The sequence below is a fragment of the Plantibacter sp. LMC-P-059a genome (genome assembly GCF_030209505.1).
GTDB lineage: Bacteria > Actinomycetota > Actinomycetes > Actinomycetales > Microbacteriaceae > Plantibacter.
The window spans coordinates 400230-456559 of sequence record NZ_JARVRZ010000003.1 but is presented as its reverse complement, the minus strand read 5'-3'; the positions used below and the strand labels follow the sequence as shown (position 1 = coordinate 456559).

The 56330-nt window shown below is 69.8% G+C and carries 55 protein-coding genes and 1 pseudogene (2 of these 56 cut by a window edge); 13 read left to right on the top strand and 43 right to left on the bottom strand.

Translation table 11 applies throughout. The annotated features are described in order from the left end of the window. Positions 1-14: the beginning of an imidazole glycerol phosphate synthase subunit HisH gene (gene hisH, locus QRN27_RS09395; RefSeq protein WP_194670436.1), read on the bottom strand. It extends 622 nt beyond the left edge of the window; the window shows 14 of its 636 coding nt (coding positions 1-14); its start codon is at positions 12-14; its stop codon lies off the left edge, out of view. Then, positions 11-619 carry an imidazoleglycerol-phosphate dehydratase HisB gene (gene hisB / locus QRN27_RS09390; RefSeq protein WP_285042010.1) on the bottom strand — a complete coding sequence of 203 codons (609 nt, stop codon included), beginning with the start codon at positions 617-619 and terminating at the stop codon, positions 11-13. The genes hisH and hisB overlap by 4 nt, the downstream gene beginning before the upstream one ends. A gap of 110 nt (positions 620-729) precedes the next feature. Between hisB and QRN27_RS09385 the strand changes: the two genes are divergently transcribed. Together QRN27_RS09385 and sufU are read left to right on the top strand one after the other, a co-directional pair. Then, on the top strand, positions 730-2037 hold the full coding sequence (locus QRN27_RS09385) for a SufS family cysteine desulfurase (protein ID WP_285042009.1): 1308 nt from the start codon (positions 730-732) through the stop codon (positions 2035-2037). Beyond that, positions 2034-2471 (top strand): Fe-S cluster assembly sulfur transfer protein SufU, encoded by a 438-nt coding sequence (gene sufU, locus QRN27_RS09380; RefSeq protein ID WP_056012088.1) that lies wholly within the window; start codon positions 2034-2036, stop codon positions 2469-2471. The genes QRN27_RS09385 and sufU overlap by 4 nt, the downstream gene beginning before the upstream one ends. 42 nt (positions 2472-2513) lie before the next feature. Here sufU and QRN27_RS09375 read toward each other — a convergent pair whose 3' ends face one another. Next, positions 2514-3593, bottom strand: coding sequence for a histidinol-phosphate transaminase (locus QRN27_RS09375; RefSeq protein ID WP_285042008.1), 1080 nt, complete (start codon positions 3591-3593; stop codon positions 2514-2516). Positions 3594-3664: 71 nt separating this feature from the next. Next, entirely contained in the window at positions 3665-4057 is a 393-nt protein-coding gene (locus QRN27_RS09370) for a LysM peptidoglycan-binding domain-containing protein (RefSeq protein WP_285042007.1), read from the bottom strand. A gap of 271 nt (positions 4058-4328) precedes the next feature. Here QRN27_RS09370 and lexA point away from each other — a divergent pair, with 271 nt between their 5' ends. Continuing rightward, positions 4329-5027 carry a transcriptional repressor LexA gene (gene lexA / locus QRN27_RS09365; RefSeq protein ID WP_056012094.1) on the top strand — a complete coding sequence of 233 codons (699 nt, stop codon included), beginning with the start codon at positions 4329-4331 and terminating at the stop codon, positions 5025-5027. Positions 5028-5187: 160 nt separating this feature from the next. Beyond that, the gene (locus QRN27_RS09360; protein WP_285042006.1) at positions 5188-6096 is read left to right on the top strand and encodes a hypothetical protein; all 909 of its coding nucleotides are present in this window, start codon (positions 5188-5190) and stop codon (positions 6094-6096) included. 31 nt (positions 6097-6127) lie between these two features. On the opposite strand, the gene hflX is transcribed toward QRN27_RS09360, so the two are convergent. Continuing rightward, on the bottom strand, positions 6128-7732 hold the full coding sequence (gene hflX / locus QRN27_RS09355; RefSeq protein ID WP_285042005.1) for a GTPase HflX: 1605 nt from the start codon (positions 7730-7732) through the stop codon (positions 6128-6130). A gap of 41 nt (positions 7733-7773) precedes the next feature. Between hflX and QRN27_RS09350 the strand changes: the two genes are divergently transcribed. After that, a complete protein-coding gene (locus QRN27_RS09350) occupies positions 7774-8391 on the top strand; it encodes a class I SAM-dependent methyltransferase (protein ID WP_285042004.1) in 618 nt (205 codons plus the stop codon). A 9-nt stretch (positions 8392-8400) separates the two neighbouring features. Here the strand turns inward: QRN27_RS09350 and dapF are convergent, their stop codons facing one another. From dapF to dapA, 16 genes are all read right to left on the bottom strand, one after another. Further along, the gene (gene dapF, locus QRN27_RS09345; protein WP_285042003.1) at positions 8401-9282 is read right to left on the bottom strand and encodes a diaminopimelate epimerase; all 882 of its coding nucleotides are present in this window, start codon (positions 9280-9282) and stop codon (positions 8401-8403) included. A 9-nt stretch (positions 9283-9291) separates the two neighbouring features. Continuing rightward, positions 9292-10206 (bottom strand): tRNA (adenosine(37)-N6)-dimethylallyltransferase MiaA, encoded by a 915-nt coding sequence (miaA, locus tag QRN27_RS09340; protein ID WP_285042002.1) that lies wholly within the window; start codon positions 10204-10206, stop codon positions 9292-9294. Further along, complete coding sequence (gene miaB / locus QRN27_RS09335; protein ID WP_285042001.1) at positions 10203-11804, bottom strand: tRNA (N6-isopentenyl adenosine(37)-C2)-methylthiotransferase MiaB; 1602 nt, start codon at positions 11802-11804, stop codon at positions 10203-10205. The genes miaA and miaB overlap by 4 nt, the downstream gene beginning before the upstream one ends. A 35-nt stretch (positions 11805-11839) precedes the next feature. After that, complete coding sequence (locus QRN27_RS09330; protein ID WP_285042000.1) at positions 11840-12709, bottom strand: RecX family transcriptional regulator; 870 nt, start codon at positions 12707-12709, stop codon at positions 11840-11842. 23 nt (positions 12710-12732) lie between these two features. Next, positions 12733-13875 (bottom strand): recombinase RecA, encoded by a 1143-nt coding sequence (gene recA / locus QRN27_RS09325; protein WP_082456166.1) that lies wholly within the window; start codon positions 13873-13875, stop codon positions 12733-12735. 298 nt (positions 13876-14173) lie between these two features. Continuing rightward, entirely contained in the window at positions 14174-14398 is a 225-nt protein-coding gene (locus QRN27_RS09320; protein WP_056781914.1) for a DUF3046 domain-containing protein, read from the bottom strand. An 85-nt stretch (positions 14399-14483) separates the two neighbouring features. Continuing rightward, entirely contained in the window at positions 14484-14792 is a 309-nt protein-coding gene (locus tag QRN27_RS09315) for a helix-turn-helix domain-containing protein (protein WP_056012120.1), read from the bottom strand. Positions 14793-15011: 219 nt separating this feature from the next. Next, positions 15012-15527 (bottom strand): CinA family protein, encoded by a 516-nt coding sequence (locus QRN27_RS09310; protein WP_285041999.1) that lies wholly within the window; start codon positions 15525-15527, stop codon positions 15012-15014. Further along, entirely contained in the window at positions 15524-16132 is a 609-nt protein-coding gene (gene pgsA / locus QRN27_RS09305) for a CDP-diacylglycerol--glycerol-3-phosphate 3-phosphatidyltransferase (protein ID WP_285041998.1), read from the bottom strand. Before pgsA ends, QRN27_RS09310 begins: the two co-directional genes overlap by 4 nt. 2 nt (positions 16133-16134) lie before the next feature. Next, the gene (locus tag QRN27_RS09300) at positions 16135-19026 is read right to left on the bottom strand and encodes an FtsK/SpoIIIE family DNA translocase (protein ID WP_285041997.1); all 2892 of its coding nucleotides are present in this window, start codon (positions 19024-19026) and stop codon (positions 16135-16137) included. Between the two features lie 77 nt (positions 19027-19103). After that, entirely contained in the window at positions 19104-19595 is a 492-nt protein-coding gene (locus QRN27_RS09295; protein WP_285041996.1) for a GNAT family N-acetyltransferase, read from the bottom strand. A gap of 61 nt (positions 19596-19656) precedes the next feature. After that, positions 19657-20895, bottom strand: coding sequence for an ABC transporter permease (locus QRN27_RS09290; protein ID WP_285041995.1), 1239 nt, complete (start codon positions 20893-20895; stop codon positions 19657-19659). Then, positions 20888-21592, bottom strand: a complete 705-nt coding sequence (locus tag QRN27_RS09285; RefSeq protein WP_056012139.1) for an ABC transporter ATP-binding protein — start codon at positions 21590-21592, stop codon at positions 20888-20890. Before QRN27_RS09285 ends, QRN27_RS09290 begins: the two co-directional genes overlap by 8 nt. Then, a complete protein-coding gene (locus QRN27_RS09280) occupies positions 21589-22584 on the bottom strand; it encodes a permuted SH3 domain-containing protein (RefSeq protein ID WP_285041994.1) in 996 nt (331 codons plus the stop codon). The genes QRN27_RS09285 and QRN27_RS09280 overlap by 4 nt, the downstream gene beginning before the upstream one ends. A 147-nt stretch (positions 22585-22731) precedes the next feature. Further along, positions 22732-24408, bottom strand: a complete 1677-nt coding sequence (locus QRN27_RS09275; protein ID WP_056012144.1) for a ribonuclease J — start codon at positions 24406-24408, stop codon at positions 22732-22734. 20 nt (positions 24409-24428) lie between these two features. Then, entirely contained in the window at positions 24429-25406 is a 978-nt protein-coding gene (gene dapA, locus QRN27_RS09270; protein WP_285041992.1) for a 4-hydroxy-tetrahydrodipicolinate synthase, read from the bottom strand. A gap of 184 nt (positions 25407-25590) precedes the next feature. Here dapA and QRN27_RS09265 point away from each other — a divergent pair, with 184 nt between their 5' ends. Both QRN27_RS09265 and QRN27_RS09260 read left to right on the top strand, forming a co-directional pair. Next, a complete protein-coding gene (locus QRN27_RS09265; protein WP_056781902.1) occupies positions 25591-26016 on the top strand; it encodes an OsmC family peroxiredoxin in 426 nt (141 codons plus the stop codon). Positions 26017-26055: 39 nt separating this feature from the next. Next, positions 26056-26946 carry a TIGR01777 family oxidoreductase gene (locus QRN27_RS09260; RefSeq protein WP_285041990.1) on the top strand — a complete coding sequence of 297 codons (891 nt, stop codon included), beginning with the start codon at positions 26056-26058 and terminating at the stop codon, positions 26944-26946. 6 nt (positions 26947-26952) lie between these two features. Here QRN27_RS09260 and QRN27_RS09255 read toward each other — a convergent pair whose 3' ends face one another. Then, entirely contained in the window at positions 26953-27375 is a 423-nt protein-coding gene (locus QRN27_RS09255) for a hypothetical protein (protein ID WP_502929509.1), read from the bottom strand. An 11-nt stretch (positions 27376-27386) separates the two neighbouring features. After that, positions 27387-28205 carry a 4-hydroxy-tetrahydrodipicolinate reductase gene (gene dapB / locus QRN27_RS09250; RefSeq protein WP_285041986.1) on the bottom strand — a complete coding sequence of 273 codons (819 nt, stop codon included), beginning with the start codon at positions 28203-28205 and terminating at the stop codon, positions 27387-27389. A 47-nt stretch (positions 28206-28252) separates the two neighbouring features. On the opposite strand from dapB, the gene QRN27_RS09245 reads away from it, so the two are divergent. Next, the gene (locus tag QRN27_RS09245) at positions 28253-28720 is read left to right on the top strand and encodes a GNAT family N-acetyltransferase (protein WP_285041984.1); all 468 of its coding nucleotides are present in this window, start codon (positions 28253-28255) and stop codon (positions 28718-28720) included. Between the two features lie 47 nt (positions 28721-28767). Here the strand turns inward: QRN27_RS09245 and QRN27_RS09240 are convergent, their stop codons facing one another. From QRN27_RS09240 to QRN27_RS09205, 8 genes are all read right to left on the bottom strand, one after another. Beyond that, the gene (locus QRN27_RS09240) at positions 28768-29370 is read right to left on the bottom strand and encodes a histidine phosphatase family protein (protein ID WP_285041982.1); all 603 of its coding nucleotides are present in this window, start codon (positions 29368-29370) and stop codon (positions 28768-28770) included. Next, a complete protein-coding gene (locus QRN27_RS09235) occupies positions 29371-30738 on the bottom strand; it encodes a M16 family metallopeptidase (protein ID WP_285041980.1) in 1368 nt (455 codons plus the stop codon). 70 nt (positions 30739-30808) lie between these two features. Beyond that, the gene (locus tag QRN27_RS09230; protein ID WP_082456165.1) at positions 30809-31882 is read right to left on the bottom strand and encodes an aldo/keto reductase; all 1074 of its coding nucleotides are present in this window, start codon (positions 31880-31882) and stop codon (positions 30809-30811) included. A 170-nt stretch (positions 31883-32052) separates the two neighbouring features. Further along, a complete protein-coding gene (locus tag QRN27_RS09225) occupies positions 32053-32895 on the bottom strand; it encodes an HpcH/HpaI aldolase/citrate lyase family protein (RefSeq protein WP_285041977.1) in 843 nt (280 codons plus the stop codon). Continuing rightward, a complete protein-coding gene (locus QRN27_RS09220) occupies positions 32892-33407 on the bottom strand; it encodes a MaoC family dehydratase (RefSeq protein ID WP_285041975.1) in 516 nt (171 codons plus the stop codon). Before QRN27_RS09220 ends, QRN27_RS09225 begins: the two co-directional genes overlap by 4 nt. Before the next feature lie 7 nt (positions 33408-33414). Continuing rightward, the gene (locus tag QRN27_RS09215; RefSeq protein WP_285041973.1) at positions 33415-34581 is read right to left on the bottom strand and encodes an acyl-CoA dehydrogenase family protein; all 1167 of its coding nucleotides are present in this window, start codon (positions 34579-34581) and stop codon (positions 33415-33417) included. Further along, a complete protein-coding gene (locus QRN27_RS09210) occupies positions 34578-36656 on the bottom strand; it encodes an ATP-binding protein (protein ID WP_285041971.1) in 2079 nt (692 codons plus the stop codon). The genes QRN27_RS09215 and QRN27_RS09210 overlap by 4 nt, the downstream gene beginning before the upstream one ends. Positions 36657-36663: 7 nt before the next feature. Continuing rightward, complete coding sequence (locus tag QRN27_RS09205) at positions 36664-38271, bottom strand: carboxyl transferase domain-containing protein (protein WP_285041970.1); 1608 nt, start codon at positions 38269-38271, stop codon at positions 36664-36666. A gap of 105 nt (positions 38272-38376) precedes the next feature. Here QRN27_RS09205 and QRN27_RS09200 point away from each other — a divergent pair, with 105 nt between their 5' ends. Beyond that, complete coding sequence (locus QRN27_RS09200) at positions 38377-39009, top strand: TetR/AcrR family transcriptional regulator (RefSeq protein WP_285041968.1); 633 nt, start codon at positions 38377-38379, stop codon at positions 39007-39009. 15 nt (positions 39010-39024) lie between these two features. Here QRN27_RS09200 and QRN27_RS09195 read toward each other — a convergent pair whose 3' ends face one another. Then, complete coding sequence (locus QRN27_RS09195) at positions 39025-39402, bottom strand: VOC family protein (RefSeq protein ID WP_285041966.1); 378 nt, start codon at positions 39400-39402, stop codon at positions 39025-39027. An 87-nt stretch (positions 39403-39489) separates the two neighbouring features. On the opposite strand from QRN27_RS09195, the gene QRN27_RS09190 reads away from it, so the two are divergent. Beyond that, a complete protein-coding gene (locus QRN27_RS09190) occupies positions 39490-40125 on the top strand; it encodes a TetR/AcrR family transcriptional regulator (protein ID WP_228507236.1) in 636 nt (211 codons plus the stop codon). A gap of 14 nt (positions 40126-40139) precedes the next feature. Here QRN27_RS09190 and QRN27_RS09185 read toward each other — a convergent pair whose 3' ends face one another. The 5 genes from QRN27_RS09185 to QRN27_RS09165 form a co-directional block, all read right to left on the bottom strand. Continuing rightward, a complete protein-coding gene (locus tag QRN27_RS09185; protein ID WP_285041964.1) occupies positions 40140-41435 on the bottom strand; it encodes a dihydrolipoamide acetyltransferase family protein in 1296 nt (431 codons plus the stop codon). After that, complete coding sequence (locus QRN27_RS09180; protein WP_285041962.1) at positions 41432-42487, bottom strand: alpha-ketoacid dehydrogenase subunit beta; 1056 nt, start codon at positions 42485-42487, stop codon at positions 41432-41434. Before QRN27_RS09180 ends, QRN27_RS09185 begins: the two co-directional genes overlap by 4 nt. Beyond that, positions 42484-43671: a pyruvate dehydrogenase (acetyl-transferring) E1 component subunit alpha gene (gene pdhA / locus QRN27_RS09175; RefSeq protein WP_285041960.1), complete on the bottom strand. Its 1188-nt coding sequence runs from the start codon at positions 43669-43671 to the stop codon at positions 42484-42486. Before pdhA ends, QRN27_RS09180 begins: the two co-directional genes overlap by 4 nt. A 194-nt stretch (positions 43672-43865) precedes the next feature. Further along, the gene (locus QRN27_RS09170; RefSeq protein WP_056012195.1) at positions 43866-46157 is read right to left on the bottom strand and encodes a polyribonucleotide nucleotidyltransferase; all 2292 of its coding nucleotides are present in this window, start codon (positions 46155-46157) and stop codon (positions 43866-43868) included. 302 nt (positions 46158-46459) lie between these two features. Then, positions 46460-47542 carry an FUSC family protein gene (locus QRN27_RS09165; RefSeq protein ID WP_285041957.1) on the bottom strand — a complete coding sequence of 361 codons (1083 nt, stop codon included), beginning with the start codon at positions 47540-47542 and terminating at the stop codon, positions 46460-46462. A gap of 111 nt (positions 47543-47653) precedes the next feature. Between QRN27_RS09165 and QRN27_RS09160 the strand changes: the two genes are divergently transcribed. After that, positions 47654-48772 (top strand): acyltransferase family protein, encoded by a 1119-nt coding sequence (locus tag QRN27_RS09160; RefSeq protein ID WP_502929503.1) that lies wholly within the window; start codon positions 47654-47656, stop codon positions 48770-48772. Here the strand turns inward: QRN27_RS09160 and QRN27_RS09155 are convergent. Then, complete coding sequence (locus QRN27_RS09155; RefSeq protein WP_285041953.1) at positions 48762-49682, bottom strand: NADP-dependent oxidoreductase; 921 nt, start codon at positions 49680-49682, stop codon at positions 48762-48764. The genes QRN27_RS09160 and QRN27_RS09155 overlap by 11 nt on opposite strands. 117 nt (positions 49683-49799) lie before the next feature. Between QRN27_RS09155 and QRN27_RS09150 the strand changes: the two are divergent. Continuing rightward, positions 49800-50285, top strand: a pseudogene (locus QRN27_RS09150) (DedA family protein); the annotation flags it as partial. A gap of 144 nt (positions 50286-50429) precedes the next feature. Here the strand turns inward: QRN27_RS09150 and QRN27_RS09145 are convergent. The 5 genes from QRN27_RS09145 to QRN27_RS09125 all read right to left on the bottom strand — a co-directional run bounded on the left by QRN27_RS09145 (position 50430) and on the right by QRN27_RS09125 (position 55269). Next, positions 50430-51917, bottom strand: coding sequence for an amino acid permease (locus QRN27_RS09145; protein WP_285041951.1), 1488 nt, complete (start codon positions 51915-51917; stop codon positions 50430-50432). A gap of 264 nt (positions 51918-52181) precedes the next feature. Beyond that, complete coding sequence (gene rpsO / locus QRN27_RS09140; protein WP_056012204.1) at positions 52182-52451, bottom strand: 30S ribosomal protein S15; 270 nt, start codon at positions 52449-52451, stop codon at positions 52182-52184. A 102-nt stretch (positions 52452-52553) separates the two neighbouring features. Continuing rightward, entirely contained in the window at positions 52554-53339 is a 786-nt protein-coding gene (locus QRN27_RS09135; protein ID WP_285041949.1) for a hypothetical protein, read from the bottom strand. Between the two features lie 140 nt (positions 53340-53479). After that, positions 53480-54109 (bottom strand): FMN reductase, encoded by a 630-nt coding sequence (locus tag QRN27_RS09130; protein WP_056781879.1) that lies wholly within the window; start codon positions 54107-54109, stop codon positions 53480-53482. Beyond that, positions 54106-55269 (bottom strand): LLM class flavin-dependent oxidoreductase, encoded by a 1164-nt coding sequence (locus QRN27_RS09125; protein WP_285041947.1) that lies wholly within the window; start codon positions 55267-55269, stop codon positions 54106-54108. The genes QRN27_RS09130 and QRN27_RS09125 overlap by 4 nt, the downstream gene beginning before the upstream one ends. Before the next feature lie 151 nt (positions 55270-55420). Between QRN27_RS09125 and QRN27_RS09120 the strand changes: the two genes are divergently transcribed. Continuing rightward, positions 55421-56330, top strand: partial view of a M4 family metallopeptidase gene (locus QRN27_RS09120; protein WP_285041945.1) — the 5' portion only. Its footprint extends 206 nt past the window's final position; 910 of the gene's 1116 nt are visible here — the first part of the coding sequence; it begins with the start codon at positions 55421-55423; its stop codon lies off the right edge, out of view.

Sequence of the window (56330 nt, the reverse complement as noted above, 5' to 3'; positions counted from 1 at the left end):
GGGCGCGCCGTCACAGCGAACCCTTCGTCGACGGGATGCCCTGGACCAGCGGATCCAGCGCCTTCGCCTGACGGAAGGCACGCGCGAACGCCTTGAACTCCGCCTCGGCGATGTGGTGCGGGTCGCGGCCGGCGAGCACGTTGACGTGCACCGTGAGACCGGCGTTGAAGGTGATCGCCTCGAAGACGTGACGCACCATCGACCCGGTGAAGTGTCCGCCGATCAAGTGGAACTCGAACCCGGCAGGCTCACCCCCGTGGACGAGGTACGGGCGGCCGGAGATGTCGACCACGGCCTGGACGAGCGCCTCGTCGAGCGGGACGAGGGCGTCGCCATAGCGTGAGATCCCCGACTTGGCGCCGAGCGCCTGACGGATCGCCTGCCCGAGGGCGATGCCGACGTCCTCGACCGTGTGGTGGACGTCGATGTCGACGTCGCCGGTCGCGCGCACGGTCAGGTCCGTCAGCGAGTGCTTCGCGAACGCCGTGAGCAGGTGGTCATAGAACGGGACGGAGGTCTCGATGCTGCTCGTTCCGGTGCCGTCGAGGTCCAGTTCCAGCTCGATGCTGGACTCGCTCGTCGCGCGCTGGATCCGGGCCGTTCGCTGCTGCGTGGTCATGCGTTCCAGTGTATCGAGGGCGTGAGCGTCACACGCCGTGTGTCGGACGGCGGTGGTCGTCACGTCATCCGGGAGCAGCCGTCCGACACGACGCCTATCGTTGAGAGGTCATGACTTCCTCACTCAGCACCACGCCGGCCGCCGCTCTCGACCAGGCGGAGATCGGCGCCCTCCGGGAGCGGTTCCCGATCCTCGCCCGCGAGATGAACGGGCACCCGCTCGTGTACCTGGACTCAGGCGCCACCTCCCAGCGTCCGACCGAGGTCCTCGACGCCGAACGGCACTTCGCGACCCATGAGAACGCAGCGGTCCATCGCGGCGCCCATCTCCTGGCCGCGGAGGCGACCGAATCCTTCGAGGACGCACGGGCGACGGTCGCAGCATTCATCGGTGCGGACGAGCGCGAGCTCGTGTGGACGTCCGGTGCCACAGCCGCCCTCAACATCATCGCCGGGGCGATCGGGAACGCGAGCGCCGGACTCGGCGGCGCAGCGGCCGAGCGGTTCCGTCTCGGGCCCGGCGACGAGATCGTCGTCACGGAACTCGAACACCACGCGAACCTCATCCCCTGGCAGCAGCTCGCCGCACGGACGGGCGCAACCCTCCGTCATCTGCCCGTCGACGACGACGGTGTCCTCTCCACGGACCACGCCGCCGCCGTCATCGGCGAACGCACGCGGATCCTCGCCTTCGCGCACGTGTCGAACGTGACCGGCGCGATCGCCCCCGTCGCCGAGCTCGTCGCCCTCGCCCAGCGCGTCGGCGCGCTCACGGTGCTCGACGCCTGCCAGTCGGTGCCGCACCTCCCGGTCGACGTCACGGAACTCGGCGTCGACTTCCTCGTGTTCTCCGGCCACAAGATGCTGGGCCCGAACGGCATCGGTGCCCTCTGGGGTCGCCGTGCGTTGCTCGACGCGCTTCCCCCCTTCCTCACGGGCGGATCGATGATCACGACCGTCACGCTGGACGGCGCTGAGTTCCTGCCGGCACCCCAGCGGTTCGAGGCCGGGACCCAGCCGGTCTCGCAGGCGATCGCGCTCGCGAGCGCGGTCCGATTCCTGGAGGGGGTCGGCATGGACCGCATCCATGCCACCGAGGCCGCGTATGGTCAGCGACTCGCGGCCGGACTCGCCGCCGTCCCCGGAGTCCGTCTGATCGGCCCTCCTCCGGGCTCTCCCCGTGCCGGTCTCGCGAGTTTCGAGGTCGCGGGTGTGCACGCGCACGACGTCGGGCAGTTCTTCGACGATCGCGGGATCGCAGTGCGCGTGGGGCACCACTGTGCCCAGCCGCTGCACCGCAGGCTCGGCCTGACGGCTTCGACGCGCGCCAGCAGCTACCTCTACACGCTCGAGTCCGAGATCGACGCGTTCCTGGACGCCGCCGCACTCGTCGGTCCGTTCTTCGGAGTGGGCCGATGAGCGGTCTCGAGAGCCTGTACCAGGAGCTCATCCTCGACCACGCCCGACAGCGGCACGGGTTCGGGCTGCAGGACGCGCCCGCAGCCGAATCGCATCAGCTCAACCCCACCTGCGGCGACGAGGTGACCCTGCAGCTCCACCTCGAGTCCGACGGCAGCCTCCGGGCGATCGCCTGGGAAGGGCACGGCTGCTCGATCTCCCAGGCGTCCAGTTCCTGCCTGAGCGACCTCGCGCCCGGCCTCACCCCCGGCGAGCTGCAGACGCTCATCGACGAGTTCCGCACGGTCATCCGTTCGCGCGGCACCCTGCAGTTCGATGAAGAGCGCTTCGGCGATGCCGCGGCCTTCGGAGGTGTCTCGCGCTACATCGCCCGCGTCAAGTGCGCGATGCTGCCCTGGGTCGCCGCGGAGGAGGCCGTCTCGCGGCTTCCGTGAACGGAGCCGGCGCGCGGGACACCCGCACGCCGGTCGAGGGCACTACGCCGGGCTGATGGCGGCCAGCGCCTCCAGGAACGCGGTCGTCTCGGCCTCGGTACCCGCGGTGACCCGAAGGTGGTTCGGGATGCCGACGTCGCGGATGAGGACACCTCGTTCCAGGAGCGCCTCGAAGGCGGCGTGTGGGTCGGCGACGCCGCCGAAGAGGACGAAGTTCGCGCCGCTCCGCCTCGGGTCGTAGCCGAGGCGCCCGAGTTCGACCACCAGGCGATCCCGTTGGGTGCGGATGTCGTCGACCATCGCCAGCATCTCGTCGGCGTGCCGCAGCGCAGCTGTCGCCGCGGCCTGGGTCAGCGCACTCAGGTGATACGGCAGCCGGACCAGGCGGAGGGCGTCCACGACGGCCGGATCCGCAGCGAGGTAGCCGAGTCGGACACCGGCAAAGGCGAACGCCTTACTCATCGTCCGCGACACGATGAGTCGGGGCCGACCCTCGAGCAGGCGCAGGGCGCTCTCCTCGTCATCGTGCGCGAACTCCGCGTACGCCTCGTCGACGACGACCATGCCCCGCGACGCCTCGTACACCGCGGCGACGGTCTCCAGCGAGAGCGGCGTGCCGGTCGGGTTGTTCGGCGAGCAGAGGAACACGAGGTCGGGGTCCGCCTCCGCCACCTGCCGAGCCGCCGTCTCCGGTGAGAGCTCGAACTCAGCGTCGCGATCCGCCGGGATCCACGTCGTGCCGACACCCGCAGCGAGCAATGGGTACATCGAGTACGTCGGGACGAATCCGAGCAGCGAACGGCCCGGTCCGCCGAACGCCTGCAGGATGTGCTGCAGGACCTCGTTCGAGCCGTTGCCCGCCCAGATCTGTTCCGGAGCGACGCCGTGACCCAGGTAGTCGGCCAGGGCCTCCCTGAGGACCGTGAACTCGCGGTCCGGGTAGCGGTTGACGGTGAGGACGGCGGAGGCCAGGGAGGCGACGATGTCGTGCGCCACGGCCTCGGGGATGGGATGCGTGTTCTCGTTGACGTTCAGCGCCACGGGCACCTGCGCCTGGGGGGCGCCGTACGGACGCTGTCCTCGGAGGTCGTCGCGGATGGGGAGGTCGTCGAGAGCAGTCACCCGACAATCGTAGCCAGTCGTACCCCGCCGTCGCCGCGCTCAGGGCCACTCACGAGCAGCTCGCGCGTGCCTTACTCCGCCGCGTATCGCTGCGGGATGGCCAGCCGCTGTCCGGGCTCGACGCCGGCGGTGCTCAGCTGGTTGAGGTTCATGATCTCGGCGATCACATCGCGAGGGTCTGCGTCCGGGGCGATCGACTCGGCGAGCTGCCAGAGCGACTCACCCGGGTCGACCGTGATGTAGCTGAAGGTCGTACCCGCCGCTGCAGTGTTGGCTGCAGCTCCGCCGGCTGACAAGCCGACGACCGCGACGCCGATCACGAGGGGGATGGCGGCGAGCGTGGTGAACACGACCCGCCCGCGTCGTGTGAGACGGAGACGACGCGCGGGCCGCGCGTCCGACGCCGGTGCCTGCGCGGTGCGCGTGGAAACCGTTGCGTGTGACCCGATCAGTGCTGCGCTCATGTCAACCCTCCAAGTGTGTGCTCATCGTGTGATGAGGACTCGTATCCGGCCCTCGGCCGAGAGGGCCGGATACGAACCTGTGTTCCGAATATATCTTCGATTGTTCGAATACTCAACCCTGTGTTCGCACCTTCGCGCCGGGAAATCGACGACACGCTCGAACAGATGTTTGTCTGGTCGAGCTGGGGCGGATACAGTTTCGAGTGTTGGAAGCAGTACACCACCACCCACCGACATCGGTCACCGACAGCCGATCAGGGCAGGAGCGAAGATGGCAGCGAACACGGCGGGCGACGGCGCGCGGGAGCGTCAGGTCGGCGGCACCCGGCGGCGGAAGAGTCTGAGCGACAAGCAGCTCGCGATCCTCGACGTCATCCAGCGATCGGTCTCACAGCGGGGGTATCCGCCGAGCATGCGCGAGATCGGTGACGCCGTCGGGCTCGCGTCCCTCTCCAGCGTGACCCACCAACTCGGTCAGCTCGAACTCAGCGGGTACCTCCGACGCGACCCCAACCGCCCTCGCGCCATCGAGGTGCTCATCGACCTCCCGAGCGCGGTCGAAGGCAGCGACCCGGACACCGCTCCCCCGGTCGGTGACGCGGCGATGGTGCCGCTCGTCGGTCGGATCGCCGCCGGTATCCCCATCACGGCGGAGCAGCAGGTCGAAGAGATCTTCCCCCTCCCGCGCCAGCTGGTCGGGAAGGGCAGTCTCTTCATGCTCAAGGTCGTGGGTGACTCCATGGTCGATGCCGCCATCTGCGACGGTGACTGGGTCGTCATCCGTGAACAGAAGACCGCGGAGAACGGCGAGATCGTGGCCGCCATGCTCGACGAGGAGGCGACGGTGAAGGTGTTCCGTCAGCGCGACGGTCACACCTGGCTCCTCCCCCGCAACTCGGCGTTCGAGCCCATCCTCGGCGACCACGCCGAGGTGCTGGGCAAGGTCGTCGCGGTACTCCGGACCGTCTGACGACACTCCACTGGACGACGACGGGCCGGGACGATCAGACGATCGCCCCGGCCCGTGTCCGTCTGAGCCGCGACGGTCGGTTCGGCACGGCACGACTCGGCCCAAATGCCTGGCACTGCGAGGTGTTCCCAATCCCGCACCCTGGTCCTACGCTGAACGCATGGACGCCGGCCTGAACGCTCACGCCAGCCGGTCGTCCCGCCGGGCGGGCCTCCTGAGCGCGTCTTCGCTCCTCTGCATCGCCATGCTGGCGGGATGCGCGCCCGCAACCGACGGCACCTCGACGACGATGTCCCCTCCGACCGACGTCACCGTGCAGCTGGGTCAGAACCGCGATCAGTACGCCGGCCGTTCCGCGATCGTCCGCGTCGAGAACGGGAGCGACGACGACCTCGTCGTCATCGGCCTGGAGCTGTCGGGGTCCGCCTTCGACGGAGCCACCGACCGGGACCGGACCTCGACCGTGCCAGCGGGGCAGACGAAGGATCTGGCCGTGGAGCTTCCCCCGGCTGCCTGCGGCACGGCTGCCTCAGATCTTCGGGCCGACATCACCCTGCACCTCGAGGACGGTGCCGTGGTCACGGTCGCAGCAGTGGAGGACCCCTCCGCGGTCCTGCCCCGTCTGCACGGCGCCGAGTGCACCGTGGTGGGCGTCGAGCGCATCGCGGACATCACCGCCGAGTCCTCCGTGCGACTCGAGGGCTCCGGGCCGTCGACCGTCGCGGTCCTGACGATCAGCATCACGCCCACCGGCCGGCGCGGACGCCTCGACCTGGTCGAGCTGCGGTCCACGGTGCTCCTCAAACCGGCGCCCGACGCGTCGGCGCCGATCGACGCTGCGGCGTGGCCGCTCGGCCGCACCGTCGATGCGACCAGTGGTCCTCAGTCGATCGACGTCCGCATCGTGCCGACGCGGTGCGACCCGCATGCGCTGGCGGAGGACAAGGTGGGGACGCTCTTCCCGCTCGTGGTGCGCATCGACGGCGGACCGGAAGCGATCATGACGCTCCCGTTGCCTGCAGCCACCGCGACCGCACTCAAGGACGCCGTCCGGATCCGCTGCGGCTGAGTCCCCACCGATACGGCGGACGGCCGGGTCCTCAGGAGGTGACGGCCGGTGCGGGGACGATCTCGGCGAACGGCGCGAGCGCAGCTGCCACCTCGGCACCGACCAGGGCGTGCACGATGGTTCCGCGCTCGTCGTAGTCCGTCGACAGCACCTTGCCACGTTCGTGCAGCAGGGTGACCAGGTCACCGCGGTCGAACGGCACGAGCACGTTGACCTCGTTGCTGGGCGACGGGATCAGCGCCTCGATCCGCTCCATCAGCTCGTCGATCCCGACGCCCGTCCTGGCGGAGACGAACACGGCGTCCGGGACGAGCCCACGGAGGACGAGCAGCTGCCCGTCGTCCACGAGGTCGGCCTTGTTGAACACGACCAGTTCCGGGATGTGGCGCGCGCCGACCTCGCCGATCACGTCGCGGACCGTGGCGATCTGACCCGCGGGGTCCGGATGCGCGGCATCCACGACGTGCACGATGACGTCGCTGTCGGCGACCTCCTCGAGCGTCGACCGGAAAGCCTCGACCAGCTGATGCGGAAGGTTGCGGACGAAGCCCACCGTGTCGGCGAGCGTGTACTCGCGACCGTCGGCGGTCTCGTTGCGTCGGACGGTCGCGTCCAGCGTCGCGAACAGGGAGTTCTCGACAAGGACCCCGGCCTTCGTGATGCGGTTGAGCAGACTCGACTTCCCGGCGTTCGTGTACCCGGCGATCGCGACCGACGGCACGGTGTTGCGTCGTCGGTTCGCCCGCTTCGCCTCGCGCGCCGGCTTCATCGCGGTGATCGACTTGCGCAGCTTCGCCATGCGGGTGTGGATGCGTCGGCGGTCGAGCTCGATCTTCGTCTCACCGGGCCCCCTCGAGCCCATACCGGCGCCGGCGCCGCCGACCTGCCCACCGGCCTGACGGCTCATGGACTCACCCCAACCACGCAGGCGCGGGAGGAGGTACTCGAGTTGTGCGAGTTCGACCTGCGCCTTGCCCTCACGGCTCTTCGCGTGCTGGCTGAAGATGTCGAGGATGACCGCGGTGCGGTCGATCACCTTGACGCCCACCGCGTCCTCGAGCGCTCGTCGTTGGCTCGGTGCGAGCTCGGTGTCGGCGATGACCGTGTCGGCGCCGAGCGCCTGCACGATCGCCTTGAGCTCCTGCGCCTTGCCTCGACCGAGATAGGTGCTCGGGTCGGGGTGTGGCTTGCGCTGGAGCAGGCCGTCGAGGACCACGGCCCCGGCGGTCTCGGCGAGTGCGGCGAGTTCGCGCAGCGAGTTCTCCGCGTCGTGCAACGCACCCTGCGGATAGACACCGATGATCACGACGTTCTCGAGACGGAGCTGCCGGTATTCGACCTCCGTGACGTCCTCGAGCTCCGTCGACAGGCCGGCGACGCGACGGAGCGCTTGGCGGTCCTCGCGGTCGTACTGCTCGCCGTCGTCGGACGAGCCACCTGTGGTGTCCGACGTCTGGAGCGCTGCGGCACCGCTGCCGAACAGGGTGTATCCGCTCGAGCGGGACGCGGCACTCGTGAGCACCCGCGCCACCACGTCGTCGGGATCGGTCACCGAGACGTCGTCCGATCCGGCTCCTGGGTCGACATCGGCGTCGTCTGCGGGGTCGTGGGCTGCATCCATCGGTGGTCTACTCATCGCGTTAACCCTACTTCCTCCTGGTCCGGTACCGTTCCTGTATGTCGAACGAGCACTACTTCACCGCCGAACCCGCGAGCGAGTTGCAGCTCAGACCGATCACCGCGAAGCTCGGCGGCGTCGACCGATCCCTGGTCTCGGCGAGCGGCATCTTCAGCCCCGGGCACCTCGATCAGGGCACGCTCGTGCTCCTCGCGAACACGCCACCACCCCCGACGACCGGCGACCTCCTCGACATCGGCTGCGGTTGGGGTCCGATCGCCCTGTCGCTCGCTCTGGCCTCGCCGGAGGCGACCGTCTGGGCGGTCGACGTGAACCAGCGGGCGCTCCAGCTCACCCGCATCAACGCGGAGCGACTCGGGCTCGACAACATCCGCGCCGTCCTGCCGGAAGACGTGCCGGACGACATCCGGTTCGCGACCGTCTGGTCCAACCCACCGATCCGCGTCGGCAAGGACGAACTCCACCGACTGCTCATGCACTGGCTTCCACGACTCCAGGACGACGGTGACGCGTGGCTCGTCGTCCAGAAGAACCTCGGGTCCGACTCCCTGCAGAAGTGGCTCCAGGAGCAGCTGCCGGCGTCGTTCCACGTGGGCCGAGCGGCGATGGCCAAGGGCTTCCGGGTGCTGCACGCGAGACGGCGCGAACACCGCTGAGCGGCGTCGTCAGGCGAGCGTGATCGTGCCCGAGTAGACGAGCGTCGCGGGGCCGGCCAGCACGACGTGCTCGCCGTCCTCACGCTGCACCATACGGACCCCGAGCACACCGCCAGGGACCTCCACCCGCCAGTCGTCGGGTGCCGCCGTTCCGGCCCAGTGCCGGAAGGCGAGTGCCGCAGCAGCGGTGCCGGTGCCGCAGCTCAGCGTCTCGCCGCTGCCCCGCTCGTGCACGCGCATCCGGATCCGGGCCACGCCGTCGGCGATGAGCGGCTCTCCGGGGACCACCAGCTCGACGTTCGCACCCTGCGGCGGCGTGGGGTCGAGCTGGGGGACGTACTCGAGCTCCGCGCCTTCGAGTTCCGCGGCGTCCGCCACCGCGACGACGATGTGCGGATTGCCGACGTCGATCCCGATGCCGGGTCGGGCGACGGGCAGCCCCTTGACCCGGACGAGGGTCTCCCGCTCGTCGAGGGACCAGCGGCCGAGGTCGACGGCGTACCCGAGCGGGTCGTACCCGATCGTCCGGACACCCGCGCGGGTGCCGATGGCGAGCTCCTCACCGCGGGCCAGGGTCACCAGACCGCGTTCGAGCAGGTAGTGCAGGAACACCCGGATCCCGTTGCCGCACATCTCGGCGACGGAGCCGTCCGCATTGTGGTAATCCATGAACCACTCCGCTGCGGGATCGGCCGCCAGCGCTGCTGCGCCGACGTCGAGGTGCTCCGACCGCACTGCGCGGATCACGCCGTCGGCGCCGATCCCGAAGTGTCGGTCGCAGAGCGCCGCGATCTGTTGCGGGTCGAGGGGCTCTCGACCGTCGGGATCGGAGTACAGCACGAAGTCGTTGCCCGTACCGTGGCCCTTCGTGAAGGAGAGTGTCGACGACATCCGACCAGTCTACGGGCGAGTCCGCCGGACGAACTCGTCCGCTTCGGCACTCCCGCCCTCCACCCACGTGATGTCGGGGTACCGCTTGAACCAGCTGACCTGCCGCCTGGCATAGCGTCTCGTGAGTCGCTGGGTCTCGGCGATGGCCTCCGGCTCGGTGAGATCCGACCGGAGCTGCGCCGCCGCCTGCGCGTACCCGATGGCCCGGGCGGCGGTGACACCGCGCTCCAGCCCCTGCTCGAGCAGTGCAGCGGTCTCGTCGACGAGGCCCGACGCCCACATCGCCTCGACGCGTCGGTCGAGCCTCGAGACCAGTTCCGCTCGCGGCGTGGAGACGCCGACGACCTCGACCGGTCGCCAGGGCGTCGGGCGTTCGGGCAGCGCAGCGCCGTGCCCTCGCTCGGCAAGCTCATGCACTTCGAGCGCCCGGATGACGCGTCTGGCGTTCGCCACGTCGACCCGCTCCGCCGTCGCGGGGTCCGCCTGACGCAGCCGCTCGACGAGCGCGACAATCCCGTCCCGTTCGAGGTCGTGCTCCAACCGCTCCCTCACGAGCCGATCGCGAGGGGGGAACCGGAAGTCGTGGATGACGCTGGACACGTACAGCCCCGAGCCACCCACCAGGATCGGCGTCACCCCACGGGCCAGGAGTCCGTCGATCACCGCGCGAGCCGTCGGCTGATACCAGGCGACGGACGCCTCTTCGGTGACGTCGAGCACGTCGAACAGGTGATGCGGGATCCCCCGCCGCTCCGCGACCGGCAGCTTCGCCGTACCGATGTCCATGCCGCGGTAGAACTGCATGGCGTCGGCGTTCACGATCTCAGCGGGTCGACCGGCGTCCCGGAGAGCGGTCGCCAGGTCGAGCGACAGCGCGGTCTTCCCCGTCCCGGTCGCTCCGACGACCGCGAGGAAACCGGTCACCGACGTTCGCCGTCACTCGGGTCGTAGATGGGCGCGGTGGTCACGCCGGCGACGGGCGCCCCGATCCGGAGTCCGGGAAGTCCGAGCGACACTCGCCCGGGTTCGCTCGCCCCCGGTGTGGCGGGGACGCCGCAGGAGTCGGCCTGGGCGCGATCCCAGGCGTCTCCGGCCCGCGTGCGGCGCACCCGCAGCGGCGCACCGGCCGGCGCGTCGGCGAGGAGGTGGAACGACGCGGCTTCGGTGATGGTGACCGTCACGACGTCGCCCGGACGCGGGACCTCGGATCCTTCGGGCACGTCGAAGTGGACGAGCCGTGAATCTTCGGCCCGACCGCTCAGGCGATGCGTCGTGTCGTTCTTGCGGCCCTCACCCACGGCGACGAGGAGTTCGACCGTTCGACCCACCTGCCGCTGGTTCTCTTCGAGACTGATCCGGTCCTGCAGCGCGACGAGTCGTTCGTAGCGCTCCTGAACGACCGCCTTCGGCACCTGGTCGGGCATGGTTGCCGCGGGTGTCCCCGCCCGGATGGAGTACTGGAAGGTGAACGCGCTCGCGAACCGCGCGGCCTCCACCACCCGGAGCGTCTCCTGGAAGTCCGCTTTCGTCTCACCGGGGAACCCGACGATGATGTCGGTGGAAATCGCCGCGTGCGGAATCCGTGCGCGCACCCGGTCGAGGATGCCGAGGAACCGCTCCGACCGATACGAACGTCGCATGGCTTTGAGGATGCGGTCGGATCCCGACTGCAGGGGCATGTGCAGCTGCGGCATGACGTTGGCCGTCTCCGCCATGGCGTCGATGACGTCGTCGGTGAAGGCGGCTGGGTGAGGACTGGTGAACCGGACACGCTCGAGACCCTCGATCGTCCCCGCCGCCCGAAGCAGCTTCCCGAACGCCTGTCGATCGCCGAATTCGACCCCGTAGGAGTTCACGTTCTGGCCGAGGAGGGTGACTTCGATCGCGCCGTCGTCGACGAGCGCGCGCAGCTCACCGAGGATCTCACCGGGACGTCGGTCCTTCTCCTTACCCCGGAGGGAGGGCACGATGCAGAAGGTGCAGGTGTTGTTGCAGCCGACGGAGATCGACACCCAGCCGCTGTAACTGGAGTCCCGCTTCGTGGGGAGCGTGGAGGGGAAAGTGTCGAGGGACTCGAGGATCTCCAGCTGGGCTTCGTCGTTGTGCCGAGCCCGTTCGAGCAGGCTCGGGAGCGACCCCATGTTGTGGGTCCCGAAGACGACGTCCACCCACGGCGCCTTCTTGAGGATGACCTCTTTGTCCTTCTGCGCCAGACATCCACCGACGGCGATCTGCATGCCGTTCCGCTGCTTCTTGATCGACGCCAGGTGCCCGAGGTTGCCGTACAACTTGTTGTCGGCGTTCTCGCGGACGGCACAGGTGTTGATGACGACGATGTCGGCCTGCTCACCGTCGGCTTTGACGTACCCGGCAGCTTCGAGCGAGCCGCTCAGGCGTTCGGAATCGTGCACGTTCATCTGGCAGCCGTACGTGCGGACCTCGTAGCTCCGCTGCCGACCGGCTTCGTCGATCGCTGCAGGAGAGGCGCTGATGACCGTGGGGGTCTCGACGATGCTGCTCATACCAGCAGTCTACGCGCGGGCTGCAGCGCGACCGGTCAGCGGAAACTCACGCCCGAACGCTTCGAACCAGAGAGGGCACGGGAGCAAGCCTCACGGATGATCGCCGAGCTGTAGCCGCGTCGTGCCAGGTAGGCCGACAGCCGCCGTTCGGCGGTCGCCTGGTCGAACGACCGGAGCTGGCCGGCACGCTTCTCCGCGACGACCAACGCGCGCCGGAGCTCGTCGTCGTCGTCGATCGCCTCGAGGGCTTCCGCCGCGATCGACGGCTCGATCCGTCGTGCGGAGAGCTCGCGCCCGATCACCGCTCGGGACTGCCCCTTGCGGGTGTGGAGACTCTCGACGAGCTGACGCGCGAGCTCCGCGTCGTCGAGGTAGCCACGGCGACGGAGCTCGCCCAGGACATGCTCGACCTCATCCGGCTCCGCCTCGTGGCCCCGGAGGAGTTCAGCGATCTCCCACTCCGAGGAACCACGGCGGGCAAGCCGTCGCACCGCCAGCAGGTCGAGTGCGGCCAACCGCACCTCGGGGTCGACCGGAGCCTCCGGCTCGACCGCTTCGTCCTCATCAGGTGCCTCCGCTTCCGTGTCGGAGGCCCAGGAGACGCTCGCGACGACGGGCGCAGGCGACGTTCGGTCAGCGGGCGACGCCGCGGCCGGAGGTCGGCTCTGACCCGCCCCCGGTTCGATCGCATCCTCTGTGGTGCGGCGGCGGAGGGGGGCGACCGGTCGACCGGTCGAGGCACCGTCGTCCTCAGGTGCCGGTGGCTCCTCGGTCTGCCCGACGAACCAGCCGTCGGGGTCTGGAGCCGATTCGGTGGCCGGCCGGCGGCCGAACAGCGAGGTCACGGGTGCCAGGGTCTCCGACGACTCGTCGGCCGGACCGGCGGGAGGGAAGGAGACGACCATGATGACCTCGCTGTTCGGGTGGGTTAGGCGCTGCGCTTCGCAGCGGACTTCGACGCGCCGGCCGATGCGAGCTGCGGTGCCCCGCCCGTCGCCGCTTCGAGGGCGGCAGCCTCAGCGGCAGCCACCTCAGCGGCGGCGGCGTCGGCCGCCTTCTTCGTGGCGGCACCCTCGGCGCCCACACCGAGCTTGCCGAGGATGCGGCGCTCGATCTCAGCGGCGATGTCGGGGTTCTTCAGCAGGAAGTTCCGGGCGTTCTCCTTGCCCTGCCCCAGCTGGTCGCCCTCGTAGGTGTACCAGGCTCCGGCCTTCTTCACGATGGCGTGCTCGACGCCGAAGTCGATCAGCGAACCCTCACGGGAGATGCCGACGCCGTACAGGATGTCGAACTCCGCCTGACGGAACGGCGGGGCCATCTTGTTCTTGACGACCTTGACGCGGGTCCGGTTCCCGACAGCCTCGGTGCCGTCCTTCAACGTCTCGATCCGACGGATGTCGAGCCGCACGGAGGCATAGAACTTGAGCGCCTTACCGCCGGCGGTCGTCTCGGGGCTACCGAACATCACGCCGATCTTCTCGCGCAGCTGGTTGATGAAGATCATCGTCGTGTTCGTCTGGTTCAGTCCACCGGTCAGCTTACGGAGCGCCTGCGACATGAGGCGGGCCTGGAGACCGACGTGCGAGTCGCCCATGTCGCCCTCGATCTCGGCGCGGGGCACGAGTGCCGCGACGGAGTCGATCACGATGAGGTCGATGGAACCGGAGCGCACGAGCATGTCGGCGATCTCGAGGGCCTGCTCACCCGTGTCGGGCTGGGAGACGAGCAGGGAATCGATGTCGACTCCGAGCTTCTTCGCGTACTCGGGGTCGAGCGCGTGCTCGGCATCGATGAAGGCCGCGATGCCCCCGGCACGCTGGGCGTTCGCGATGGCGTGCAGCGTGAGGGTCGTCTTACCCGAGGACTCCGGACCGTAGATCTCGACGATGCGGCCACGAGGGAGCCCTCCGATACCGAGCGCGACGTCGAGGGCGATCGACCCGGTGGAGACCACTTCGACCGGCGCGCGCTCGTCGCTGCCGAGACGCATCACCGAGCCCTTGCCGAACTGACGGTCGATCTGGGCGAGTGCGGTTTCGAGGGACTTCTCGCGTTCGGCTGGACTTGGCATGGTGTGCTTCTCTCTGCTCGGTGTCGGGTGCCTATAGGCTGTCGCCGCGTGTTCCGGGACCCGCTTCTCCTGAAGGTCGGGACCCGAAGGCGACAAGGCGTCGATCGTTCCTGGTGTCTTCGACGGTACGCGCCACCACCGACATCGGCCGGTGGACGACTCGATCCGTGCAGAACGCACTCACGAATGATCCTGTGGAGGACACTAGCAGCACTAGAACGGATGTTCGAGACCGCTCGGGCGGCGTGTCGAACATCGCTCCATCACACACACGAGATCCGGCCGGCACCCGTCGCGACTAGGACCCCGGCTGCAGCCTGCCGACGCCGTGCCGGCGGTCATCGGGCACGTCGGTCGCCGCGCAGAGCGCGATCCACACGTCACGTGGCGGGACACCGGCGCGGAGGGCCTCCTCCGCCGTCTTCGACCCGAACTCCGTCAGACCGAGATCGCCCGTGAGCACCGCCCCGTAGGCCGCACCGAACTCGTCGGCGACCGCCGTCCTGAACTGACTCAGCTTCATCCCTGCGCCTCCTTGTTCACCCTCGGGACACGGAAACGCCCCGGGAGAGGGATCCCGGGGCGTCTCGACGAGGTACTCGACCCGCTCAGCGGGAGACGAGCTCGTCCAGCTCGTTGACCAATTCGTCCGGAACGGTGTCCGGGATGTTCGGGGAGAGGCCTTCGATGACCGCGAGGCGGTCTCCGACCTCTCGCATGATGACGGAGATCGGGGTGTCGAGGGCGTCTGCGACCGAAGCGAGGATCTCGCTCGACGCTTCCTTCTGACCCCGCTCGACCTCGCTCAGGTATCCGAGTGCGACGCTCGCCTTGCTGGCCACCTGGCGCAGCGTGCGGCCCTTCTGCAACCGGAAGTCCCTCAGCACGTCGCCGATCTCTTGACGGACTAGAACCACGTGACCCTCCCTCTGTGCTCTACGACTCCATGTCGTACAGCGCTCTGCTTCTGCAACGCGGATTCACGTCGTCCCAGCTGATCGCCGTCTCGTTCGTGGATGGCCAACATTACAACCACCGTGTGCCGAACACTAACCAGCATCACTGGGCTTTACTTGTGAATCACTGATCTGTAACGCGATGGAAACGGCAGCTATTCCAGGGATCGATGCCGGGTTTCACGCCAGGCGTCCGAGTTCGTGGACGAGCGCCTCGAGGGCCGCAGCCACCGTCTGCTGCCGGATCACCTGTCGTCCGCCGTCGAGCGCGAGTGGGACCACTCGGCCGCCCGCCCTGGTGACGATCCCGACGAAGACCGTCCCGACCGGCTGACCGTCCTGAGGATCCGGCCCGGCCACCCCGGTCGTCGCGATCCCGACATCGGCCGGTATCCCGTCGACCGCCAGCGCACGACGGACGCCGTCGGCCATCTGCAGGGCGACCTCCGGATGCACCGCACCATGGAGCGCGAGGAGCCCCGCATCGACGCCCAGCACCGAGTGCTTGAGACGGGTGTCGTAGGCCACGACCGCACCGCGCACCGCCGCCGACGCTCCGGGCACACCGATGAGTTCGGCCGCGAGCAGGCCACCCGTGAGCGACTCGGCGACCGCGATGGTCAGGCGCGATTCGATGAGCGATGCGACGGCCTCGACCGCTCGAGGAGCCGGCTCGTCACCCGACGCGGTGGTCATCGCTTCACCCGACGATCGAGCCGCGCACCACGGGCGGCGGTGATCACGTAGTCGATACCGCTCGCGATGGTGAGGAGGACGGCGATGATCATGAACAGCGCGTTCACCCAGAGGACCCAGTCGCCGAGGAGGACCCAGAACGGAGCGAGGGCGAGCGAGATGGCGACGGCCTGTGCCACCGTCTTGAGCTTGCCCATCCACGCCGCGGCGACGACGTGGTCGGAGATCACCATGAACCGGTGGACGGTGATCCCGACCTCACGGACAAGCACGATGATCGTGACCCACCAGGGCAGCTCGCCGAGGATCGAGAGCGCGACCAGCGCACCGCCCGTCAGGACCTTGTCGGCGATCGGATCGAGGATCTTGCCGAGGTCGGTGACGAGGTTGCGGCTGCGCGCGATGTGTCCGTCGATCCCGTCGCTCGCGATCGCGACGACGAAGAGCAGAGCCGCCCACCACCGGAGGGCGCCGTCCGTGCCGTCGTCGGCGAGGAGCATCCACATGAACACCGGAGCGAGCACGATCCGCGCGACGGTGATGCCGTTCGGAAGGTTCCAGTTCGAGATGCGGGGCTCAGCAGCCGCCGCGTCCGATGCCGTCATGTCTACTCCCGACCGGTGAGACTCCAGGCGTCGTCGTCAGAACCGCCCTCGACCTCAGGATAGTCCTGGAACTGCGCCTCCACGGCGTCCGGCCCATAGGGGTCGGCCGCCATGGCCGGAGCGACCGCTGCCGTAGCGGGTGCCGCTGCAGGCGCCGAAGGGGCGGCCACGGGGGCCGCCGCGGAACCGTCGTCTTCGCCACGCAGGCGTGCGAGGACACCGGGCAGCTGCTCCGCGGTCACGAGGACGTCACGAGCCTTCGAGCCCTCCGAGGGGCCGACGATCTCCCGCGACTCCATGAGGTCCATCAAGCGGCCGGCCTTCGCGAAGCCGACCCGCAGCTTCCGCTGCAGCATCGACGTCGAACCGAACTGGGTCGAGACCACGAGCTCGGCGGCCGCGAGCAGCAGCTCCAGATCGTCGCCGATGTCCGCGTCGATCTCCTTGCGCTCGGCGACGGCCTGGACGTCCTTGCGGTACTCGGGTCGTGCCTGATTGGTGACGTGCTCGACGACCCGCTGGATCTCGTTCTCGCCCACCCACGCGCCCTGCACGCGGATCGACTTGTTCGCGCCCATCGGGAGGAACAGGGCGTCGCCCTGCCCGATCAGTTTGTCGGCACCCGGCTGGTCGAGGATGACCCGGGAGTCCGTGACACTCGTGACGGCGAACGCGAGCCGCGAGGGGACGTTCGCCTTGATGAGCCCGGTGACGACGTCGACCGACGGTCGCTGCGTCGCGAGAACGAGGTGGATGCCGGACGCCCGGGCCAGCTGGGTGATGCGGACGATGGAGTCCTCGACGTCGCGCGGGGCGACCATCATGAGGTCGGCGAGCTCATCGACGACGACCAGCAGGTACGGGTACGGCTTGAGCACGCGCTCGCTCCCCGCGGGCAGGACGATCTCGTTGGCGACGACCGCCTTGTTGAAGTCGTCGATGTGCCGGTACCCGAAGCTCGCGAGGTCGTCGTAGCGCATGTCCATCTCCTTCACGACCCACTGCAGCGCTTCCGCCGCCTTCTTGGGGTTCGTGATGATGGGCGTGATGAGGTGCGGGACGCCTGCGTACGGGGCGAGCTCGACACGCTTCGGGTCGATGAGGACCATCCGGACCTCGCTCGGCTTCGCGCGCATGAGCAGGGAGGTGATCATGGAGTTCACGAACACGGACTTCCCGGAACCGGTCGACCCGGCCACCAGGAGGTGGGGCATCTTCGCGAGGTTCGCGACCACGTAGCCGCCGCCGACGTCCTTGCCGACGCCGATGGTCATGGGGTGGTTGCTGTTCGTCGCGGCCGTCGAGCGGAGGATGTCGCCGAGGGTGACGATCTCGCGGTCGGTGTTCGGGATCTCGATGCCGATGGCGCTCTTGCCCGGGATCGGCGAGAGGATGCGCACCTCGTTCGAGGCGACGGCGTAGGAGAGGTTCTTACTGAGCGCCGTCACGCGCTCGACCTTCACGCCCGGGCCGAGCTCGATCTCGTACTGCGTGACGGTCGGGCCGCGGGAGAAGCCGGTGACCTTCGCGTCGACGCCGAACTGGTCGAGGACGCTGGTGATCGCGGCGACCGCTTCGTCGTTCGCAGCGCTGTGCGTCTTGGCGGGCTCCCCCGCCGCGAGCGTTCCGGCTGACGGCAGGCGGTACGGCGTCTCGTCGTGGCCCTGCGCGAGCGGACGTGCCGAGAAGTCGATCTGGTCGGGCGCACCGAGCAGGGCCGGGTCGAGGTCTTCGATGACCTCCGTCGCGCCGGGGATGCTGTCGTCGTGCAGGCCGGTCTGCGGCCTGATCTCACCCGTGTTGAACCGTTTGACGGCGCTCTCCGCGGCTTCGAGGTCGCCGAGGAGTTCCGAGCCGAAGGCGTCGTGGACCGGCGCGGCCTTCGGAGACGGCGCAGGCGTGGCGACCGGTTCGATCGGCGAGTCGAAGCCGCCACTCGGCTTGTCGAGGCCGAGGAGCTCGGTCATGTTGTCGCCCATGAGCGGATCCTCGAACGATGGATCGTCTTCGCGACGGCTCGTGTTCCGGCGCCACCAGGGCAGGGCCGCCGGCTCGTCCGGCTCGTCGTCGAGGTCGTCCAGTCGCTTCGTCCGGGAGCGCTTCGTCTCGGCCGGAGCGTCCTCCTGCTCGGCCTCCGGCTGCTCACCGAACATCCACGCGGAGAACTGCCGGAAGCGCGCACCGACGCGGTTCGGAGGCGTCTTCGTGACGATGAACAGGCTGAGGAGGATGAGGAGGGAGATCAGGACCGTCGCACCGATGGGGGTGATGACGGCGGCGAGCGGCGCACCGAGGATCCAGCCGAGGAGGCCACCGGCCTGTGCGAGGGCCGGGAGGCCCTGGCTGGGGTTCGGCTGACCGCCGTGGATGTGGCACAGCGCCGAGATGCTGATGAGCAGGAGCCCGAGGCCGATGCTGATGCGCCCGTTGTCGTCGACCGAGGCAGGGTGCCGGAACAGCCAGACGGCGAACACGATCATGATGACCGGGAGCACGAAGGCGAGTCGGCCGAACAGCCCGCCGAAGGACCACGCGTCGAACGTCTGCGCGATCGGATCGGCCGCACCGAACCATTCGACCACGGCGCCGGTGACCGCCAGCAGGAAGAGCAGGAAGGGGAAGCCGTCCCGGCGGTCCTCCTTCGCGATGCGCTCAGGGCCGAGCGCCCTGACGGCGCCACCCACGCCGTGCGCGAGGCCGAGCCACACCGAGGTGACGACGCTGCGCTGCTCCTCCGCGGCCGGGTAGGCGACGGTCTTCTGCTGCTTCGTCGCCGACGCACCCGACTTCGGCGTGGCCTTCGTGGCGGACTTCGTGCTGGTGGTGCGCGACGAGGCGCCACTCGGCGGCGAAGCGCTGCGCGAACGGCTGGTCGAGTTGGAACGTGCGGCCATGGGTTCACGGTACTCGTCGCCACCGACGCAGCCCGGCAAGCTGTCGGGGTGTCCACGATCCGCGCGGCCCCCGGCGATCAGCGGAGGTTCAGGACCATCGTGTCTCGGGTGCCTCGGCGGTCGAGGGTCGCGAACCCCTCGGAGCGGTACAGGGCCACCGCGTGGTTCGCGCGCTCCACACTGAGGCTGATGCGCTGATACCCGGCGGCCCTCGCGCGGAGGACCGTCGCCTGCAGGAGCTGCCGTCCGAGGCCCTGGGCCCGGTGGATCGGACTGACTCCGAGGATGAGCTCCGGGACACCGGGGGCCACGTAGCCGAACCCCGGGGCGTCGGCGGGGAACAGTCGGTACCACGACGCACCGACGACCGCCCCGTCGTGGGTCTCGGCGATGACGCCGGCGTCGCCGGGGCGGCGCCAGCCGTGCACGTAGCGAGTGTGCTGCGTGTCGGCGAGGACGGCCGCCCTGGTCCGGAACCCGGCGGCGCTCCAGTTCGCCGCCTCGACCATCATGTCGGTGAGCACGCGCACATCTTCCGCCGCGGCGTCGCGGATCGAGTAGACCGCCATGGACGGATGGTACGCCACCGGTGTTTCGAGCAGATGTCGGCGAGGGAGCCGGCGGCCGACGTCAGTACCGGATCGCGTCGATCACCTTCACCCGGACGGCGACGAGCGCCGGGAGGAGGCCTGCGATAGCACCGACGGCGGTGGCGCTGACGAGCCCGAGCACCGCGGCCTCGACCGGGAACGGTGGGAAGTCCGTCACGAGCCCCTGCCCGATGAACTGCTCGACGATCGGGCTCTTCACCACGGCCACCGCCACCATCACGCCGATGACGCCCGCGACGAAGGTGGCGACGACGCTCTCCATCATCACCGCGAAGAAGACCCGTGGCGCCGTGGCCCCGAAGCTGCGACGGATGCCGATCTCGCGGATCCGCTGGCGGACGGTGACGAGCGAGAGGTTGATGAGCCCGAGCGCACCGAGCAACAGGATGAGCCCGGCGACCGCGCCCACCACGAGCTTGAGCGACAACAGCGGGTCCTCCCCTGTCTGCCCGAAGTCGTTGCGGAAGACGTCGACCCCGTACGCGTCACCGAGTTCGGCGCGCAGGTCGGACTGGATCCGCTGGGTGAACGCCTCGGCGTCGGCGTTCGGGACCCAGAACTCGAACTGGGGAAGCTGGCCCGACTGGCCGGCCGCCTCGTCGGCACCAGAGACCGGACCGATCGCGGTGACGCCGGCCGGCAGGATCGACAGCTGCGGTTCGGTGTCCCACTCATTGCTCGCATACACCCCGACGACGACGGCCGTGATCGCGCGCTCTCCGTGGATCGTGACCGTCGGGTGCGACTCGATGGGCGGCGAGCCGAGGCGCTGCCAGAACGCGGGGTTGACGACGACCGCCGGCGCGAGGCGGTCGCCGTCGTCGGCCTGGAACCAGGTGCCCTCGTCGAGCCGGATGCGGTGCATCTCGCCGTACGGGACGTCGACCACGGTCGACGCCACCGGCACGGTCCCGTCGGCGAACTGGACGTTCAGCTGCAGGCTGCCGGACTGCGAGACGTACTCGATGTCGTAGCGTTCGGCCAGCTCGTGGACCGCGGTGACGAAGGCCTCCGGGTCGGGTTGTCCGGTGCCGGCGCTGTAGGCGGACGCCATGAGCGTGGCCGGCCGCCCGCCGTAGCGTTCCTGCGACTCGGTCTGCGCTTGAGCGGCAAGCGACGACATGCCGACCATGCTCGTGAGGGCGCACACGGCGACGCCGACACCGATGAGCGACAGGATCACGCGACCGCGATGGATGCGCAGCTCCTGCGCCGCCTCCACGACGGCTCCGACTATCGAGGTCAGGATCCTAGACATCCGCAGCCTCCAACTCCTCGTCGGGCGTGAGGACGCCGTGGTCGAGGCGGTGATGCGTCGTCGCGAGCCTCGCGATCGCACGGTCGTGGGTGATCGTCACGAGCGCAGCCCCTGTCGACGTGGCCACCTCGTCGAGCAGCGACATGACGGAGGTGCCGGTCTCGACGTCGAGGGCTCCGGTCGGCTCGTCCGCCAGGATCAGGCGGGGACCGCGGACGAGCGACCGCGCGATCGCGACACGCTGCTGCTCACCGCCGGACAGCTTCGTCGGCATCGCGTCGAGTCGGTCGCCGAGCCCGACCCGTTCGAGCATCGCCGCCGCGATCTCCCGGCGACGCCAGAAGGACCGCCCGCTCGCGTACAGCAACGGTGTCGTGACGTTCTCGAGTGCGGTCCGACCGGGCAGGAGGTTGAACTGCTGGAAGACGAAGCCGATCTGGGCACCGCGAAGGCGGTCCCGCGCTCCGGAACCGAGCCGCTCCGCGGGACGACCATCGAAGACGAGCGAACCCGAGGTCGGCTTGTCGAGCAGACCGAGCAGGTTCAGCAGGGTCGACTTCCCCGAACCCGAGCGCCCGACGATCGAGACCCGATCCCCCTCGTGCACCTCGAGGTCGACGCCGTCGAGGATGGTCAAGGGCGGGGCGTCGGGTATCTGGACGACCCTGGTGACCCCGCGGAGTTCGAGGAGGGTCACCCGACCGACCCTTCGCAGCTCATGCTGCCGTCCGGCAGCGTCGTGCACCCCTCGGGGACCGGGGCGACGGCCCCGGGCACGAACTGCAACACGGAGTCGCCCTCGGCGAGTCCGTCGATGATCTGCACCTGCTGCCCGTCGTTCAGGCCGAGCGTGACGGGTCGCTCCTCCTGCGTGCCGTCCGCACCGACGACCCACACGGTCCCGGTGCCCGCCGACCCCTTGACCGCGGTCGTCGGGAGGACGAGGACGTTCTCCGCGGTCCCGCCCGCGAGCTCGATCGTCGCCGCGAGTCCGGCGAAGACCCGGACGTCACCGGGGACCGCGCACGTGACCGACGTGCCGCCAGCTCCTGGCGTCTGTCCGGTGCCGCCGCCCGAGGTCGGCTCCTCGCCGTCGTCGCCGCCGGTGGTCGGCGTCGTGACGCGCACCGCCGGGCAGACGAACGGGGCAGGGCCCCCGTTGATCGTGACCGTCGCCTCACCCGGGATGGTGAGCAGGCGGTACTGCTTGTCGGCGCTCAAGGAACCCGTGATCGAGAACGTCGCCGGAGAGACCTGGGCGACGGCGTCGCCGATCTGCACGGACTGGCCATGGATCAGCTTGACGTTGCCGAGGGTCCCGGCGACGGGCGCCGTCACCTGGACGAACCGTTCCTTGCCCTCCTCGTCGATGGTCTTGACGTCGAGGATGGGGTCGCCCTCGGCGAGGACGGCACCCTTGGCTGCGAACACCTCGTCGACCGTGCCGGCGACCGTCGACTTGGCGGTGCTGGCCGGATCGGCGACGACCTGGCCCTCCACCGAGACGGTGTTGACCACGGTGCCGAGTGCCGCCTGCACCTCCGGCTCCACCAGGCTCCCGGTCGGCTGCGTCGGCCCGTCCTCGGCGGGCGCGTCCGGGAAGAACGCGACCTTCACGAGGGCGACCGCGATCGCGGCGAAGACGAGCAGTTTCAGAATGGGGAACACCCAGGTGCGGACAACGCCCACGCCGACCTCCGGAATCCACCGCAGTCGGAGTGACGAGCGGCCATAGGAGCTTCCACGGTAGCAACGCGGAAGGCGGTCGGCATCACCCTCGCGAATGATGTCCGACCGCCTCCTGGCGGGTTGCGTCGGGTGGACCCGACGGACCGATCAGGCCTCGATGACCAGCGGCACGATCATCGGACGGCGCCGGAACGAGGTGTTGACCCAACGTCCGACGGTCCGACGGATGACCTGCGACAACGCGTGCGTGTCGCGGACCCCGTTCTCGGCGGCCTCGGCGAGGGCCTTGGCGACCTTCGGCTTGATGTCGGCGAAGACCTTGTCGTCCTCGGCGAAGCCCTTGGCGTGGACCTCGGGGCCGGAGATGATGTGGCCGGTCTTCGAGTCGACGACGACGATGACCGAGATGAAGCCCTCCTCGGCGAGGATGCGGCGGTCCTTGAGGTCGGCGTCCGTGATCTCGCCGACCGTCGAGCCGTCGACGTAGACGAGGCCGACGTCGAGCTGGCCGACGACCTTCGCGACGCCGTCCTTCAGGTCGATGACGATCCCGTCCTCACCGATGAAGGTGTTCTGGGCGGGGACGCCGCTGTCGATGGCGAGCTTCTGGTTGGCGACGAGGTGACGGTACTCGCCGTGGACCGGGAGCACGTTCTTCGGCTGCAGGATGTTGTAGCAGTAGAGCAGCTCACCTGCGGCCGCGTGCCCGGAGACGTGCACCTTCGCGTTGCCCTTGTGGACGACGTTGGCGCCGAGCTTGGTCAGGCCGTCGATGACCCGGTAGACCGCGTTCTCGTTGCCCGGGATGAGGCTCGAGGCGAGGATGACGGTGTCGCCCGGGCCCGGCTCGATCGCGTGGTCGAGGTTCGCCATCCGGCTGAGGACGGCCATGGGCTCGCCCTGCGACCCGGTCGACATGTAGACGATCTTGTCCTCGGGGAGGTCCTTCGCCTTCTTGTAGTCGATGAGCAGTCCCTCGGGCACGTTGAGGTACCCGAGGTCGGCGGCGATGCCCATGTTGCGCACCATCGAACGACCGAGGAACGCGACCCGTCGACCGTGGGCGTGCGCCGCGTCGAGGACCTGCTGGACGCGGTGGACGTGGCTCGAGAAGCTCGCGACGATGACGCGACGCTCGGACTTCGCGATGACCTGGTCGAGGACTGGGCCGATCGACCGCTCGAGCGGGGTGAAGCCTGGGACGTCGGCGTTCGTGGAGTCGACGAGGAAGAGGTCGACACCTTCCTCGCCGAGGCGCGCGAAGGCACGGAGGTCGGTCAGGCGGCCGTCGAGCGGCAGCTGGTCCATCTTGAAGTCGCCCGTGACGAGCACCGTGCCGGCGTCGGTGTCGATGAAGACCGCGAGGGCGTCGGGGATCGAGTGGTTGACCGCGACGAACTCGAGGTCGAACGGGCCGAGCGCCTCGATCTGCCCTTCCTTGACCGGAAGGGTGTAGGGCACGATGCGGTGTTCCTTGAGCTTCGCCTCGATGAGCGCGAGCGTCAGCCCGGAGCCGATCAGCGGGATGTCCTTGCGGAGCTTCAGGAGGTACGGCACGGCACCGATGTGGTCCTCGTGACCGTGCGTGAGCACGACGCCGACGATGTCGTCGAGCCGGTCCTTGATGGAGGTGAAGTCGGGCAGGATCAGGTCGACGCCCGGCTGGTGCTCTTCGGGGAAGAGCACGCCGCAGTCGACGATCAGGATCTTGCCGTCGATCTCGAAGCAGGTCATGTTCCTGCCGATCTCGCCGAGTCCTCCGATGGGGATGACGCGGAGCGTCCCCGGTTCGAGGACTGGCGGATCGATGATGGTATTGGGCATGTAGCCCCCCTCTGGTTTGTCTAGCGAGTCGTACCGGCGACCTTGGGCAGCGCGCCACCGGCGGCGGCGTTGCGGTCTGGCCGGAAGTTGCGGAAGTCGACGCCTGGGATGTCCTTCACCAGGTCGATCTCATCCTCGATCTGCGCGGCCTCCCACTCTTCCGGACCGACCAGCGGAAGACGCACCCGCGGGCTCTGGATCCGGCCGAGGCCGTGCAAGATGTATTTGGCGGCGACAGTGCCGGGTACGTGGGTCATGACCGCGCGCACGAGAGGCTCGAGCTGCCGGTGCGCTGCAGTGGCCGCGGCGAGGTCGCCGGCGTTCACCGCGTCGATCATGTGTCGGTAGGGCGTCGGGGCGATGTTCGCCGTGACGCCGATGAGCCCGGTGCCACCGATCGCGAGCGTCGGCAACGCGTTGGCGTCGTCTCCGGCGAAGTACATGAGGTCCGTCTGGTTCATCACGCGGCTGACCTCGCTGAGGTCGCCCTTGGCGTCCTTGACGGCGAGGATGTTCGGGTGCTTCGCGGCGCGGAGGATCGTCTCGTAGGTGATCGGGATCCCGGTGCGTCCGGGGATGTCGTAGAGGATGACCGGCAGATCGGTGGAGTCCGCGATCATGCGGAAGTGGGTGAGCACGCCGGCCTGGGTCGGCTTGTTGTAGTACGGGGTGACGATCATGTTGCCGTCGGCGCCCGCCTGCGCGCTCTTCTTCGCGAGTTCGATCGCGTGCGCCGTCTCGTTCGAGCCGCCGCCCGTGATGATCTTCGCGCGCCCAGCCGCGACGTCCTTGCCGACCTCGACGAGTTTGATCTTCTCCGGGTCCGTCAGCGTGGACGTCTCGCCGGTGGTGCCGGTGACGACGATGCCGTCGGCGCCCGCGGTCACGACGTCGTCGATGTGTCGTTCGACGGCCTTCCAGTCCACCTCGCCGTCGGCGGTGAACGGCGTCACCAGGGCGACGAGGACTTGACCGAAGGGGTTCTCTGCACGCGACACGGTCTCAGGCTATCGGGTTTCCCCCTCCGGGGTCACCACCGGAGGGGTCCTGACACGGGTCTGGGAGCACACCTGGAGCGTCCCGTCGACCGGGTGTCCGCTCGGGTCGATCCGGTTAGGCTGACCCCACGAGTACCCGCGCCGATGCACTCCCGCACGGCCCGACGACGATGGAGGTCACACCATGGCGGTAACGAGCGAAGCGACGACGGTCTGGAACGGCACGCTGTTCGAGGGATCAGGACACACGAGTCTCGACACCTCGGAGGCCGCGGAGTTCGCCGTGGACTGGAAGGCCCGCTCCGAGGGCTCCAACACGACCACCACCCCGGAGGAGCTCCTGGGAGCGGCGCACGCCTCCTGCTACTCGATGGCCTTCGCGAACGAGCTCACCACGGCCGGATTCCCGCCGGAGCGCATCCAGGCGACGGCTGCCGTCTCCTTCATCCCCGGCACCGGGATCACCGGCAGCCACCTCCTCGTCAGCGCGGTCGTCCCCGGCATCTCGGAGGCGGACTTCGAGCGCATCGCCGCAGCGGCGAAGGACGGCTGCCCGGTGTCGCAGGCCCTCGCCGGGATCCCGATCACCCTCGAGGCCAGCCTCGCGTAACCTCCCCCGCCCCGCAGCACGACCAGGAAGGCGACGCGCATGCGCATCGTGATCGGCGGAGCCTCCGGGCTCATCGGAACCGCACTCGGCGGCTCACTCGAGTCGGACGGCCACGAGGTCGTCCGGCTCGTCCGGCGCCCGGCCCGCGGGCCGGGCGAAGCCGAATGGGATCCGCTCGCGGGTTCCCTCGACCCCGCCGTGCTGGACGGGGCGGACGCGGTCGTGAACCTGTCCGGCGCGTCGCTCGGCAAGCTCCCGTGGACGCCCTCCTACCAGTCGACGATCCTGTGGTCGCGCCTCAGCGCCACCCGCACCCTCGTCGACGCGATGCACCGGGCCGATCAGCCGCCGGCGGCGTTCCTCAGTGGCTCGGCGGTCGGTTACTACGGCGACCGCCCGGGCGAGACCCTCACGGAGGAGTCCACCCGCGGGTCCGGGTTCCTCGCCGACGTGGTCGTGGCCTGGGAGGAGTCCGCCCTCGCCGCCCCGGAGTCCGTGCGCACGGTGTTGCTGCGCAACGGCATCGTCGTCGACCTCGACGGCGTCCTCAAGCCGCTCGCGCCGCTCACCCGGTTCGGACTCGCCGGTCCGCTGGGAACCGGTCGTCAGTACTGGCCGTGGATCGGCCTGGCGGACGAGGTCAGGGCCATCACCCACCTCGTGACCTCCTCACTCAGCGGCCCCGTGAACCTCTGCGGGCCACAGGCGGCCAGAGCCGACGACCTCATGTTCGAGCTCGCACGACGGATGAACCGGCCCTACCTCCTGCGCGCTCCGAAGTTCGCCCTCAAAGCGCTGCTCGGTGACGCGGCAGACGGTCTCCTGCTGAGCGATCAGCGCGTCGAGCCCCGCAAGCTCCTGCAGGACGGGTTCACGTTCAACACGCCGACCGTCGAAGACGCCCTGGCCGAGGCGCTCGCGCGGAGCTGAACGCGCTCAGTCGCGCGCGAGCCGGATCGCCTGTCGGATGGCCGCCCTGGCTCGCCGACGATCGCCGGCCCCGTCGTAGACGAGGCCGAGCCGGTACCAGCTGCGCCAATCGTCCGGTGCCGCCTCGGCTTCGTCCCGGTACTTCGGGAACAACTCGTCGGCCGCGTCCCGCAACGGCCGCCCGCTCTCGCGGGTCTCGACCTGCTCGGGTGGGAGTCCGCCCTCCGTCTCGAGACGGGCGCCGAGCCGCTCGGCTCCCACACCGAAGGCGATCTCACGCCAGAGCGCCCAGACGCCGACGACGGGGAGGACGATGAGCGCCGCGCCCATCGCGATGCCGACGGGCTCACCCGTGCCGAGGAGGACGACGGCACGGTACCCGACGAGGACGATGTAGAGGACGAGCAGGATCGCGAGGATCGCGACCATCACGCGGGTCTTCACAGGGTGCTGGCCGCCGCGGCTTGGCCGGACACCTGCTCGGGAGCGCCTGCTGCCGCGCGCCCGCCCGCCGGCGCCGGGCGGTCGATCCCGAGGTCGAGCAGACTGTCGAGCCCGACGGTGACGCCACGAGCATCGCGTGCCGCCGCGAGGGCGAGACGGATGCCGCGCTCGTAGGAGGCCGGCGAGATGGTGTCGTGGGTGATCGTGACGAGTTCGTCGACGCCCCCGAACACGACCTGCTGGCGTGCGACGACGCCCTGGAGTCGCAGGCTGTGGATCGGGATGCTCGAGACCTGCTGCCCTCGGGCACGCTGGTCGGTGTGCGGCGCGGCGACCGGTCCGCGGTCGCCGCGGGCGTCCATCATCAGCTCGGCGGTCCGCACCGCGGTGCCGGAGGGTGAGTCGACCTTGGTGTCGCGATGGGACTCGATGATCTCGATCGAGTCGAAGAACCGGGCGGCGACGGTCGCGAGGCTCGTCGACAGCACGGACCCGAGTGAGAAGTTCGGGATGATCACGACCCCCTGGTCCGGCAGCTCGGCGAGACGACGCCCGAGGCGGTGGACGCGGTCGGCCGACCATCCGCTCGTGCCGACGAGGACGTTGATGCCCTGGGAGACGGCGTGGTCGACGATGCGCTGGCTGACGCCGGGGACCGTGACGTCGACGACGAGGTCTGCGCCGTCCATCTCGCTCAGCTCACTGGAGGATCCGAGCGAGGCGACGAGGTCGAAGTCGTCGAGTGAAGCGATGATGCTCGTGAACAGTCGGCCCATCTTGCCGCTCGCGCCGGCCAGCGCCACTCGTGTCGTCATGCCCTCAGCTTACGTGCTGCCCGCAGGGGTCGTCCTAGGCTGGAGGCATGCTGACCTTCTCCCCCGCCGCCGTCGACACGGAGCCCGCCGCCACGCTCCTCGGCGAGTACTTCACCTCCCGCGAGCTCGGGTTCACGGGCGGCACCTACCGGGTCTTCACCCCGGATCCGGCGATGTTCACCCCGCCCCGTGGAGTCTTCCTCGTCGCCTCCGAGGACGAGGAGCCCGTCGGGTGCGGGGGCGTCCGCCGCATCGCCGACGCCGAGGACGGCGCCGTGCGGTTCGAGATCAAGCACCTGTGGTTGCGTCCGTCGACCAGGGGCAACGGGTACGGGCGCGCGATGCTGACGGCGCTCGAGGAGCGCGCGGTGCAACTCGGCGCCTCCCGGCTGGTGCTCGACACGAACGCGACCCTGGCCGCCGCCGGGGGCCTGTACCGCTCGAGCGGGTATGTCGACGTCCCCGCCTACAACGACAACCCGAACGCGACGAACTGGTACGCGAAGGAGGTCTGAGCACCTCGACAGGCCCGGCGACCGGGGCCGCCGGCTGCGCGGGTCGGTCAGACGGCGTGGGGCTCGGGCAGGCCAGTCCGCAGCTCGACCGGGAGGTGCGCGAGGTCGTTGTGGGTGATGAGGCTCCACGGGCGACCCGCCCGCTGATGCAGCACCGTGAGGCCGCCGTTGGCCTGGTTGATGCTCACCCAGCGCCAGGCCGGGGCCTGCAGGGCCTCTCGGACCAGCCAGCCGATGACGAAGTTGTGCGTGATCAACAGTTCGTGGTGGTCACCGCGCTTCGGTGACAGGAACTCGGCGGCGGCGTCGGCCATCTGCGCCTCGCCGGCCTCGACCTCGGCCTCGGTGATGGACCCGAAGAACGGGTCGAACGCCGACGGCGTCTCCGGGGAACGTCCGCTCGGGACGCAGTCGAACAGCAGGGACGACGGTTCCGGGGTGACGGCCGGCATCCGTTCGGCGATGATCTGCGCGGTCTCCGCCGCCCGCTGCAACGGTGAATGCCAGGCGGCCGTCATCGGCACCCCGCCGAGCCGTTCGGCGAGGAGCTGGGCCTGCCGCCGGCCCCGCGCCGACAACGGACCGTCGGGCAGACCGTGCTCAGCATGCTGTTGCTCGCCGTGTCTGACGAGATAGAGGTAATGGGACATTCAACGCACCCCCGCGATGATCGGAGCGAAGGTGTCCTCGTCGACGGCTCCGACCGCCGACACCGTGATGGGCTGCGCGGCGAGGTGCTGCGCGAGCTGCTGGACCTCGTCCTGCCCGACGAGCTGCAGGCGACGGATGCTCTCATCGAGGTCGATGAACTCGCCGAGCGTCAGCTCCGCCCGACCGAGGCGACTCATGCGGGAGTCGGAGTCCTCCAGGGCGAGCGCCGAGGCACCGCTCAACTGGCCGAGGGCCCGCGACAGTTCGTCGTCGGTCACGCCGTGTTCGGCGAGTCGGTGGAGTTCGGCGAGCATGAGCTCGGCGACCGTCGCGGCCTTCGCCGTGGAGCAGGCGGCGGCGAGCCCGAAGACCCCCGCGTCCGAGTAGCTGCCGGCGAAGGAGTACACGGAGTAGGCGAGGCCACGTCGTTCCCGGATCTCCTGGAACAGCCGGCTCGACATGCCCCCACCGAGGACGGAGTTGAGCATGCTCATGGCGAACCGTCGTTCGTCGCCCGCGATGAGCCCCGGTCCGCCGATCTGCAGATGGACCTGCTCGGTGGGTCGGTGCACCACCGACAGCGGCGGTCCGCCGAGGACCGACGCCGCCGCGAGCGTCCGGCGGGGCACGGGCGCGGCGACCGCGTCCGCAGGCCAGCCGGCCTCCACGAGCGCCGCCGAGACCTGCGCGACGAGCGCATCGTGGTCGACCGCGCCGGCCGCCGTCACGACGACGTCGTTCGCCCGGTAGTTGGCGCGGTAGTGCGCGAGGACGGCATCGCGCCCGACCTCGATGATCGACTGCGGCCGACCGCCGATCGGACGGCCCAGTGGATGCTCGCCGAGGACACCCTCGAAGAACCGCTCGTTGGCGACGTCCCCCGGGTCGTCGTCCATCATGGCGAGCTCCTCGAGGATGACGCCGCGTTCGTTCTCGAACTCCTCCGGGTCGAGCAGGGAGGAGGTCAGCATGTCGGTGATGACGTCGACCGCCATCGGCAGGTCGCGATCACGCACCTTCGCGTAGTAGCAGGTGTGCTCCTTGGCCGTCAGCGCGTTGTGCTCGCCGCCCACCGCGTCGAACGCGATCGCGATGTCGAGCGCCGACCGCTTCGCCGTGCCCTTGAACAGCAGGTGCTCGAGGAAGTGCGTCGATCCGAAGGTCGCCGGACGATCGGCTGTCGCCGGCTGTTCGTCACGGGAACCGACGGCCACCCAGAAGCCGATCGTGGCGCTGCGACTCCCCGGCATGTGCTCGGTGAGGATACGCAGACCGTTGGGGAGGACCGTGCGCCGGACGAGGGCGTCCCCGGATGCGGTGAACGCGAGCTCGGGACGAGTGAGCGGAAAGTCGACGGCGGCGTTCATCATCCCAACCATACGTCAGGTTCCCGGGCGTCGCGCGCTGGCGTCCGCGTCGGAGCGCCGCGGGAAGGCGTCAGCGCAACCGGCCGGAGACGCGGTCCAGTTCGAGGATCTGCCCGCGGCTCAACCGGACGTCCGCCGCCGCGATGAGCGAGTCGACATGGGCCGGCTGGGAGGCGCTCGCGATCGGTGCGACGACGCCGGGACGCGACATAGCCCAGGCGAGGGCCGCCGAGGCGACGGAGCACCGGTTCTCCGCCGCGATCTCGTCGAGGACGTGCAGGACGCGGAGCCCGCGACGGTGGAGGTGCGTCGCGGCGCGGCTGCCGCGGGTGCTCGGATCGAGGTCGGACCGGCTCCGGTAGCGTCCGGTGAGGAACCCGTTCGCGAGCGCGAAGTACGGCAGGACACCGAGGTGCTGTGCCGTCGCGACGAGGGCGAGGGTGCTCTCGTACGGCTCGCGGTGCATGAGGCTGTAGTGCGTCTCGAGCGCGACGAACTGGGTGAACCCGCTCGCCGAGAGGATCCGTGCCTCCATGAGTCGCTCCGGCGTGGTGTTCGAGGTCCCGAGGTACCGGACCTTACCGCTCTCGATGAGCCAGTCGACCGTCCCGAGGCTGTCGGCGAGGGGCACGCTGGGGTCGTCGTCGTGGAAGGACAGCAGGTCGATGTGGTCGGTCTGCAGGCGCTCGAGGGCCGCTTCGACCGCCCGGATGATGCTCACCGATCCGAGGCCGGGGTAGTCCGGGTGGCGCCCGATCTTCGTCGCGACGACCATGTCGTCGCGGTTGCCGCGCTTGCGCATCCAGTTGCCGATGAGGATCTCGCTGCGGCCGCCCGCGTAGCTGTCGGCGGTGTCGACCATGTTGCCGCCGGCGTCGTGGAAGCGGTCGAGGATGTCCGTCGTCGTGTCGGGGTCGACGGTCCAGCCGAACACGCTGCCACCGAGGACGACCGGGAAGACCGACAGCTCGGAATCGCCGATCCTGCGCCTCGGCACGCCGTCGGCGTCGGCACCCTGGACGGGCGTCGGGAACGACGGGTGCGGGACCCGCTGCTCGGGCTGGGGTGCCGTGTCGTCGCCGACGCCCTCTCCGCTCAACAGCGAACTGCCACGGGTGCTCGACGAGCGCCAGAGGTGTGGCATCCCCTGCCCCTCTCTCGGTCGGCCGACCGATGACGCGCTGCACCGCCGGGTTCCGAGCGTTGCGCGAGGTGCCGGTGCTTGTCACCAGGCTAGAGGAGACGGGCGCCTTCCGCGGGACGACATCACGCCCGGGTGGCAACTGATTCGTAACGATTCCGGACGGCGCCGGATCACCGTCCGTCGACCGGCGACCCGGCGCGCGCGAGGACCGAACGAGCGTGCCGCAGGAGGGGTTCGTCGACCATGCGCCCCTCGTGGCGGAACACCCCGCGCTCCCCCGCCGCGGCCTCGAGGAGCGACCGGGCCGCGGCCACCGCCCTGGCGTCGGGACGGAAGGCGGCACGGATCGTCGCGACCTGTCCCGGGTGGATGCAGGCCGAGCCGACGAACCCGACGGCGGCCGCGTCCGCAGCCTCCGCCGCGAGCCCGGCGAGGTCGTCGAGGTCGAGGTGGACCGCGTCGACGGCCATCACCCCGGCCGCTCCGGCGGCGAGCAGCACTGACGACCTCGCGTGCCGGACGACGTCGCGATAGCCGCCGTCCTCGCGGCGGCTGCTCGTACCACCCAAGGACGCGACGAGGTCCTCGGACCCCCACATGAGTCCAACGACCGACGGGTGTCCGGCGAGCGCCGGGGCGCGCACCACGCCGGCCGCGGTCTCGCAGAGCGCGAGGATGCGGACGCCGGGGATCGCGTCGGCGAGCTCGTCGAGCTGCGCCGTGGTCTCCGTCTTCGCCAGCATGACGGTCCGGTAGCGGGTGGACGAGACCGCGGCGACGTCGGCGACGAAATCGTCCGTGCCGACGGGGCCGACACGGACGATCGTCCGTGCGGGATCGAGCGGGTGTTCGACGATCGCCCGACGGGCAGTGGGCTTGTCAGCCGGCGCGACGGCGTCCTCGAGGTCGAGGATAACGGTGTCCGCGCGGGCGGCGGCCTTGGCGAAGCGGTCGGGTCGGTCGGCGGGGACGAAGAGGATCGCCGGTCCGAGCGAGAGAGGCGCGGCCATCATCGCGCGTCCAGGCGGCGGACGAGTGTCGTCCGGGTCGCGGTGGCGACGACGACACCGTCCTGGTTCCGTCCGGTGTGCACGAGCGTGACGAGCCCCTCCCCCGGTCGTGACGCCGACGGCCGCTTGGCTCGGACCAGCGTCTCGGCGTACAGGGTGTCCCCGTGGTGCATGGGGCGGGGGAAGGCGACCTCCGTGAAGCCGAGGTTGGCGACGATGGTGCCCTCCGTGAGTTGCGCCACCGAGAGCCCGACGATGGTCGAGAGGGTGAGCATCGAGTTCACGAGTCGCTCACCGAACGGTTGCGTGGCGGACCAGGCCGCGTCGAGGTGCAGGGACTGCCCGTTCATGGTGAGGGTCGTGAACAGCACGTTGTCCGCCTCGGTGATGGTGCGTCCCGGTCGGTGGCGGTAGGTCGTGCCGACCGCGAACTCCTCGAAGAACAGCCCGCGCTGCTCGATGACCGGGCCGGGACCGTCCTCTGGTCCGTCCTGCGATCCGTGTTCGTCCGTCATGGTCGCCTCAGGATGCGAAGCCGAGTTCACGGGCGATGATCATGAGCTGCACCTCGGTGGTGCCCTCGCCGATCTCGAGGATCTTCGAGTCGCGGTAGTGCCTCGCGACCGGGTTCTCGTTGAGGAACCCGTATCCGCCGAAGATCTGGGTCGCGTCCCGCGCGTTGTCCATGGCGGCCTCCCCGGCGACCATCTTGGCGATGGAGGCCTCCATCTTGTAGGGCGCTCCGCGGTGCATGCGCGAGGCCGCGTCGTAGTAGGCCTGTCTGGCGGTGTGGACCCGCGCCTGCATCTTCGCGATCCGGAAGGCGATCCACTGGTTGTCTCCGATCGGGCGCCCGAAGACGACCCGTTCCTTCGCGTACCGGACGGCCTCCTCGAGGCAGCCCTGGGCCGCTCCCACCGCGAGCGCGGCGACCGCGATCCGTCCGCCGTCGAGCGCCGACAGGAAATTGGCGTAGCCACGACCGCGCTCGCCCAGGAGGTTGGCCTCAGGGACACGCACGTCGTCGAACACCAGGGGGTGCGTGTCCGAGGTGTGCCAGCCGACCTTGTCGTACGGGGGCAGCGCCGTGAACCCGGGCGTCGGGACCGGGACGAGGATGGAGGAGAGTTCCTTGGTCACCCGCCCGTCGGCGCGGGTCCGCTCCCCCGTGACCGCCGTGACCGTGACCAGCCGCGTGATCTCGCTGCCCGAGTTCGTGATGAACTGCTTCGTCCCGTTGATGACCCACTCCCCGTCGATCAGCTGCGCGGTGGTCTCCGTCGCGCCCGCGTCGCTGCCGGCTCTGGCCTCCGTCAGCCCGAAGGCGGCGAGCGCCTTCCCGCTCGCGAGCTGCGGGATCCACTCCTCACGCTGTGCATCGGTGCCGTACAGGTAGATGGGCATGGCGCCGAGTCCGACGCCGGCCTCGAGGGTGACGCCGATGCTCTGGTCGACACGTCCGAGCTGTTCGACGGCGAGACAGAGGGCGAAGTAGTCCATGCCGCCGCCGCCGAGCTCCTTCGGGAACGGGAGCCCGAAGAGTCCGAGCTCCCCCATCTGCGCGATGATGTCGTACGGCAGCCGGCGCTCGGTGTCGTACCGGTAGGCGGCGGGTGCGACGACCTCGTCGGCGAAGGCCTTCACCGTGTCGACGATCCGTTGGTGCTCCGGGCTGAGCTCGGTGTTCATGCTGGTGCTCCGTTCGTGGGTGCTGCGACGGGGTCTGCGGCGATCGTCGCGACCGATTGGCGGGTGGCGACCGTGCCGCCCGTGGTGACGTGGACGGTGACGACGCCGGCCGCGGGCGCGGTGAGGAGGTGCTCCATCTTCATCGCCTCGACGGTGACGAGCGGTTGTCCGACCGAGACGTCGTCGCCGCTCGCGACGTGGACGGCCGTGACGGTGCCGGGCATCGGGGTCCGGACCTCCGGCTCGACGACGCCAGGTGCCGATGCGGCCCCTGCTGACGGCACCGCGTCGCGTGGGACGACCGCGACGGCGCCGATGACGCCGTCGAGAGCGGTCCAGCGCTCGTCCCCGATGCGCATCGTCTCGACGGAAACGCTGGTCCCGTCGTACTCGAAGCGCCGGGCGCCGTCCGTCCGCGCGAAGACGGCGGCATGCACGGGTTCGGCCTCGGCGACCGTGACCCAGGCATCGTCGCTCGGACCGAGGACGTCCACCCTGACCCGGCGGCCGTCGTCGGTCCGCAGATGGACCCGCGACGGTGAGGCACCGCCGAGCCTCCAGCCTCCGGCGTCGGACCACGGCGTGCCGAGCGTGTCGGTGCGGACGGCCAGGGCGACGGCGCGATCGTCCAGTTCGGCGAGCGCCGCCGCCACCAGGGCACGGTCGTCCGGCGCGGTCACCGACGACTCGGCGAGGAGTTCGGCGATGAGACCGGTGTGCAGGCGTCCCTCGACCACGTCCGTGTCGGTGACGAGGCGTCGTAGGAAGCCGAGGTTCGTGCGGACACCGAAGACGATCGTCGCCGCGAGGGCCTCGTCGAGTCGCCGCAGGGCGGATGCGCGGTCCGGTGCCCAACAGACGATCTTGGCGAGCATGGGGTCGTACCAGGGGCCGACGAACTGCCCCTCCGCGATGCCGCCGTCCACCCGGACGTCGGGCCCCACAGGCAGGCGGACCCGTTCGAGCACCCCGGTCTGCGGCAGGAACCCGCCCGCCGGGTCCTCGGCGTACAGCCTGGCCTCCACCGCGTGACCGGTGAGCACGATGTCGTTCTGAGTGAGCTCGAGTGGTTGTCCGGCGGCGACACGCACCTGCCACTCCACGAGGTCGAGTCCCGTGACGAGCTCGGTGACCGGATGCTCCACCTGCAGCCGGGTGTTCATCTCGAGGAAGGCGAACTCGTCCGGCCGGTCGTCGGCGACGAGGAACTCGACCGTGCCGACGCCCCGGTACCCCACACTCCGCGCGACGGTGCAGGCGGCCTCACCGAGCCGTGCCCGCTGAACGGCGTCGATGAGGGGCGACGGGGACTCCTCGATGACCTTCTGGTGTCGACGCTGGAGCGAGCACTCGCGTTCGCCGAGATGGAGGACGGTCCCGTGGGCGTCGGCGAGCACCTGCACCTCGATGTGCCGGGGCCTCGTGACGAACCGTTCGAGGAGCAGCGTCGGGTCGCCGAAGGCGGCTTGGGCGACCCGATGAGCCGAGGCGATCGCGGCGGACAGCTCCTCGGCGCGCTCCACCACCTGCATGCCCTTGCCACCGCCCCCGCCCGCCGGTTTGACGATGAGCGGGAACCCGATCTCGATGCCGGCCGCGGCGAGCGCGTCGTCGTCGAGCGAGGGATCGGCGACGCCCTCGATGATCGGCACGCCTCGGGCGGCGACGTGGTCCTTGGCCCGGATCTTGTCCCCCATGAGCTCGAGCGCCCGCTCGTCAGGGCCGATGAAGACGATCCCGGCTGCGGCGAGCGCCCTCGCGAGGGACGGTTGCTCGGACAGGAAGCCGTAGCCGGGGTGCACCGCCTCCGCTCCGGTCTTCAGGGCGGCACCGACGACGGCTGCGACGTCGAGGTAGCTCTCCGAGGCGACCGCCGGTCCGATCCGGACCGCACGGTCGGCGAGGCGGACGTGCGGGGCGTCGCGGTCCGCGTCGCTGTAGACGGCGACACTCTCGACGCCCATGGCTCGAAGGCTGCGGATGACGCGGCAGGCGATCTCGCCGCGGTTCGCGACGAGGACGGTCCGGAACGGGCGCTCGAGCGCGGTGTCCGGTCGGTTCGAGTTCTCGGTCATGGTCCCGTCACATCCTGAAGAGGCCGAAGCCGGGGGCGGGGAGCGGTGCCCTGGAGCACACTTCGAGCGCGAGTCCGAGGACGGTCCGGGTCTGCGCTGGGTCGATGATGCCGTCGTCCCACAGCCTGGCCGTCGAGTAGTACGGGTTCCCCTGCTCCTCGAAGGCGGCGAGGATCGGCGCCCGGAACGCCGCCTCGGCCTCGGCCGTCCACTCCTCACCCCTGGCCTCCAGCTGATCGCGTTTGACGGTCGCGAGGACGCTCGCCGCCTGCGGCCCGCCCATGACCGAGATCCGTGACCCCGGCCACATCCAGAGGAAGCGAGGATCGTAGGCACGACCGCACATGGAGTAGTTCCCGGCACCGAAGGACCCGCCGATCACGACCGTGAGCTTCGGCACCCGGGTGGTCGCGACGGCGGTCACCATCTTCGCGCCGTGTTTCGCGATCCCGCCCGCCTCGGCGTCGCTGCCCACCATGAAGCCGGAGAGGTTCTGCAGGAACAGCAGCGGGATGCCCCGTTGGTCGGCCAGTTCGATGAAGTGCGCCCCCTTCAGTGCGGACTCGCTGAAGAGCACCCCGTTGTTGGCGACGATGGCGACGGGGTGGCCGTGCAGGTGCGCGAACCCGGTGACGAGGGTGTCGCCGTACTCGCGTTTGAACTCGGAGAACTCGCTGCCGTCGACCAGGCGTGCGATCACCTCGCGGACGTCGTAGGCGGTCTGCAGTTCCACCGGGACGACGCCGTACAACTCGGACTCGGGCACGGCGGGCGGGATGCTCGGACGCACCGCCCAGGCTCGCTCGAGCGGTGGCGGGAGGGTCGCCACCGCCTCCCGGAGGATGTCGAGCGCATGGGCGTCGTCGTCCGCGAGATGGTCCGTCACCCCCGAGACCCGCGCGTGGAGTTCCCCTCCTCCGAGCTGCTCCGGGGTCACGACTTCGCCGATCGCCGCTTTCACGAGTGGAGGTCCACCGAGGAAGATCGTGCCCTGGCCGCGCACGATCACGTTCTCGTCGCTCATGGCCGGCACGTAGGCGCCACCGGCGGTGCAGGAGCCGAGCACGGCGGCGAGCTGCGGGATGCCGGCCGCCGACATCCGGGCCTGGTTGAAGAAGATCCGCCCGAAGTGGTCACGATCGGGGAACACCTCGTCCTGCCTCGGCAGGTTGGCCCCGCCGGAGTCGACGAGGTAGAGGCAGGGAAGCCGGTTCGCGGCCGCGATCTCCTGCGCACGCAGGTGCTTCTTGACCGTCATCGGGAAGTAGGAGCCGCCTTTCGCGGTCGCATCGTTCGAGACGACGAGCACGTGTCGGCCGTGGACGAGCCCGATCCCGGCGATGACGCCTGCGCCGGGACTGGCCCCGTCGTACATGCCGTCGGCCGCCAGCGGCGCGATCTCCAGGAAGGGGCTGCCCTCGTCGAGCAGACGGTCCACACGCTCCCTCGGCAGCAGCTTGCCGCGGGCGACGTGGCGAGCCCTCGACGAGGCCGGACCGCCCGTCGCGGTGGCGGCCAGGGTCTCCGCGAGCGAGCGGGACAGGGCGCGCTGCGCCGCCTCCTGTTCCCGGAATCGTGCTGAGGCGGGATCCGCACTGCTCACGAGCTTGGACACTCGGGCTCCTGTCGTCGTCGACCGTGTGGGTTTTCAGTTACTGAGCACTCACTGAAACACAGGTTACGCTTCATTCACTGAAAATGTCCACCCCGAGGAGGTCCGATGTCGAACCAGGAACCGTCATCGTCGCCCACCACACGCGTCGGGCGCTCGGAGGCCAAGGCGGCCCGCCGCGCGGCCCTCCTCCGCTCAGCCGCCGGACTCTTCGCCGAGCGCGGGTTCACCGGCGTGTCGATGGAGGACCTCGGAGCCGCGGTGGGCATGAGCGGACCAGCCGTCTACCGGCACTTCGTCAGCAAGCAGGCGGTACTCGCGGCACTCCTCGTCGGGGTCAGCCAGGACCTCCTGGACGGTGGCACGGCCGAAGTGGAGCGGTCCGCGGACGCCGCAGGGGCGCTGCACTCGCTCGTGTCCTTCCACGTGGCCTTCGCCCTCGAACACCCCGACGTCATCCGCATCCAGGACCACGATCTCGACAGCCTCACGCCCGACGACCGACGCACCGTCCGCACCCTGCAGCGCCGGTACGTCGAGCGCTGGGTGGACGTGTTGCACGCCCTGCACCCGTCCGCCTCCTCAGCTACCCTCCGGATCAGGGCCCTCGCCGGCTTCGGTCTCATCAACTCCACGCCGCACAGCGCATCGCTCGGGCGGAACGACACCGGGGCGGTCGACCGGGACGCGATCCGATCGACCCTCGAGCGGATGGCCGTCGCCGCGCTCAGCGCCCCGTGACGGAACCGCTCGCCGTCAGTCGGAGAGCACCGACATCACGTTGCCCGCCGGGTCGGTGAACCAGGCGATGTCCGGCCCGTTCCCACGCATGATGCCCTTCTCGTCGGTCGGGAGCTGCTCGTCCGGGTAGAGCTTCGTCACCACGCCGCGTGCGTTCAGCTCATCGACCGCCGCATCGATGTCCGCGACCGCGAGGTTGAGGACGGTGAAGGACGCCGGCACGTGGTCGGGCTTGCCGTAGACGAGGACCGACCCGCCCGCGGGGAGCGACAGGTCGAGGAACCCCATCGCATTGTCGGCGACGGAGAGGCCGAGGACATCGCGGTAGAACGACCTGGCCGCGTCGATGTCGTCGACCGAGAACCCGCTGAAGACATCCGTGTACGAGACCATGAGCCGCTCCTCCGCGTCGATGTGTACACTGTGCACAATGCCACGTCCCGCGCGATCCGTCCAGAGCATCGCGACAGAATGGAACCCATGAGCGTTCCCGCACCGGCACGAAGCACCTACCGGCACGGCGATCTCCGCCAGGCGTTGCTCGAGGCCGGCGTCGAGATGGCCAGACAGGGCGGACCGGACGCCGTGGTACTGCGGGAGGCGACCCGGCGCGCGGGCGTCTCACCGAACGCCGCCTACCGCCACTTCGCCGACCGCGACGCGCTCGTCCAGGCCGTCTCCGACACCGCGCAGGGACTCGCCGCCGACCGCATGGCCACCGCCCTCGCGGCCGTGGAACCGACGGGTTCCGCCCCCGCGGACGCACGGCTGCGCCTGCGCGCGGTCGGCACCGGTTACCTGCGGTTCGCGCGCGAGGAGCCAGGCCTCTTCCGGGCGGCCTTCTCGGTGCCGCACGACCTGAACGAGGCGATGAGCGTCGGCAAACGGGGCGCCTCCGGCCGGACACCCTTCGAGACCCTGGCCGGCGTGCTCGACGAGCTCGCCGAGACGGGCGTGCTCCCGCCCGCACGACGACCAGGCGCCGAACTCCTCGCCTGGTCGTCGGTACACGGACTCGGCATGCTCATCATCGACGGCCCGCTCAGAGGCCTGGACGAGGCGACCGTCGAGTTCGCGACGGAGCACCTCCTCGACCTCGTCGACCGCGGGATCTGAGCACCGCAGGACAATCACACCATCGTCAGCACCATCGCGGGATCGGCAAGCATCGTCCCGAGGTCGACCAGGAATCGCGACCCCTGCTCCCCGTCGATGAGCCGATGGTCGAACGACAGCGACAGCGTCACGACCTGCCGCAACGCGACCTGCCCCTCGAACTCCCACGGGAGCCGGCGGACCGCACCGAGCGCGATGATCGCCGCCTCCCCCGGGTTCAGGATCGGCGTTCCCGCGTCGACACCGAAGACGCCGACGTTGGAGATCGTGATCGTGCCCCCACGCAGCTCCGCCGGTGCGGTGCGTCCCTCACGCGCCGTCCGGACGAGGCTCGACACGGCGTCCGCGAGGTCGAACAGGCTGAGTTCGTCCGCGCGCGCGATGTTGGGGACGAGGAGTCCCCTCGGGGTGGCTGCGGCGATCCCGAGTCCCACGTGCGCGTACTCGACGATCTCGCCCGCCGCCTCGTCCCAGCTGGCGTTGACCGCCGGGGTGCGTTTGACCGCGATGCACACCGCCTTGGCGAGGACCGTGAGGATGTTGACCCGGTGATCGCCGATGCGAGGCGAGTGGGCGAGCGCGTCGAGCAGGGTCATCGTCGGCGTCACGTCGACGGTCAAGAACTCCGTCACGTGCGGAGCCGAGAACGCACTGCTCACCATGGCCTCCGCGGTCCGTCGTCGCACCCCGGTGATCGGTCGCCGGACCGAGCCGTCATCAGACGCCGTGACCCGATCCGGAGCGACCGGCGACGATCCCGGCGAACCGCCCGCCGCCAGCTCCACCTCTTCCCTGAGGACCCGACCACCGACGCCGGTGCCGACGAGGCTGCCGAGGTCGACTCCGAGATCGCGGGCGAGCCGACGGACCGGCGGTGTCGCGCGCGGACGCGTCGCCGGACGGGTAGCGGAGACGACGACCGGGTCGTCGGCCGACGCCCTGGCCCGCCGCCGCGGCCGCTCTCCGCTCGAGGTCCGCGGGCCGTAGCCGACCAGCACGGGCTCGCGCTCCCCGGCCGGGGACGAACGGTCGACCGCCGTGGCTTCGGGCCGTGGTTCCGGCGAGGGGTCGTCACCATCGGGAGCGAAGTCGACGAGCGCCTCGCCGACGAGCACGGTCGTCCCCGGTTCGACGTAGAGTCGGGTGACCACACCAGCAGTCGGTGCGGGCAGCTCGACGAGCGCCTTCGCGGTCTCGACCTCGGCGATCACCTGGTTGAGGTCGACGTGGTCGCCGACGGCGACCCGCCAGGAGACGAGTTCGCTCTCGGTGAGTCCTTCGCCGAGGTCGGGCAGGGAGAAGCGCTTCATCGTCGCCCCTCCTCGTCCGTCGTCGCAGCGGTTCGTCCCGCGACCCGATCGGTGGACGACGGCATCGACGACCGGCGCCCCATCGCCCGGTCAACGCCGTCGAGGATGCGATCGAGGTCCGGGAGGAAGTGGTCCTCGAGGGCCGACGCCGGATAGGGCGTGTCGAAGCCCGTCACCCGCACCGGGGCCTCCTCGAGCACGTCGAAGCAGCGCTCCGTGATCGTCGCGGCCAGCTCGGCGCCGATGCCGCCGGAGCGCTGCGCCTCGTGGGTGACGACGAGCCGTCCGGTCTTCTCGACGGACGCCACGACGGCGTCGACGTCGATCGGGGCGAGGGAGCGCAGGTCGATCACCTCGAGGTCGACACCCTCGTCCGCGGCGGCCTCCGCGGCGTCGAGCGCCGTCTGCACGAGGGGTCCGTAGGCGACCAGGGTCGCGTCACGGCCCGAGCGGACGGTCCGAGCGTGGGTGAAGGCCAGCGGATCGGTCGGCAGGTCCTCCAGCACCTCCCCTTTCGTCCAGTACCGCCGTTTCGGCTCGAAGAACAGCACCGGGTCATCACAGGCGATCGCCTGGCGGATCATCGTGTGCGCGTCCTGCGGGTCCGAGCAGGTGACCACCCGGAGGCCGGCCGTGTGGGCGAAGTACGCCTCGGGCGACTCGGAGTGGTGCTCGACCGCGCCGATGCCCCCGCCGTAGGGCACCCGGATGGTGACGGGCATCCGCACGGCCCCTCGTGTGCGGTAGTGGAGCTTGGCCAGCTGCGCCACGATCTGGTCGAAGCCCGGGTAGATGAACCCGTCGAACTGGATCTCGCAGACCGGCCGGAAGCCCCGGAAGGCGAGTCCGACGGCCGCACCGATGATCGCCGACTCCGCGAGCGGCATGTCGATGACGCGGTCGGCCCCGAACTCGGCCTGCAGGCCGTCCGTGACCCGGAACACGCCGCCGAGACGGCCGATGTCCTCGCCGAGGAGGAGGACGCGGTCGTCGTCGGCGAGGGCATGGTGGAGACCGGTGTTGATCGCCTTGCTCAGGGTCAGCGTCGTCATCGCACGCCTCCTGTTCCGTCGGCGCCGTCGAACGACTCGAGGTAGGAGCGGTATTCGTCCCGTTGGCGCTCGAGGACCGGATGCGGCGTCGCGTAGACCTCGTCGAACAGGGAGAGCGGGTCCGGGGCCTGCAGCGCGAGACACCCGGCGCGGACCCGTGCGGCGGCGGCATCGGCGACCCTGGCCACCCGCGCCCGAGCCGACTCGTCGAGCACGCCCGCCGCATCGAGCAGTCGCTCCACCCGGACGATGGGGTCCTTCGCGCGCCACGAGGCCACCTCGGCCTCGTCGCGATACCGGGTCGGATCGTCGGAGGTGGTGTGCGGACCCATCCGGTACGTCACGGCCTCGATGAAGGTCGGGCCGCCGCCGGAGCGAGCACGGTCGACCGCGATGCGCATCGCCGCGGTGACGGCGAGCACGTCGTTGCCGTCGACGCGCATACTCGGGACGCCGAACCCCGGTGCCCGCTCCGCGATGGGGCGCTGCGCCTGCAGCCCCACCGGCTCGGAGATCGCGTACTGGTTGTTCTGGCAGACGAAGACGACGGGTGCACGGAAACTCGCGGCGAGGACGAGGGCCTCGCTGACGTCGCCCTGACTCGTGGCTCCGTCACCGAAGTAGGCGACGGCGACGGCATCCGAGCCGTCGCGCTGGCAGCCCATGGCGTAGCCCGTCGCATGCAGCGTCTGCGCGCCGATGATCACGGCGGGTGTCGCCATCCCGACGGCGAACGGATCCCAGCCGGACAGCGCCGTCCCTCGCCACATCGCCATCAACTGGTCGAGTTCGACGCCCCGGCAGTAGGCGACCGCTTGTTCGCGATAGCTCGTGAAGACGAAGTCGTCCGGCCGCAGGACGCGGGCCGAGCCGACCTGGGCCGCCTCCTGCCCGAGCAGCGGCGGCCAGAGGCCGATCTCGCCCTGTCGCTGCAGGGCGGTCGCCTCCGTGTCGATCCGGCGGCTGACGACCATGTCCTCGTAGAGGCCGAGGAGTTCATCCAGCCCGAGGTCGGCGACGAAGAGGTCGTAGAGCGCGTCCTCCCGACGGTGTCCGTCGGGGTCGATCAGCTGGACGAGGTCCGACGGGCCTGGGCCCCGGGCCGCCTGATCCTCCGGAGACCTGTGGCGTGCATCACCTCCCGCCCCGTCCGGATCCTGCGGGAATTGGGTGTGAGTCTCCATCGACACGATGCACGCCGCCTTGAGTTCGGTGACCGCACGGCGGTGCCTCGTGAGCGGTGCCGTGCCCCCGCGTCATCGCGAGGTGGTCCGAGGCTACGCCGGATCGTCCCGACCCTCAACCGTCGACTCTCCCACCGACGGCAGAACGCCCGCTCCGCAGGAGCGGGACGGGCGTTCTGGCGATGCGGGGTCGATCAGCCTTCGGCGGGAGCCTCAGGGCCTTCGCTGGCAGCGTCGCTGCCGTGCGTGTCGGCCTCGTCGGCGACGACCGGAGCGAGCGACAGCTTGCCGCGGTCGTCGATCTTCGTGATCTCCACGAGGATCTTCTGGCCGACGCCGAGCACGTCTTCGACGTTCTCCACACGCTTGCCACCGGCGAGCTTGCGGACCTCGGAGATGTGCAGCAGGCCGTCCTTGCCCGGGAGCAGCGAGACGAACGCGCCGAACGCGGCGATCTTGACGACGGTTCCGAGGAACTGTTCGCCGACCTCCGGGTTGGTCGGGTTGGCGATCGCGTTGACCTGGGCGCGAGCGGCCTCGGCCGACGGACCGTCGACAGCACCGATGTAGACGGTGCCGTCCTCCTCGATGGAGATGTCGGCGCCGGTCTCGTCCTGGATGGAGTTGATCGTCTTGCCCTTCGGGCCGATCAGCTCACCGATCTTGTCGACGGGGATCTGGACGCTGATGACGCGAGGCGCGGTCGGCGCCATCTCGTCGGGAGCGTCGATCGCCGCGTTCAGCACGGAGAGGATCGTGGTGCGGGCGTCCTTGGCCTGCTGGAGCGCACCGGTCAGGACCGAGGTCGGGATGCCGTCGAGCTTCGTGTCGAGCTGGATGGCCGTGACGAACTCGGAGGTACCGGCGACCTTGAAGTCCATGTCGCCCAGGGCGTCTTCGGCGCCGAGGATGTCGGTGAGGGCCGCGTAGCGGGTCTCGCCGTCGACGACGTCGGAGATGAGGCCCATGGCGATACCGGCGACGGGTGCGCGGAGCGGCACACCGGCGTTCAGCAGCGACAGGGTCGAGGCGCAGACGGAACCCATCGAGGTGGAACCGTTGGACCCGAGGGCCTCGGAGACCTGACGGATCGCGTAGGGGAACTCCTCACGGCTCGGCAGCACCGGCACGAGGGCGCGCTCGGCGAGGAAGCCGTGCCCGATCTCGCGACGCTTCGGCGAACCGACCCGGCCGGTCTCACCGGTCGAGTAGGGCGGGAAGTTGTAGTGGTGCAGGTAGCGCTTCTTCGTGACGGGCGACAGCGAGTCGATCTGCTGCTCCATCTTCAGCATGTTCAGCGTGGTGACACCCAGGATCTGGGTCTCGCCGCGCTGGAAGATCGCGGAACCGTGGACGCGTGGGATGACCTGTACCTCGGCGTCGAGCGGACGGATGTCGGTCAGGCCACGGCCGTCGATACGGATGCCCTCGCGCAGCACACGGCCACGCATGACGACCTTCGAGACGGACTTGTACGCGGCGGAGAACTGCGCGAGCACCTCGGCGTCGAGCGAACCGGCCTCGACACGCTCGGCGATGGTCGCCTTGACGCGGTCCTTGAGGGCGTCGTCGGCGTTCTGGCGCTCGATCTTGTCGGCGATCTGGTAGACGTTCACGAGCTCGTCGTGAGCGAGACCGGCGACGGCGTCGTAGCTCTCCTGCGTGTACGGGAGGAACACGGGGTAGGCCGCGATCTCCTTGGCCGCCTGCGCGGCGAGTTCGCTCTGCGCCTTGACGAGCTGCTTGAGGAACGGCTTGGAGGCCTCGAGACCGGCCGCGACGACCGCCTCGTCGGGCTTCGTGGCGCCGCCCTTGATGAGGTTCCAGCTGTTCTCGGTGGCCTCGGCCTCGACCATCATGATCGCGACGTCTTCGTTGCCGTTGGCGTCCGTCACGATCCGACCGGCGACGATGATGTCGAAGACGGCCTCCTCGAGCTGGTCGACCTTCGGGAACGCGACCCACTGGTCTGCCTCGCCGGCCTGGCCGGGGATGAGGGCGAGACGGACGGCACCGATCGGGCCGGAGAACGGCAGGCCCGAGATCTGGGTGGACATCGACGCGGCGTTGATGGCCAGGGCGTCGTAGAACTCACCCGGAGCGATCGAGAGGACGGTGATGACGATCTGGACCTCGTTGCGGAGGCCGGTGACGAACGACGGGCGCAGCGGCCGGTCGATGAGGCGGCAGACGAGGATCGCCTCGGTCGAGGGGCGGCCCTCACGACGGAAGAACGAACCGGGGATCTTGCCGGCGGCGTAGGAGCGCTCCTCGACGTCCACCGTGAGGGGGAAGAAGTCGAAGTTGTCCTTGGGGTGCTTTCCGGCCGAGGTGGCCGAGAGGAGCATGGTCTCCTCGTCGAGGTACGCGGCGATCGCGCCCTGTGCCTGCTGCGCGAGGCGGCCGGCTTCGAACCGGACCGTGCGCTTGCCGAACTTGCCGTTGTCGAGAACGGCCTCGGCGAACTTGATTTCTGGACCTTCCACAGGTCTCTCCTTCGTACGTGTGCGCTCCCGTCGAGTGACGGGCCGCGCGCCCCGAATGGACGCGCCGTCGAGCGCGGTCGTGCATGATGCAGCGCGCAACGCAGCCGCAGTACTTGCTCAAGCCGCCCGGTCTTCCGGGACTTGGCTGGCCACCAGTAGAACACCACCCGCGGATCGCGAGGGATACACCACCGAGGACCAGCTTCCTGTCGGCTGGCTCTGCGCGCGGCGGACCTGTGACGGTCCACCGTGGATGAGCCTAGCAGAGGGGGTGTCCTGGAGGCCCGGCACGACACGGATGCTCAGGTGGCGGGCGGGGTTCCGCCGGGCCCGGCCGCTCGGCGGTTCCGCCGGTCGAGTCCCCAGGACGCCACCAGCAGCACCATGGCGATGGCGGCCCCGATGAGGGTGTCGAAGACCCGCTCCCCCACCACGTCGAGGACCGGTGACCGCGACGACGACGTGCTGATGACGAGGACGAGCGGCGTGATGAACACGAGCGCCAGGGCGTAGTGCCGGATGACCACGAGCTCGATGGTGAACTGCAGCGCCGCCAACACCAGGGCCAGCACGTAGCCGTGCGGTTCGAGTGAGGCGACGAGCAGGAAGACCCCGGCGCCGACGAGGGTCCCGAGCACGCGGTGCACGCCGCGGGTCGCGCTCAGGGTGCGCGAGTGCCCGACGCTGAGGATCGCGACGGCGGACCCCGCGATCCAGTACCCGTGCCCGAGTCCGAGCAGGTATCCGAGGAGCGCGCTGCACGCCAGGGCCACGGTCAGCCGGACGGCGACCCTGCGGTCCGACGGACTGAGGCGGTACTCCGGGAACAGGACCCGCATCGGGGTGGGCTTGCCGGCGGCCCGGCGGACGCCCGGCACGAGGAGCGGTACCACCACGACGAGGATGGCGAAGAGCGATCCGGCGGCCACGAGGGTGATCACGAGGCGACCGTCGATTCCGGCACCGCCGATCGCCGTCGGTGCGCTCAGATGCCCGGCGATGCCGAACACCAGGATGAAGAACAGCGCCCCCGGCGGGCCGAGCACGATCCCCTGGACGAGCCAGACCGCGGCCGCCCCGACGACGAGCAACCCGAGCGCGGTCAGCGGACGGGAGCCGGACAGCGAGACGCCGAGCGCCGAGGCGAGGACGAGCGCGACACCGATGAGCGGCAGCACCCAGAGGCGGTCGCGTCGACTGAGGGGGACGCAGTACAGCGCCGTGAACGCGCCGAGCCCGGCGAGCAGCCCGAGCGAGGTCGCGCCGGCGGCCGTGGCGACGGCAACCGGGACGGCCATCGAGATCGCGGCCGTCAGGGCGGCCGGCCATCGCTTGGGCGACGGCGCGAAGGAGATGAGGGAGGTCTTCAGACCACGTTCGGCCATCTCGTCCTCCCCTCCGCGTGCAACCCTGCAACGGTACGCCATTCCGCGCCCGACGCTGCCGCCGGGCCGCTCCTCGGCAGCCTCCGGCTACGCTGGAGCGGACCCCTGGAGGTGACGTTGACGCATCCCGCGCCGGCAGCCGCTCGCCCGAAGCGGCGCGTCCCGTTCTGGGACAACGCCCGCTTCGCCTGCATCACGCTCGTGGTGATGGGCCACGCGGTCCAGCGGCTGACCTCCGAGTCCGACCCGGCGCTCGTCGTCTACTTGTTCCTGTACGCCTTCCACATGCCGGCGTTCGCGATCGTCAGCGGATACTTCTCGAAGTCCTCGCCTCCCGGGCGTCGGCAGATGCGTCGGGTGATCACGGACATCCTGCTGCCGTACCTGATCATGGAGGGCGTCTGGTCGCTCGTGCAGTTCCTCGTCGAGGGCAAGCGCGCGTTCAATCCCACGCAGCCGTCGTGGACGCTGTGGTTCCTCCTCGCGCTCGGCATCTTCCGACTCGTGCTCCCGTACCTGGCGCTCCTCCGGTGGCCGCTGCTGTGGAGCGTCGTGATCTCGATCGGCGTCGGGTACCTCGACAACGTCGACAGCACGTTCTCGCTCTCGCGCGCGCTCGGGATCCTGCCGTTCTTCGTGCTCGGGTGGCAGATCAACCGGTGGCGACTCGTGGACCGGTGGCACCTCGTGCGGGCGAAGACGTGGTGGGTCCGCATTGTCGCCGCCGTCGTGCTCGTCGTCTGGGCCGTCGTCCTCGTCGTGGGCGTCGACCTGTGGCGGCGGATCGACCTCCGCTACTGGTTCTTCTACGACCGGGGCTACACCGCGCTCGGGAACGAGGACGGCACCGGCGGCCTGGTCCGGCTCGCGGCGATCCTCCTCGCCGTGGTCCTCACCGCCGCGTTCTTCGTGCTCGTCCCCCGCCGCCACGCGTGGATCACCCGGTACGGCCAGTCGACGATGTACGTCTACCTCCTGCACTCGTTCGTGCTCTACCCGCTCCGCGAATCGGGCGTCCTCAAGGACACGGTCAACCCGGAGCTCGTACTCGTCGGCCTCCTGGTGCTGTCGGTCGTGATCGTGATCGTGCTGTCCAGTGCGCCGGTCAGACGGATCACCCGCCCCCTCATCGAACCCCGGGCGGCCTGGATCTTCAGCCGGAAGCGGGCCTTCGACCCGGAGACCCCGCGCAACGATCCGACGGGCTCGCGACGCGACGTCACGAGGTGACGAGGACGACCTTCCCGCGGACGTGACCGTCGATGAGATGGCGGTAGGCGTCGACGACCCGTTCGAGCGGCCACACGCTGTCGATCGGGAGCTCGATCTCCCCCTCCGCGATCCACCGACCCAGCTGCGCGAGCTCCGTCTGCGTCGCCGCCTGCCCGCCGACCCCGCCGAAGCCGTGTTCGGCGGCGAAGGGACGGTCGGCGATGGTGTTCACCCGCTCCGGCGCGACTCCGAGGTCGCGCGCGAGCTCGAGGGTCGGCCGTCCGTGGGTGTCGACGACGGCGGTGATCCCGCCGGGTGCGGCCTCGAGGACGCGCTCGCGGAGACCGTCGCCGTACTGGACGGGGATGATGCCGAGACCGTGGAGGAACTCCTGGTTGGCCGCACCGGCGGTGCCGAGCACGACCGCACCCCGCCTCCGGGCGAGCTGCGCCGCGAGCACGCCGGCCCCGCCGGCCGCAGCGCTCACGAGCACGGTGTCCGATCGTTGGACGCCGACGGCGTCGACCGACGCGATCGCCGCCCGTCCGGCGATGTCGAGCGCGCCGGCCTGCTCGATGGTGAGCCCGTCCGGCACGTGGTGCAGGATGTCTGCCGGCGCGATGAGGAAGTCCGCCTGCGCGTGGAACCGGTGTCCGCCGTACACGTGGTCGCCGGTCGCGAACCCGTGCACGCCGCTCCCTACGCCGTCCACCACGCCGGCGAAGTCGTTGCCGTTCCCGCTCGGGACGTCCCGGCCGAAGGAGGCGAGGGCTTCGGGTGATGCCGCGAGCTTGTGGTCGACGGGGTTGAGGCCTGCGACGAGGACGCGGACGCGGACCTCGTCGTGACCGGGCACCGGGATGTCGCCCTCGACGAGGTGGAACACCTCGGGGCCACCGAACCGGTCGAACCGCACGAACCTCGCCATGATGCCTCCTCCGCCGGCGTTCGCCGACCTCCATGCTCACACGCTTCCCGGGCGTCGACCACCCCGGCCGCTCGGCACGTCACGCGCCGTTCACCCGGCCGAGCGAGAATCGCGGGCATGGGATGGCTCGATGCGGTGCAGACGGCGATCACGGCATGGTTGCTCGAGATCGCCGCGTCGGGCTGGGTGTTCCCGGTGCTGTACCTGCTGACCGTCGCCGACGCCTTCCTCGTCATCCTGCCGAGTGAGACCGCGGTCACCGCACTCGGCGCGATCTCGGCCTCGAGCGGCTCGCCGAACCTCGCCCTCCTCGTCGGTGTGGCCTGGGCGGGAGCCGTGTCCGGCGACGTGTCCTGCTACCTCCTCGGACGACGGATCGGGATCACGCGGTTCGCCTGGATGCGGCGTCCACGGGTCGCCGGCGCCATCGCCCATGCGGGCGTCGCGCTCGAGCGCCGCGCTGCTGCTGCCATCCTCACCGCGCGCTACATCCCCTTCGCGCGCATCGCGGTCAATCTCGTCGCGGGGGCGAGCGGGCTCCGCCCCCGTCGCTACCTCCCGATCACCGTCCTCGCAGGGCTCGCCTGGGCGCTGTGGAACGTCGGCGTCGGAGCCGTCGTCGGGCGCTTCCTCCCGGACCAGCCCGTGTTGGCGACCGTCGTCTCGATCGTCGTCGCCGTCGGCCTCGGCGTGGCCGTCGATCGGATCAGTGCAGCGCTGGCGTCACGACGACGACGAACGCGAGCTTCACTCGACGAGCTCGCCCCGGGCCTTCTTGCCGACGATGGAGTGCCGGCGGCTGTAGGCGAAGTAGATGATGAAGCCGAGCGCCAGCCAGACGAGGAACCGCACCCAGGTGAGGGTCGTCAGGTTGAGCATGAGCCAGACGCAGAGCACCGCTGAGAGGATCGGCAGGAACGGCGACCACGGGACGCGGAACGCGCGCGACAGCTTCGGGTACTTCTTCCGGAGCACGATGACCGCGATGCTGACGAGCACGAAGGCCGAGAGGGTTCCGATGTTGATCATCTCCTCCAGCACGCCGACGTCGGTGAGCCCGGCGATCAGGGCGACCAGGGCACCGACGATGAGCTGCACCCGCACGGGCGTCTTGCGCTTCTCGGAGGTGACGCTGAGCGATCGGGGCAGCAGGCCGTCTCGGCTCATGGCGAAGACCACGCGGGCGAGCCCGAGCAGCAGCACCATGATGACCGTCGTGAGGCCAGCGAGGATGCCGATCGAGATGACCTGGGCGGCCCAGTCGGCACCCACCGCGATGAACGCGGTCGCGAGCGACGGGTCCTCCGCCTCGGCGAGGGTCGTGTAGGGCACCATGCCGGTGAGGACGAGGCTCACCCCGACGTAGAGCACGGTCACGATCGCGAGGCCGCCGAAGATGCCGCGGGGCAGGTTGCGCTGCGGGTTCTTGACCTCTTCCGCGCTCGTCGCGACGACGTCGAACCCGATGAAGGCGAAGAACACGAGCGACGCTCCGGCGAGGAGGCCGAAGACCCCGTACTGCGCGGGTGCAGCACCCGTCATGAACGAGAACAGCGACTGCGACCAGGTGTCGGACGCCCCGCCCTTCGTCGGGACCTCGGCAGGGATGAAGGGCGTGTAGTTCGCCGCCTTCACGTAGAACGCTCCGACCACGATGACGAAGATGACGATCGCGACCTTGATGATCGTGAACACGCTCGCCACGCGGGAGGACAGCTTCGTGCCGAGGACGAGCAGGGTGGTGAAGATCGCGACGATGACGAACGCGCCCCAGCTCACCTTGAGCCCGAAGACGTCCAGTTCGCTCGGGACGTCCCAGCCCCAGAGCAGGAAGACGTTGCTGAGGTAGATGCCCCAGTACTTGGCGATGACCGCGGCGGCGGTGAGCATCTCGAGGATGAGGTCCCAGCCGATGATCCAGGCGAGGAGCTCGCCGAGCGTGGCGTAGGTGAAGGTGTAGGCCGAACCGGCGACAGGCACCGTCGAGGCGAACTCGGCGTAACACATGATGGCCAGCGCGCAGGTGACGGCCGCGAGGATGAAGGCGAGCGACACCGAGGGGCCGGCGTAGTTGCCGGCGGCCTTGGCCCCGACGGAGAAGATCCCGGCGCCGACGGCGACCGCGACCCCCATGATCATGAGGTCCCAGGTGCCGAGTGTGCGCTTCAGACTGCGCCCCTCGATCCCCGAGTCCGCGAGGGAGTCCTCGATGCTCTTCGTCCGCCAGATGCTCATGGTGCTCCTTGCCGTGGTGCGGTGCTGCCGTGGCCTCGCGCGAAGCCGACTCTCGACCTTGCCAGATGAGCGGCCCGGGGTCGAGTCGGAACTGGGATTTCCTCCAGGTGAGGGCTCCGGGCGGCACACGAACGGGCGGTGACACACGAACGGGCCGCCATCCGAATGGATGACGGCCCGTCACGAAGAAGCTCGCGGTGTCAGCGCCCTTCGACAGGCTCAGGGAGCGGGGTCCCGATGCACTGGAAGGGGTAGAGGTGCTGCCTAGCGGCGGAGTCCGAGGCGCTCGATCAGCGAGCGGTAACGCTCGATGTCGACGGCCTGGAGGTAGCCGAGGAGGCGGCGACGCTGTCCGACCAGGAGCAGCAGACCACGACGCGAGTGGTGGTCGTGCTTGTGCTCCTTCAGGTGCTCGGTGAGGTCCTTGATGCGGCGGGTCATGACCGCCACCTGGACCTCGGGGGATCCGGTGTCACCTGGGTGGGTTGCGTACTCTTCGATGATCGCCTTCTTACGGTCTCCTTCAAGCGCCATAGTGGTGATCCCCTCTCTGTTCGTTGCGCGGTGCCCGTCGCCTGATGCGTGGGCTCTCTTGATCCGCGGCCGTTCGACGGCAACCTTGTGATTCTAGCAGGTTCAGAGCGGTGGGGGTTCGCGATGGGTCGACCGACGCTTCGCGTTGAGCCGTTCCTCCGCCTCGACCGCCGTGGCCCGGCGTCGGCGGCGCAGGATGAGGATGAGGGCGAGCGCGATGAGGTCGAGGACGAGGAAGGCGACGAGCAGCCAGACCCACAACGGCGGACCCGCTCCGGCGGTCGGCGCAGGCTCGCCGGCGGCGGCGGCCGCCTCGGCCGTGGTGGTCGAGTCGTAGACCAGGCGGACCGGATCACCGAGGGTGGCGCCACCGCCGTCGTTCGTGGACACGAGGGCCAGCGTGATGTCGTACTCCCCCGCATCCGCACCGCGCAACCACTGGGTCATGTTGATCCTCGTGGACCAGCCGCCGTCCGAGCCGACCTCGATCGGTTGCCCGTCGAAGCGGAACTCCGTCGCGCCGGTCTCGCCCGTCGCCTGCAGCTTGCACGCGTCGTCGTCCGACGTCGAGGCGCTGAAGCAGGGCTTGGCCGCGTCGTACAGGTCGATGGAACGCCAATATGACAGCACGACGTCGGCGCCCGGCTGGGCGGTCCCCGTCACGTCGAAGCCGCTCACCTGGTCGCCCTGGAGCGTGTAGTCCACGCGGTAGACGGTGTCGCCGTCCGCAGGGCTCTCGATGGTGCCCGCGACCGCGGCGACGGCCGGGGTGGCGGCGAGTGGACCCGCGACGAGGACCGTGCCGAGGAACAGGGCTGCGACGGCCACGCCGACCGCGCGCGGCGCACGCCACAGGGACCGACCGATCCGACGGGCTCCGGAGATCACGTGGCCACCATCCCCTCCGGCACCGCCGGACGGCGACGCTCCCCACCAGTATCCCAAAGACGTCGGTCCACCACCTGGGAACGACGCGGGCGGAGGCCGGTCACCCCGGTCTCCGCCCGTGTCAGGCCGTGCTGAGGTGTTCAGGCGCCGAGGCCGCCGAGCAGTTCCGAGAACGGGCGACCGAGGGCGAACGGGTCGTCGCGCCCGCCCGAGCGGTCGGACGCCGCGACGAGGGCACGGAGCTCGCCCGCCGCTCGTTCGATCCGCTCCGGCAACGCGCTCACGTGCGCCTCGCCGGAACCCCAGTCCTCGGAGGCCGCGAACACGGCCGTCGGCACCGTGACGGCCCGCAGGTAGGCGAACAACGGCCGGACGGCGTATTCGAGCGCCAGCGAGTGCCTGGCCGAGCCTCCGGTCGCCCCGAGGAGGACGGGCACCCCGGTCAAGGCCGTCGGCTCGACGATGTCGAAGAACGACTTGAACAGGCCCGAGTAGCTCGACGAGAAGATCGGCGTCACCGCGATCACGCCGTCCGCACCGGTCATCGCCTCGACGGCGGCCGAGAGCCTGGGACTCGGGAACCCGGTCAGGAGGTTGTTCGTGATGTCCTGCGCGAGGTCACGCAGCTCGATCGACGTCGTCTCGACCGTGTGGCCGTCGCGCTCGAGCTGTGCGACGGTGGCGTCGCGGAGCCGGTCCGCGAGCAGTCGGGTGGACGACGGCTGGCTCAGGCCGGCGGAGACGACCGCGAGCGTGCGCGCGCCCGTCATCGTCCGACCCCGACCGCTGCGCGACCGAAGGCCGAGCCGGCGTCGGCGTGGCTCGTCTCGACGGCACCGGAGCGCGCGGCGAGCTCGGCGTCCGCCGCCGCGACCATGGATGCGTGGGTCGGAGCCTCCGGCACGGTCGCCGGACGGTCCTTCGCGAACTCCTTGCGCAGCACGGGCACGACCTCGCCACCGAGGATCTCGAGCTGGTCCAGCACCGTTCCGAGCGGAAGACCGGCGTGGTCCATCAGGAACAGCTGTCGCTGGTAGTCACCGAACGAGTCACGCATCGAGGCGTAGCGGTCGATGACCTGCTGCGGACTTCCCACGGTGAGGGGCGTCTGCTCGGTGAAGTCCTCGAGCGTCGGGCCGTGTCCGTACACGGGCGCGTTGTCAAAGTACGGCCGGAACTGGGCCACGGCGTCCTGCGAGTTCTTCGCCATGAAGGCCTGCCCACCGAGTCCGACGATGGCCTGTTCGGCCGTGCCGTGACCGTAGTGCTCGAAGCGCTGACGGTAGAGCTGGATCAGGCGCATGTAGTGCTCCTTCGGCCAGAAGATGTTGTTCGCGAAGAAGCCGTCGCCGTAGTACGCCGCCTGCTCGGCGATCTCGGGGCTGCGGATCGAGCCGTGCCAGACGAAGGGCGGCACTCCGTCGAGCGGGCGCGGCGTCGACTGGAAGCCCTGAAGCGGGGTGCGGAACTGTCCCTGCCAGTCGACGTAGTCCTCACGCCACAGCCGGTGCAGCAGCGCGTAGTTTTCGATGGCGAGGTTGATGCCCTCGCGGATGTCCTTGCCGAACCAGGGGTAGACCGGACCGGTGTTCCCGCGGCCCATGATGAGGTCGACGCGGCCGCCGGCGAGGTGCTGCAGCATGGCGTAGTCCTCGGCGATCTTCACCGGGTCGTTCGTCGTGATCAGGGTGGTGCTGGTCGAGAGGATCAGGTGCTCTGTCTTCGCGGCGATGTAGCCGAGCATGGTGGTCGGGCTCGACGGGACGAAGGGCGGGTTGTGGTGCTCGCCGGTCGCGAAGACGTCGAGGCCGACCTCCTCCGCCTTGAGGGCGATCGCGACCATGGCCTCGATGCGCTCGTGCTCGGTGGGTGTGACCCCGGTGGTCGGGTCGGTGGTGACATCCCCCACCGTGAAGATTCCGAATTGCATGATGCGCTCCCACAGATCCTTCCATGCGTTTGCATGGATATCCACCATAACCAGACGAGCCGCCGCACTATTCCCGAGCGCCTCGAGCTTCGCTCCCCGCAGCCGCGCGGGAGCCCTGTCCCGTGTCGGAGGCCTGTGGCAGGATCACCACATGAACGGCTCACCGCACCCCCACTCCGGCCCGTCGACCCCTCGTCCGCAGCACGTCTGCGGGATCGTCCCACCCTGGCTGCTCGAGCGGATCGCCGAGCTCGACACCCCGCGCCTGGCACGCGCCGCGAGCGCCGCCCGGTACTCCCTCCTGGCCACCCGGCCCTACCGGTTCCCGGAGTCAGGCACTGCTCGGCAGACGGCGACGGGGCCCGCCCGCGGTGCGACGGCGGAGCGGCGGACCGTCTCCGCCCCACAACGCTCCATCTTCGACGCGGAACGCTCCGAGACGCTCCCGGGCACGCTGGTGCGGTCGGAGGGCGGACCGGCCACGACGGACGCCGCGGTCACCGCCGCCTACGAGGGACTCGGCGACACCCACGCCCTCTTCGCCGAAGCGTTCGCGCGGGACTCCATCGACGGCCTCGGGCTGCCGTTGCTCGCGACGGTGCACTACGGCGACGACTACGACAACGCGTTCTGGAACGGCGAACAGATGGTCTTCGGCGACGGCGACGGCGAGGTCTTCCGGAGCTTCACGAGCTCGCTGAGCGTCATCGGCCACGAGCTGGCACACGGCGTCACGCAGTACACGGCGAACCTCACCTACGAGGGACAGTCGGGGGCCCTGAACGAACACGTCTCGGACGTCTTCGGCGCCCTCGTCGAACAGCACGCCCGCGGCCAGGATGCTGCCGCGGCGTCCTGGCTCATCGGCGAGGGACTCTTCACCGACGAGGTCGAGGGGAACGCCCTCCGCTCCATGCTCGCCCCCGGCACGGCCTACGACGACGACGTCCTCGGGAAGGACCCGCAGCCGGCCCATCTCGACGACTACATCGAGACGACCGACGACAACGGCGGCGTGCATCTCAATTCGGGCATCCCGAACCGCGCGTTCGCGACGTACG

Bases quoted from the DNA above. Each gene is read 5' to 3' on its own strand.
- QRN27_RS09255 (WP_502929509.1), bottom strand. From the start codon at position 27,375: ATGGTCGCGATCCTCGCGATCCTGCTCGTCCTCTACATCGTCCTCGTC.
- QRN27_RS09230 (WP_082456165.1), bottom strand. From the start codon at position 31,882: ATGCCACACCTCTGGCGCTCGTCGAGCACCCGTGGCAGTTCGCTGTTG.
- QRN27_RS09245 (WP_285041984.1), top strand. From the start codon at position 28,253: ATGCTGACCTTCTCCCCCGCCGCCGTCGACACGGAGCCCGCCGCCACG.
- QRN27_RS09130 (WP_056781879.1), bottom strand. From the start codon at position 54,109: ATGACGGGCGCGCGCACGCTCGCGGTCGTCTCCGCCGGCCTGAGCCAG.
- QRN27_RS09295 (WP_285041996.1), bottom strand. From the start codon at position 19,595: ATGGCGGTCTACTCGATCCGCGACGCCGCGGCGGAAGATGTGCGCGTG.
- hflX (WP_285042005.1), bottom strand. From the start codon at position 7,732: ATGAGTAGACCACCGATGGATGCAGCCCACGACCCCGCAGACGACGCC.
- QRN27_RS09200 (WP_285041968.1), top strand. From the start codon at position 38,377: ATGTCGAACCAGGAACCGTCATCGTCGCCCACCACACGCGTCGGGCGC.
- QRN27_RS09265 (WP_056781902.1), top strand. From the start codon at position 25,591: ATGGCGGTAACGAGCGAAGCGACGACGGTCTGGAACGGCACGCTGTTC.
- QRN27_RS09185 (WP_285041964.1), bottom strand. From the start codon at position 41,435: ATGAAGCGCTTCTCCCTGCCCGACCTCGGCGAAGGACTCACCGAGAGC.
- QRN27_RS09165 (WP_285041957.1), bottom strand. From the start codon at position 47,542: ATGGCCGAACGTGGTCTGAAGACCTCCCTCATCTCCTTCGCGCCGTCG.
- QRN27_RS09215 (WP_285041973.1), bottom strand. From the start codon at position 34,581: ATGAACACCGAGCTCAGCCCGGAGCACCAACGGATCGTCGACACGGTG.
- rpsO (WP_056012204.1), bottom strand. From the start codon at position 52,451: ATGGCGCTTGAAGGAGACCGTAAGAAGGCGATCATCGAAGAGTACGCA.
- QRN27_RS09190 (WP_228507236.1), top strand. From the start codon at position 39,490: ATGAGCGTTCCCGCACCGGCACGAAGCACCTACCGGCACGGCGATCTC.
- dapF (WP_285042003.1), bottom strand. From the start codon at position 9,282: ATGTCGTCGACACTCTCCTTCACGAAGGGCCACGGTACGGGCAACGAC.
- QRN27_RS09385 (WP_285042009.1), top strand. From the start codon at position 730: ATGACTTCCTCACTCAGCACCACGCCGGCCGCCGCTCTCGACCAGGCG.
- QRN27_RS09210 (WP_285041971.1), bottom strand. From the start codon at position 36,656: ATGACCGAGAACTCGAACCGACCGGACACCGCGCTCGAGCGCCCGTTC.
- dapB (WP_285041986.1), bottom strand. From the start codon at position 28,205: ATGACGACACGAGTGGCGCTGGCCGGCGCGAGCGGCAAGATGGGCCGA.
- QRN27_RS09260 (WP_285041990.1), top strand. From the start codon at position 26,056: ATGCGCATCGTGATCGGCGGAGCCTCCGGGCTCATCGGAACCGCACTC.
- QRN27_RS09320 (WP_056781914.1), bottom strand. From the start codon at position 14,398: ATGAAGCTGAGTCAGTTCAGGACGGCGGTCGCCGACGAGTTCGGTGCG.
- QRN27_RS09290 (WP_285041995.1), bottom strand. From the start codon at position 20,895: ATGTCTAGGATCCTGACCTCGATAGTCGGAGCCGTCGTGGAGGCGGCG.
- QRN27_RS09360 (WP_285042006.1), top strand. From the start codon at position 5,188: ATGGACGCCGGCCTGAACGCTCACGCCAGCCGGTCGTCCCGCCGGGCG.
- QRN27_RS09350 (WP_285042004.1), top strand. From the start codon at position 7,774: ATGTCGAACGAGCACTACTTCACCGCCGAACCCGCGAGCGAGTTGCAG.
- QRN27_RS09370 (WP_285042007.1), bottom strand. From the start codon at position 4,057: ATGAGCGCAGCACTGATCGGGTCACACGCAACGGTTTCCACGCGCACC.
- QRN27_RS09220 (WP_285041975.1), bottom strand. From the start codon at position 33,407: ATGACGGACGAACACGGATCGCAGGACGGACCAGAGGACGGTCCCGGC.
- sufU (WP_056012088.1), top strand. From the start codon at position 2,034: ATGAGCGGTCTCGAGAGCCTGTACCAGGAGCTCATCCTCGACCACGCC.
- QRN27_RS09145 (WP_285041951.1), bottom strand. From the start codon at position 51,917: ATGAGCATCTGGCGGACGAAGAGCATCGAGGACTCCCTCGCGGACTCG.
- QRN27_RS09180 (WP_285041962.1), bottom strand. From the start codon at position 42,487: ATGACGACGCTGACCCTGAGCAAGGCGATCAACACCGGTCTCCACCAT.
- pdhA (WP_285041960.1), bottom strand. From the start codon at position 43,671: ATGGAGACTCACACCCAATTCCCGCAGGATCCGGACGGGGCGGGAGGT.
- pgsA (WP_285041998.1), bottom strand. From the start codon at position 16,132: ATGACGGCATCGGACGCGGCGGCTGCTGAGCCCCGCATCTCGAACTGG.
- QRN27_RS09155 (WP_285041953.1), bottom strand. From the start codon at position 49,682: ATGGCGAGGTTCGTGCGGTTCGACCGGTTCGGTGGCCCCGAGGTGTTC.
- QRN27_RS09240 (WP_285041982.1), bottom strand. From the start codon at position 29,370: ATGTCCCATTACCTCTATCTCGTCAGACACGGCGAGCAACAGCATGCT.
- hisB (WP_285042010.1), bottom strand. From the start codon at position 619: ATGACCACGCAGCAGCGAACGGCCCGGATCCAGCGCGCGACGAGCGAG.
- lexA (WP_056012094.1), top strand. From the start codon at position 4,329: ATGGCAGCGAACACGGCGGGCGACGGCGCGCGGGAGCGTCAGGTCGGC.
- QRN27_RS09330 (WP_285042000.1), bottom strand. From the start codon at position 12,709: ATGGTCGTCTCCTTCCCTCCCGCCGGTCCGGCCGACGAGTCGTCGGAG.
- QRN27_RS09125 (WP_285041947.1), bottom strand. From the start codon at position 55,269: ATGCAATTCGGAATCTTCACGGTGGGGGATGTCACCACCGACCCGACC.
- QRN27_RS09225 (WP_285041977.1), bottom strand. From the start codon at position 32,895: ATGATGGCCGCGCCTCTCTCGCTCGGACCGGCGATCCTCTTCGTCCCC.
- QRN27_RS09310 (WP_285041999.1), bottom strand. From the start codon at position 15,527: ATGACCACCGCGTCGGGTGACGAGCCGGCTCCTCGAGCGGTCGAGGCC.
- QRN27_RS09235 (WP_285041980.1), bottom strand. From the start codon at position 30,738: ATGAACGCCGCCGTCGACTTTCCGCTCACTCGTCCCGAGCTCGCGTTC.
- QRN27_RS09275 (WP_056012144.1), bottom strand. From the start codon at position 24,408: ATGCCCAATACCATCATCGATCCGCCAGTCCTCGAACCGGGGACGCTC.
- QRN27_RS09195 (WP_285041966.1), bottom strand. From the start codon at position 39,402: ATGGTCTCGTACACGGATGTCTTCAGCGGGTTCTCGGTCGACGACATC.
- recA (WP_082456166.1), bottom strand. From the start codon at position 13,875: ATGCCAAGTCCAGCCGAACGCGAGAAGTCCCTCGAAACCGCACTCGCC.
- miaB (WP_285042001.1), bottom strand. From the start codon at position 11,804: ATGAGCAGCATCGTCGAGACCCCCACGGTCATCAGCGCCTCTCCTGCA.
- QRN27_RS09300 (WP_285041997.1), bottom strand. From the start codon at position 19,026: ATGGCCGCACGTTCCAACTCGACCAGCCGTTCGCGCAGCGCTTCGCCG.